The organism is Rhizobium sp. AAP43 (genome assembly GCF_001296045.1).
Taxonomy (GTDB): Bacteria; Pseudomonadota; Alphaproteobacteria; order Rhizobiales; family Rhizobiaceae; genus Allorhizobium.
Map to the genome: position 1 here is coordinate 113,523 of NZ_LJHS01000027.1, position 57,671 is coordinate 171,193.

The 57,671-nt window shown below is 58.2% G+C and carries 54 protein-coding genes (2 of these 54 cut by a window edge); 27 read left to right on the plus strand and 27 right to left on the minus strand.

Annotated elements, in window-relative coordinates; genetic code table 11:
- From rsmG to hemE, 6 genes are all read right to left on the minus strand, one after another.
- A protein-coding gene (gene rsmG, locus IP76_RS15950) for a 16S rRNA (guanine(527)-N(7))-methyltransferase RsmG (protein WP_054159213.1) crosses the window boundary here: on the minus strand, positions 1–98 show its 5' portion. The gene continues 514 nt to the left of window position 1, outside the view; 98 of the gene's 612 nt are visible here — the first part of the coding sequence; its start codon is at positions 96–98; its stop codon lies off the left edge, out of view.
- 8 nt (positions 99–106) lie between these two features.
- Complete coding sequence (mnmG, locus tag IP76_RS15955; RefSeq protein ID WP_054159214.1) at positions 107–1,981, minus strand: tRNA uridine-5-carboxymethylaminomethyl(34) synthesis enzyme MnmG; 1,875 nt, start codon at positions 1,979–1,981, stop codon at positions 107–109.
- A 32-nt stretch (positions 1,982–2,013) separates the two neighbouring features.
- On the minus strand, positions 2,014–3,351 hold the full coding sequence (gene mnmE / locus IP76_RS15960; protein WP_054159215.1) for a tRNA uridine-5-carboxymethylaminomethyl(34) synthesis GTPase MnmE: 1,338 nt from the start codon (positions 3,349–3,351) through the stop codon (positions 2,014–2,016).
- Positions 3,352–3,397: 46 nt separating this feature from the next.
- Positions 3,398–4,663: a transcription termination factor Rho gene (gene rho, locus IP76_RS15965; protein WP_156318605.1), complete on the minus strand. Its 1,266-nt coding sequence runs from the start codon at positions 4,661–4,663 to the stop codon at positions 3,398–3,400.
- A 192-nt stretch (positions 4,664–4,855) separates the two neighbouring features.
- A complete protein-coding gene (gene hemJ / locus IP76_RS15970; RefSeq protein ID WP_054159216.1) occupies positions 4,856–5,392 on the minus strand; it encodes a protoporphyrinogen oxidase HemJ in 537 nt (178 codons plus the stop codon).
- 4 nt (positions 5,393–5,396) lie between these two features.
- Positions 5,397–6,428, minus strand: a complete 1,032-nt coding sequence (hemE, locus tag IP76_RS15975; RefSeq protein ID WP_054159217.1) for a uroporphyrinogen decarboxylase — start codon at positions 6,426–6,428, stop codon at positions 5,397–5,399.
- A 403-nt stretch (positions 6,429–6,831) separates the two neighbouring features.
- On the opposite strand from hemE, the gene IP76_RS15980 reads away from it, so the two are divergent.
- The 5 genes from IP76_RS15980 to dnaQ are packed head-to-tail and all read left to right on the plus strand — an operon-like array spanning position 6,832 to position 10,435.
- Entirely contained in the window at positions 6,832–7,653 is an 822-nt protein-coding gene (locus tag IP76_RS15980) for a pyruvate, water dikinase regulatory protein (protein ID WP_054159282.1), read from the plus strand.
- Positions 7,654–7,686: 33 nt separating this feature from the next.
- Positions 7,687–8,286, plus strand: coding sequence for a Maf-like protein (locus tag IP76_RS15985; protein WP_054159218.1), 600 nt, complete (start codon positions 7,687–7,689; stop codon positions 8,284–8,286).
- The gene (locus IP76_RS15990; protein ID WP_054159219.1) at positions 8,279–9,136 is read left to right on the plus strand and encodes a shikimate dehydrogenase; all 858 of its coding nucleotides are present in this window, start codon (positions 8,279–8,281) and stop codon (positions 9,134–9,136) included. The genes IP76_RS15985 and IP76_RS15990 overlap by 8 nt, the downstream gene beginning before the upstream one ends.
- Positions 9,136–9,741 carry a dephospho-CoA kinase gene (coaE, locus tag IP76_RS15995; RefSeq protein WP_054159220.1) on the plus strand — a complete coding sequence of 202 codons (606 nt, stop codon included), beginning with the start codon at positions 9,136–9,138 and terminating at the stop codon, positions 9,739–9,741. The genes IP76_RS15990 and coaE overlap by 1 nt, the downstream gene beginning before the upstream one ends.
- Complete coding sequence (dnaQ, locus tag IP76_RS16000) at positions 9,734–10,435, plus strand: DNA polymerase III subunit epsilon (protein ID WP_054159221.1); 702 nt, start codon at positions 9,734–9,736, stop codon at positions 10,433–10,435. The genes coaE and dnaQ overlap by 8 nt, the downstream gene beginning before the upstream one ends.
- Positions 10,436–10,481: 46 nt before the next feature.
- On the opposite strand, the gene secB is transcribed toward dnaQ, so the two are convergent.
- On the minus strand, positions 10,482–10,955 hold the full coding sequence (gene secB, locus IP76_RS16005; protein WP_054159222.1) for a protein-export chaperone SecB: 474 nt from the start codon (positions 10,953–10,955) through the stop codon (positions 10,482–10,484).
- An 86-nt stretch (positions 10,956–11,041) separates the two neighbouring features.
- Entirely contained in the window at positions 11,042–11,530 is a 489-nt protein-coding gene (locus IP76_RS16010) for an FxsA family protein (protein WP_054159283.1), read from the minus strand.
- A gap of 146 nt (positions 11,531–11,676) precedes the next feature.
- Between IP76_RS16010 and IP76_RS16015 the strand changes: the two genes are divergently transcribed.
- The 5 genes from IP76_RS16015 (at position 11,677) to gyrB (ending at position 17,000) form a co-directional block, all read left to right on the plus strand.
- Complete coding sequence (locus tag IP76_RS16015) at positions 11,677–12,375, plus strand: Tim44/TimA family putative adaptor protein (RefSeq protein WP_054159223.1); 699 nt, start codon at positions 11,677–11,679, stop codon at positions 12,373–12,375.
- The gene (locus IP76_RS16020) at positions 12,372–13,490 is read left to right on the plus strand and encodes a murein transglycosylase A (protein ID WP_054159224.1); all 1,119 of its coding nucleotides are present in this window, start codon (positions 12,372–12,374) and stop codon (positions 13,488–13,490) included. The genes IP76_RS16015 and IP76_RS16020 overlap by 4 nt, the downstream gene beginning before the upstream one ends.
- Positions 13,487–14,059 (plus strand): Smr/MutS family protein, encoded by a 573-nt coding sequence (locus IP76_RS16025; RefSeq protein WP_054159225.1) that lies wholly within the window; start codon positions 13,487–13,489, stop codon positions 14,057–14,059. Before IP76_RS16020 ends, IP76_RS16025 begins: the two co-directional genes overlap by 4 nt.
- The gene (locus tag IP76_RS16030) at positions 14,056–14,421 is read left to right on the plus strand and encodes a helix-turn-helix domain-containing protein (RefSeq protein WP_054159226.1); all 366 of its coding nucleotides are present in this window, start codon (positions 14,056–14,058) and stop codon (positions 14,419–14,421) included. Before IP76_RS16025 ends, IP76_RS16030 begins: the two co-directional genes overlap by 4 nt.
- A gap of 143 nt (positions 14,422–14,564) precedes the next feature.
- Positions 14,565–17,000: a DNA topoisomerase (ATP-hydrolyzing) subunit B gene (gene gyrB, locus IP76_RS16035; RefSeq protein WP_054159227.1), complete on the plus strand. Its 2,436-nt coding sequence runs from the start codon at positions 14,565–14,567 to the stop codon at positions 16,998–17,000.
- Positions 17,001–17,098: 98 nt separating this feature from the next.
- On the opposite strand, the gene IP76_RS16040 is transcribed toward gyrB, so the two are convergent.
- Positions 17,099–17,689: a nitroreductase family protein gene (locus IP76_RS16040; protein WP_054159228.1), complete on the minus strand. Its 591-nt coding sequence runs from the start codon at positions 17,687–17,689 to the stop codon at positions 17,099–17,101.
- Between the two features lie 250 nt (positions 17,690–17,939).
- On the opposite strand from IP76_RS16040, the gene IP76_RS16045 reads away from it, so the two are divergent.
- The 8 genes from IP76_RS16045 (at position 17,940) to IP76_RS16080 (ending at position 25,778) form a co-directional block, all read left to right on the plus strand.
- The gene (locus IP76_RS16045; protein ID WP_054159229.1) at positions 17,940–19,229 is read left to right on the plus strand and encodes a polyhydroxyalkanoate depolymerase; all 1,290 of its coding nucleotides are present in this window, start codon (positions 17,940–17,942) and stop codon (positions 19,227–19,229) included.
- A gap of 134 nt (positions 19,230–19,363) precedes the next feature.
- Entirely contained in the window at positions 19,364–19,801 is a 438-nt protein-coding gene (locus IP76_RS16050) for a DUF2852 domain-containing protein (protein WP_054159230.1), read from the plus strand.
- Between the two features lie 92 nt (positions 19,802–19,893).
- Positions 19,894–20,652, plus strand: a complete 759-nt coding sequence (locus tag IP76_RS16055) for a M48 family metallopeptidase (RefSeq protein WP_054159231.1) — start codon at positions 19,894–19,896, stop codon at positions 20,650–20,652.
- Positions 20,653–20,722: 70 nt separating this feature from the next.
- Positions 20,723–21,397: a phosphoribosylanthranilate isomerase gene (locus IP76_RS16060; RefSeq protein WP_054159284.1), complete on the plus strand. Its 675-nt coding sequence runs from the start codon at positions 20,723–20,725 to the stop codon at positions 21,395–21,397.
- Complete coding sequence (trpB, locus tag IP76_RS16065; protein WP_054159232.1) at positions 21,394–22,614, plus strand: tryptophan synthase subunit beta; 1,221 nt, start codon at positions 21,394–21,396, stop codon at positions 22,612–22,614. The genes IP76_RS16060 and trpB overlap by 4 nt, the downstream gene beginning before the upstream one ends.
- Positions 22,615–22,616: 2 nt before the next feature.
- The gene (gene trpA / locus IP76_RS16070) at positions 22,617–23,456 is read left to right on the plus strand and encodes a tryptophan synthase subunit alpha (protein WP_054159233.1); all 840 of its coding nucleotides are present in this window, start codon (positions 22,617–22,619) and stop codon (positions 23,454–23,456) included.
- 38 nt (positions 23,457–23,494) lie between these two features.
- Positions 23,495–24,397, plus strand: a complete 903-nt coding sequence (gene accD, locus IP76_RS16075) for an acetyl-CoA carboxylase, carboxyltransferase subunit beta (RefSeq protein WP_054159234.1) — start codon at positions 23,495–23,497, stop codon at positions 24,395–24,397.
- A 40-nt stretch (positions 24,398–24,437) separates the two neighbouring features.
- Positions 24,438–25,778, plus strand: coding sequence for a folylpolyglutamate synthase/dihydrofolate synthase family protein (locus IP76_RS16080; RefSeq protein ID WP_054159285.1), 1,341 nt, complete (start codon positions 24,438–24,440; stop codon positions 25,776–25,778).
- A 49-nt stretch (positions 25,779–25,827) separates the two neighbouring features.
- Here the strand turns inward: IP76_RS16080 and trxA are convergent, their stop codons facing one another.
- The 12 genes from trxA to IP76_RS16140 all read right to left on the minus strand — a co-directional run bounded on the left by trxA (position 25,828) and on the right by IP76_RS16140 (position 43,404).
- Positions 25,828–26,148: a thioredoxin gene (gene trxA, locus IP76_RS16085; RefSeq protein ID WP_054159235.1), complete on the minus strand. Its 321-nt coding sequence runs from the start codon at positions 26,146–26,148 to the stop codon at positions 25,828–25,830.
- Positions 26,149–26,218: 70 nt separating this feature from the next.
- The gene (gene addA / locus IP76_RS16090; protein WP_054159236.1) at positions 26,219–29,782 is read right to left on the minus strand and encodes a double-strand break repair helicase AddA; all 3,564 of its coding nucleotides are present in this window, start codon (positions 29,780–29,782) and stop codon (positions 26,219–26,221) included.
- On the minus strand, positions 29,772–32,963 hold the full coding sequence (gene addB, locus IP76_RS16095; protein WP_054159237.1) for a double-strand break repair protein AddB: 3,192 nt from the start codon (positions 32,961–32,963) through the stop codon (positions 29,772–29,774). Before addB ends, addA begins: the two co-directional genes overlap by 11 nt.
- The gene (locus tag IP76_RS16100; RefSeq protein WP_054159238.1) at positions 32,960–33,694 is read right to left on the minus strand and encodes a nucleotidyltransferase family protein; all 735 of its coding nucleotides are present in this window, start codon (positions 33,692–33,694) and stop codon (positions 32,960–32,962) included. The genes addB and IP76_RS16100 overlap by 4 nt, the downstream gene beginning before the upstream one ends.
- 5 nt (positions 33,695–33,699) lie before the next feature.
- Positions 33,700–35,232 carry a tRNA (adenosine(37)-N6)-threonylcarbamoyltransferase complex ATPase subunit type 1 TsaE gene (gene tsaE, locus IP76_RS16105; protein ID WP_054159239.1) on the minus strand — a complete coding sequence of 511 codons (1,533 nt, stop codon included), beginning with the start codon at positions 35,230–35,232 and terminating at the stop codon, positions 33,700–33,702.
- Positions 35,229–37,769 (minus strand): ATP-binding protein, encoded by a 2,541-nt coding sequence (locus tag IP76_RS16110; RefSeq protein WP_245281480.1) that lies wholly within the window; start codon positions 37,767–37,769, stop codon positions 35,229–35,231. The genes tsaE and IP76_RS16110 overlap by 4 nt, the downstream gene beginning before the upstream one ends.
- Positions 37,770–38,019: 250 nt before the next feature.
- The gene (gene ahcY / locus IP76_RS16115; protein WP_054159241.1) at positions 38,020–39,417 is read right to left on the minus strand and encodes an adenosylhomocysteinase; all 1,398 of its coding nucleotides are present in this window, start codon (positions 39,415–39,417) and stop codon (positions 38,020–38,022) included.
- Between the two features lie 148 nt (positions 39,418–39,565).
- On the minus strand, positions 39,566–39,844 hold the full coding sequence (locus IP76_RS16120) for an HPr family phosphocarrier protein (protein ID WP_054159242.1): 279 nt from the start codon (positions 39,842–39,844) through the stop codon (positions 39,566–39,568).
- A 1-nt stretch (position 39,845) separates the two neighbouring features.
- The gene (locus IP76_RS16125; RefSeq protein ID WP_054159243.1) at positions 39,846–40,247 is read right to left on the minus strand and encodes a PTS sugar transporter subunit IIA; all 402 of its coding nucleotides are present in this window, start codon (positions 40,245–40,247) and stop codon (positions 39,846–39,848) included.
- Positions 40,248–40,363: 116 nt separating this feature from the next.
- On the minus strand, positions 40,364–40,822 hold the full coding sequence (locus IP76_RS16130; RefSeq protein WP_054159286.1) for an HPr kinase/phosphorylase: 459 nt from the start codon (positions 40,820–40,822) through the stop codon (positions 40,364–40,366).
- 2 nt (positions 40,823–40,824) lie between these two features.
- Positions 40,825–42,609 carry a sensor histidine kinase gene (locus IP76_RS16135; protein ID WP_054159244.1) on the minus strand — a complete coding sequence of 595 codons (1,785 nt, stop codon included), beginning with the start codon at positions 42,607–42,609 and terminating at the stop codon, positions 40,825–40,827.
- A gap of 69 nt (positions 42,610–42,678) precedes the next feature.
- The gene (locus tag IP76_RS16140) at positions 42,679–43,404 is read right to left on the minus strand and encodes a response regulator transcription factor (RefSeq protein ID WP_197278360.1); all 726 of its coding nucleotides are present in this window, start codon (positions 43,402–43,404) and stop codon (positions 42,679–42,681) included.
- Between the two features lie 344 nt (positions 43,405–43,748).
- On the opposite strand from IP76_RS16140, the gene IP76_RS16145 reads away from it, so the two are divergent.
- The 3 genes from IP76_RS16145 to IP76_RS16155 all read left to right on the plus strand — a co-directional run bounded on the left by IP76_RS16145 (position 43,749) and on the right by IP76_RS16155 (position 46,543).
- Complete coding sequence (locus IP76_RS16145; protein WP_054159246.1) at positions 43,749–45,359, plus strand: phosphoenolpyruvate carboxykinase; 1,611 nt, start codon at positions 43,749–43,751, stop codon at positions 45,357–45,359.
- Positions 45,360–45,476: 117 nt separating this feature from the next.
- Positions 45,477–45,911, plus strand: coding sequence for an alternative ribosome rescue aminoacyl-tRNA hydrolase ArfB (gene arfB, locus IP76_RS16150; protein WP_054159247.1), 435 nt, complete (start codon positions 45,477–45,479; stop codon positions 45,909–45,911).
- A gap of 2 nt (positions 45,912–45,913) precedes the next feature.
- Positions 45,914–46,543: an alpha-ketoglutarate-dependent dioxygenase AlkB gene (locus IP76_RS16155; RefSeq protein WP_054159248.1), complete on the plus strand. Its 630-nt coding sequence runs from the start codon at positions 45,914–45,916 to the stop codon at positions 46,541–46,543.
- Positions 46,544–46,558: 15 nt separating this feature from the next.
- Here IP76_RS16155 and coaA read toward each other — a convergent pair whose 3' ends face one another.
- The 6 genes from coaA to hisB form a co-directional block, all read right to left on the minus strand.
- A complete protein-coding gene (gene coaA, locus IP76_RS16160) occupies positions 46,559–47,554 on the minus strand; it encodes a type I pantothenate kinase (protein ID WP_054159249.1) in 996 nt (331 codons plus the stop codon).
- Complete coding sequence (locus IP76_RS16165) at positions 47,551–47,874, minus strand: phosphoribosyl-ATP diphosphatase (RefSeq protein ID WP_054159250.1); 324 nt, start codon at positions 47,872–47,874, stop codon at positions 47,551–47,553. Before IP76_RS16165 ends, coaA begins: the two co-directional genes overlap by 4 nt.
- A gap of 16 nt (positions 47,875–47,890) precedes the next feature.
- A complete protein-coding gene (hisF, locus tag IP76_RS16170) occupies positions 47,891–48,667 on the minus strand; it encodes an imidazole glycerol phosphate synthase subunit HisF (protein ID WP_054159251.1) in 777 nt (258 codons plus the stop codon).
- A 10-nt stretch (positions 48,668–48,677) separates the two neighbouring features.
- A complete protein-coding gene (gene hisA / locus IP76_RS16175) occupies positions 48,678–49,412 on the minus strand; it encodes a 1-(5-phosphoribosyl)-5-[(5-phosphoribosylamino)methylideneamino]imidazole-4-carboxamide isomerase (RefSeq protein ID WP_054159252.1) in 735 nt (244 codons plus the stop codon).
- A 21-nt stretch (positions 49,413–49,433) separates the two neighbouring features.
- Positions 49,434–50,084 carry an imidazole glycerol phosphate synthase subunit HisH gene (gene hisH, locus IP76_RS16180; protein ID WP_054159253.1) on the minus strand — a complete coding sequence of 217 codons (651 nt, stop codon included), beginning with the start codon at positions 50,082–50,084 and terminating at the stop codon, positions 49,434–49,436.
- Between the two features lie 84 nt (positions 50,085–50,168).
- A complete protein-coding gene (gene hisB / locus IP76_RS16185; protein WP_054159254.1) occupies positions 50,169–50,765 on the minus strand; it encodes an imidazoleglycerol-phosphate dehydratase HisB in 597 nt (198 codons plus the stop codon).
- Positions 50,766–50,967: 202 nt separating this feature from the next.
- Between hisB and hslV the strand changes: the two genes are divergently transcribed.
- The 6 genes from hslV to IP76_RS16215 all read left to right on the plus strand — a co-directional run.
- Positions 50,968–51,495: an ATP-dependent protease subunit HslV gene (hslV, locus tag IP76_RS16190; RefSeq protein WP_054159255.1), complete on the plus strand. Its 528-nt coding sequence runs from the start codon at positions 50,968–50,970 to the stop codon at positions 51,493–51,495.
- 69 nt (positions 51,496–51,564) lie between these two features.
- Positions 51,565–52,872 (plus strand): ATP-dependent protease ATPase subunit HslU, encoded by a 1,308-nt coding sequence (gene hslU, locus IP76_RS16195; protein WP_054159256.1) that lies wholly within the window; start codon positions 51,565–51,567, stop codon positions 52,870–52,872.
- A 182-nt stretch (positions 52,873–53,054) separates the two neighbouring features.
- On the plus strand, positions 53,055–53,984 hold the full coding sequence (locus IP76_RS16200; RefSeq protein WP_245281482.1) for a DUF1402 family protein: 930 nt from the start codon (positions 53,055–53,057) through the stop codon (positions 53,982–53,984).
- Positions 53,985–54,022: 38 nt separating this feature from the next.
- Entirely contained in the window at positions 54,023–55,426 is a 1,404-nt protein-coding gene (locus IP76_RS16205) for a cytochrome P450 (protein WP_054159258.1), read from the plus strand.
- A gap of 93 nt (positions 55,427–55,519) precedes the next feature.
- On the plus strand, positions 55,520–57,526 hold the full coding sequence (locus tag IP76_RS16210; RefSeq protein WP_054159259.1) for a hydantoinase/oxoprolinase N-terminal domain-containing protein: 2,007 nt from the start codon (positions 55,520–55,522) through the stop codon (positions 57,524–57,526).
- 99 nt (positions 57,527–57,625) lie between these two features.
- On the plus strand, positions 57,626–57,671 hold the 5' end (the start) of the coding sequence (locus tag IP76_RS16215; RefSeq protein ID WP_054159260.1) for a malate synthase G. The gene runs 2,126 nt beyond the window's last position; the window shows 46 of its 2,172 coding nt (coding positions 1–46); its start codon is at positions 57,626–57,628; its stop codon lies beyond the right edge, outside the window.

Genomic DNA, 57,671 nt, shown 5'->3' on the forward strand with positions numbered 1-57,671 from the left:
GCAACGAGGTTTATGGTTCGAGCCCACTTCTGAAACAGGTCAACAAAGCGGTGCAGCTTTTCCTGCGTTTCACGTGAAACATCCACAGCTTCTTGCATAATTTTCCTTACGAGGCCTGCTGCTGACCGACACCCTTACGTAGATGGGCGACCAGCAGCGCCACAGCTGCCGGCGTCATGCCTTCGATTTTCGCTGCCTGTGCTAAATGAACTGGCCTTTGCGACGAAAGTTTCTGTTTGAGTTCGTTCGATAGGCCTGACAGTTTATGGTAGTCGAAGCTCGAGGGAATAACGCGTTCTTCCTCGGCTTGAACACGCTGTATATCGGCCGCCTGACGATCAAGATAGGTACTGTACAGCGCATCAATTCCAACAAGTTCCGCCAGCGCTTCATCCACGTCGCTGAGGTCGGGCCAAATCTTCACAAGGTCAGACCAACCCAGCTCTGGATAAGACAGAAGTTCTCGTGCATTGCGACGACGACCGTCTTGGTTGACCATTACTGCCTTGGTTTTCATTTCGGTCGGTGAGGCAGATAACTCACCGAGACGAGCATATAAATTTAGCCTATCTTTTTGATATTTATGGAATTTTTCTGATCGAGCAGGCCTTATGCAGCCGATCTCGAGCCCAAGCGGTGTGAGACGCATATCGGCATTGTCTGCCCGCAGGGACAGTCGGTATTCGGCGCGTGACGTGAACATGCGGTATGGCTCTGCCACGCCACGGGTCGTCAAATCGTCAATCATGACACCGATATACGCATTCGTACGGCTGAACGTGACCGGCTCACGATCCAACGCGTAAGAAGCGGCGTTCAGTCCTGCAACCAGACCCTGCGCGCCTGCTTCTTCGTAACCTGTGGTGCCGTTGATCTGACCAGCAAGGTAGAGTCCAGTCGCTGACCGCACAGCCAGAGTCAGGTCAAGTTGTTGCGGATCAACATAATCATACTCAATCGCGTATCCCGGTTGCAAGATGACGGCTTTCTCCAACCCCGGAATGGAGTGGATAAAAGCTTCCTGCACCTCTGCAGGAAGCGACGTCGATATTCCGTTCGGATAGATCGTATCATCGTCCAGACCTTCCGGCTCCAGGAAAATCTGGTGGCCGTCTCTTTCACCGAAGCGGCTGATCTTGTCCTCGATCGACGGACAATAGCGCGGACCCACCCCCTCAATCTGCCCCGAATACATGGCCGATCGATGGAGATTGTCGCGGATGATCCGATGTGTTTCCATCGTCGTTCGCGTAATTCCGCATGAGATCTGCGGCACCGCAATCTTCTCCGTCATGAGAGAGAAGGGCACGGGTTCCGAATCTGCTTCCTGTCGCTCAAGCCTCGACCAGTCGATCGTTTTGCCGTCAAGGCGCGCAGGCGTTCCTGTCTTCAGTCGTCCCAACTCTAGGCCGAGCGCAGCCAAGTCTTCGCTCAGGCGAAGGGCAGGGGCCTCACCAACGCGACCACCAGGGATCGTTTGATCACCAATGTGAATAACACCGCGGAGGAATGTCCCAGTGGTTAGGACGACAGCCTTAGCGCGGACGACAGACCCATCCGCCAAGACAACACCGCGGATAACCGAACCGTCGCGCAGAAGCCCCTCCACACCCGCTTCGATGATCTCCAGTTTGTCGTAGTCAGCAAGATAGGTTTGCACCGCATCTCGGTAGAGCTTGCGGTCTGCCTGTGTACGGGGGCCCCACACAGCCGGACCCTTCTTTCTATTCAGCATACGGAATTGAATGCCACTGGCATCCGCCGCCTGGCCCATGATCCCGTCAAGTGCATCGATTTCACGAACGAGATGCCCCTTGCCGAGGCCACCGATGGCGGGATTGCATGACATTGTGCCGATCTTTTCTGCACTATGGGTCACTAAGGCTGTCACCGCACCCATGCGGGCAGCAGCAGCGGCCGCCTCGGTGCCTGCATGGCCACCGCCCACGACAACAACGTCAAAAATGCGCTCAATGCTCATTACTGACCCTCACTGGGCTCGTTTCACGTGAATCACTTTCCGACACAGAATTCGGAGAAGATTTTGCCCAAAAGCATTTCGGTATCGATACGACCCGTTACCCTTGCCAACTCATCGGCAGCTTGCCTCAGCAATTCTGCTTTCAGCTCCAAGGGAAGGGCCTTCTTGTCCAGGCATTCGCGCAAACTGGCACGAGCGGCCGATAGGCGTTGTGCATGCCTCAACCGGCTCGGGATTGCAAGACTTCCGACTCGCGTCCGCTCCTTGACAATCATCAACATCCGAGCCCGCAATTCGTCGATACCGGTACCGGAAACCGTGGAGAGAGAAACATCAAATCCCTTCTGGTATCCTACTGTGTCGCCTGGTCGGTCGAGATCCACTTTGGTGCAGATCGTCAAGACATCACCTCGAACCGGCCCCAATTCGGCCGGAGGTGCCCGTCCAAGCTCGGAGAGATGGAGAACCAGGTCTGCATCTGCGATCGTCACAAAGGCGCGCCGTATGCCTTCACGCTCGACTGGCTCGTCGGTCTCTCGTAATCCGGCAGTGTCAAAGAGATGTACCTTGTAGCCATCGAGGTCCAGTTCGCAGTGAACAATGTCCCGTGTCGTTCCGGCAATTTCGGTTACGATGGCCACGTCTCGGCGCACAAGTGCGTTCATCAAGCTTGATTTACCGGCGTTCGGTGCTCCCGCCAAAACCACGCGAAATCCGTCGCGAATGATCTCACCCGTTTTGGCTGTCGACAACACAGTATCGATTTCATCGGCCAGTGCCGCCACTTCGGACCAGATGCGATCTGAAACAGATCCTGGGATGTCGCCTTCATCGCTGAAGTCGAGTTCCGCTTCGATCATGGCTCGCGCAAAGATCAGGCGCTCACGCCAGCGCTCATAGATGGCCGAAAGATGCCCACTCGACTGCTCACTGGCGAGACGCCTTTGCATTTCTGTCTCAGCCGCCAGAAGGTCAGCCAGACCTTCTATTTCCACCAGATCAAGTTTTCCATTTTCGAATGCGCGGCGTGAGAATTCGCCTGCTTCGGCCAGTCGCAAACCCTCGAATCCGGCTAATTGTTCAAAAACTGCGGCAATGACTGCCTTGCCACCGTGAAGGTGAAATTCAGCACAATCCTCACCCGTGAAGGACTGCGGTCCCGGAAAGGAGAGAACCAGTCCTTTGTCCAGAATATCACCGGAGGATGTGCGAAGCGTCCGAAGCGCTGCCACGCGTGGTTCTGGTAATGCGCCGCCGATCAATGTGCCCAAGGCGGCGAGTGCCATCGGCCCGCTGATGCGGATGACAGCAACCCCCGCTGGCGGCGCACCGGAAGCAAGGGCGAATATCGTGTCATGGGCTGCTGTCATGAATAGAGCGCTCCTGACAAAGGAGCCGGCGCAAGGCCGGCTTCCATCAGGTGTTCATCGAGTCGAAGAAGTCGCCATTGTTCTTCGTTTGCTTCAGCTTGTCGATCAGGAACTCGATCGCATCGGTTGTTCCCATCGGCGCGAGAATACGGCGCAGGACGAAGATCTTCTGCAGATCCTGGCGCGGTACCAGCAAGTCTTCCTTGCGGGTACCGGACTTCAGAATATCCATCGACGGGAAGATGCGCTTGTCGGCGACCTTACGGTCCAGAACGATTTCCGAGTTACCCGTGCCCTTGAATTCTTCAAAGATCACTTCGTCCATACGGCTGCCCGTATCGATCAGGGCCGTCGCGATAATGGTCAGCGAGCCACCTTCCTCGATATTACGTGCGGCACCAAAGAAGCGCTTCGGGCGCTGCAGAGCGTTAGCATCAACACCACCGGTCAGAACCTTGCCAGAAGACGGCACAACGGTGTTGTAGGCGCGTCCGAGACGAGTGATGGAATCGAGCAGAATAACGACGTCGCGACCATGCTCGACCAGACGCTTGGCCTTCTCGATAACCATCTCGGCGACCTGAACATGGCGTACGGCAGGTTCATCAAAGGTGGACGAAACGACTTCGCCACGCACCGAGCGCTGCATGTCAGTCACTTCTTCGGGGCGTTCGTCGATGAGAAGAACGATCAGATAACATTCCGGATGGTTCGCCGTAATGGAATGGGCGATATTCTGCAACAGGACCGTCTTACCGGTACGCGGCGGCGCAACGATCAGGCCACGCTGGCCTTTTCCGAGCGGTGCGACCAGATCGATCACACGTGCGGACAGATCCTTGGAAGTCGGGACATCCAGCTCCATCTTGAAGCGCTCATTCGGGTAGAGCGGCGTCAGATTGTCGAAATGAACCTTGTGGCGGATCTTCTCGGGATCTTCGAAGTTTATTGTGTTGACCTTCAGCAGCGCGAAATAGCGCTCGCCTTCCTTCGGTCCACGAATTGGTCCCTCAACCGTGTCACCGGTCTTCAGCGAGAAGCGACGGATCTGCGATGGAGAAATGTAGATATCATCAGGGCCCGGCAGATAATTCGCATTGGCCGAACGAAGGAAGCCGAAGCCGTCCTGCAAGACCTCAACGACACCTTCGCCGATAATCTCGACGTCCTGGCTCGCAAGCATCTTGAGGATCGCGAACATCAGCTCCTGCTTGCGCATGGTGCTCGCGTTCTCGACTTCGAGCGTTTCGGCAAATGTCAGGAGATCAGTCGGCGACTTGCTCTTGAGTTCTTGTAGCTTCATTTCAGCCATGAAGGGGACCATAGAGATTGAGTTTTGGGAAGGAACGGCGTGCGCCAGGAATTCTTACGATTGCGAAGGCCGCAATTCACTGAATGTTACGCAAGCCATGAAGAGGGGAGTGCGGCGAAAATAGCGATTTCACCACTGCACCGCAAGTGAAAACCGGCACCGGCCGAAATTAAGCCGCAAGCCCAGTCTCCACTAGAATGGCTTGACGACGGCTAGTATCACAATGGTGATCATCAGCAAAGTTGGTGCTTCATTCATAATTCGCCAGAACCTTGGCGTCCGAACATAGTCGCCCCGGCCAAAAGATCGGACCGCCTTGGCGAAATAACCATGGACGCCCGAAAGCGCGAATACAGCGGCGAGCTTGGCATGCAGCCAGCCGCCCTGAAAGCCGAACACACTCCAGGCGAGATAGAGACCCAGAACCCAGGACACGACCATGGCAGGCGTCATGATCACTGACATAAGCCGTTGCTCCATCACGGCAAATGTCCTCGCCTGCTCGGACCCCGGAGCACTGTCAGAATGGTAGATGAACAAGCGAGGCAGATAGAGCATGCCCGCCATCCAAGAGATGACAGCGATGAGATGCAGCGCCTTGATCCAAGGATAAGCGTCATCAGGACCCGCAAGCATCACGCCAGCAGCAACAACGCCAAAGAACACGAGCGCAACCACGGCCTTTCGTGCAGCCTTTTGGCCAGGGCGTGCGTCGGTCTGCTTTTCCATCACTTCATCCAAAGCTACGAACCCGACGAACCAGATCCGAAACATGCTCCGGGTCGGCCTGCGGCGTAATCCCGTGGCCGAGATTGAAAATCAATGGTCCCTGACCCAGCACCTGCAAGATGGCATCAATCCCTTCATCAAGCGAGCGCCCACCGGCAACGACGCGCATCGGATCGAGATTGCCCTGAACAGGTCCGTCCTTCTGTAACTCAGCGGCAAAGCTGAGCGGTACCGACCAATCAAGGCCAATAGCATCCGCACCCGTCGCCTGCCGGTAGTTCTTCAACAAGATACCTGCGCCCTTCGCAAAGGCGATGATCTTGGCCTTAGGGCGACGTGCACGAACAGAGGCGATCATGCGGGCTACAGGACGAACGCTGAATTTCTCGAACTCGACCTCGCCAAGCACACCTGCCCAGGAATCGAAAATCTGCACGGCGTCAGCGCCGGCATCAATCTGCGAAACGAGGTAATCGGCGGAAACGTCGGCGAGGAAATCCAGGAGCCGCAGGAAGGCTTCAGGGTACTGATAGGCGAAAAGCCGCGCCGGTGCCTGATCTGGCGTACCGTGGCCTGCGATCATGTATGTTGCAACCGTCCACGGTGCGCCACAAAAGCCCAGAAGGGTGGTCTCTGTCGGCAATTCGCGTCTGAGGCGGCTCACCGTTTCAATAACTGGTTTCAGATGCTCAGTGATGCCCTCAGGGCTCAGAGCAGCAATTCCACTCTCATCGATGGGATCCATCTGCGGTCCGTGTCCCTCAGTGAAACGGACATTACGGTTCAGAGCATCCGGTATCACCAGAATGTCGGAAAACAGGATGGCCGCATCAAAGCCATACCGACGGATCGGTTGGAGAGTGACTTCCGTTGCCAGTTCCGGCGAGTAACAGAGATCAAGGAAACTTCCGGCATGGGCACGTGTGGCGCGGTATTCGGGCAGATATCGCCCCGCCTGTCTCATGAGCCAGATTGGCGGTGGCGTGACCGTCTTGCCATTGAGGACGTCGAGGACTTTTCGGTTCAAATCACTCAAGGCTCAGGCCCCTTCAAATAAAGAAAAGAGATATAGATTCTTCTTCTATTTCTAAGAGTCTCTGACTATCAAGGATTAAAGCGTGTCCACAGAGACCAGCCTTCTCGCCATTTGTCGCATCAAGTCGCTTCGTGTTCTCCAAGTTTCCCCGCAATCTGTGGAGAAGCTGAAATTAACCCGAAGATTCAACGATCTGGGAAATATGTTAATGGCTCCTCATCTGTGGATGACGTGGTGACTGACCAATGTGACATTGTGTTATCCACACTATCCACAGATGCGGCGAAACGATCTTCGCTCAGGCTTTCGCTGTGGACAAATCGGAGGTTTTCCCGCCTCCTCCGAAGCGCGGGTGCAGAAGCCTGTCGTTATCCCAGTCTATCAACAGGTACCGGAGAAGATCGTGGAGAACAGGAAAAGCTACTTCCATCTCCACCTGATTTCTGACTCAACGGGTGAAACGCTCATTTCTGCCGGGCGGGCTGCGACAGCCCAGTTCCGCGGCGTCAATGCGATCGAGCACGTCTACCCGCTTATCCGCAGCAAGAAGCAGGTCAAATCCCTCATCGAGGCCATCGACCGCGAGCCCGGCATTGTCTTGTACACTCTGGTTGATCAGGATCTGGCGGCACTGATCGAAGCAGGTTGCCACGAGCTCGGTTTGCCGTGCGTCAACGTCTTGGCGCCGATCGTGGAGACGTTCCAGAGCTATCTTGGCGCGACGTATCGCGGACGTGTCGGTGCACAGCACGTTCTCAACGCCGACTATTTTGCGCGCATCGAAGCCCTCAACTTTGCGATGGATCATGACGACGGTCAGGCGACGGAAGACTATGACAGTGCCGAGGTTGTCATCATCGGCATCAGCCGCACATCGAAGACGCCCACCAGCATTTATCTCGCCTATCGCGGTATCAAGACAGCCAATCTTCCGATTGTTCCTGGTGTACCGCTTCCGGAAGGTTTGCTGCGCGCAACGCGGCCGCTGGTCGTTGGGCTGATCGCGAGTTCGGATCGCATCTCCCAGGTGCGAGAAAATAGAATCCTTGGCGCGACATCTGGCTATGATCACCGCGACTACCTTGATCGCGCAACGATCACCGAGGAGCTCAAATACATGCGATCCCTCTGCGCAAAGAACAATTGGCCCTTGATTGACGTCACACGCCGTTCGATCGAGGAGACCGCCGCGGCCATCGTTGCCCTGCGGACGAAGCTACGGTAAGCCCAGCCAAAGCGTCCGTATTTGAGGTCCACCATGACAGTCTCTCTTGTCCTCGCTTCCGGTAGTGCTGCTCGGCGCATGCTGTTGATCAATGCTGGATTACAGTTTGCTGTCGAGGGCGCGCAGATTAACGAACGGGAGGTGGAAGAGGCTCTTCCCCCAACTCAGCGCGGTCCAGAGGACGTTGCTCTGCATCTTGCAATCGCGAAAGCGCGCGACGTGTCCGAACGACATCCGGACGCAATCGTTATTGGCTGCGATCAGACCATGTCTCTGGGTGAGCGGATTTTTCATAAAGCCAAAGACGTTTCGGAGGCGCGAGAGATACTCCTGTCGTTGAGGGCGGCTGCTCATCATCTGAACAGCGCCGTTTGCCTCGTTCGCAATGATGAAGTCCTTTGGTCTCATGTAGGCGTGGCGTCTATGCACGTTCGTGCTTTCTCAGAGCAGTTTCTAGACGCTTACCTTGATCAGGCTGGTGACAAGATCCTGTCGAGTGTTGGCTGCTACCAACTTGAGGGTGAGGGGGTGCAGCTGTTCGACAAGATAGAAGGTGATTACTTCACCGTGTTGGGACTGCCTCTGCTACCGCTTCTCGACGCTTTGCGTAAACTGGGTGTTAACCATGAATGATTCACGTGAAACAATCGGACCCCAGGCATTTGTCGCCGGCTATCCGATTTCTCATTCCCGCTCTCCGCTCATTCATGGCTATTGGCTGCGCACGCTAACCCTGGCAGGGCGCTATGAAAAAGTCGCGGTTACACCCCACGAGTTTCCCGCCTTTATCCAAGACCTGAAAACGGGTGCGAGAGGATATCGGGGCGGCAACGTGACCATCCCGCATAAGGAAGCGGCGATCGGTCTTGCCGATGTTGTTGATCCCATCGCCGAGGAGATCGGTGCTGCAAACACCCTCTGGTTAGAGGATGGCATTTTGCATGCGACGAACACGGACGCTGAGGGTTTTCTGGCAAACCTCGATGCAGGCGATCCCGGTTGGGATAAATGCGGACGAGCAGTCGTACTGGGAGCCGGCGGAGCGAGCCGGGCAATTCTCCATGGCTTGCGAGAGAGAGGCCTTTCGCAAATTCACGTCGTTAACCGCACGGTCGATCGGGCAAAGGAATTGGCAGATCGGTTTGGGGCTCCCATCGAGGCGCATGCACTTGAAGCCTTGCCAGAGTTGCTGGCCGGAGCAGGGCTTTTCGTCAACACGTCATCTCTTGGGATGGACGGCAGCCCGGTGCCTGTTTTGCCATTTGACCGGATGGTCGACGGCGCCCTCGTAACCGACATTGTGTATGTGCCACTCAAGACAGAATTCATGCGGCAGGCGGAAGAAGTTGGCCTCAGAACAGTGGATGGCCTTGGCATGCTGCTGCATCAGGCAGTCCCTGGCTTTGAAAAGTGGTTTGGACAAAGACCGCAGGTGACGGACGATTTGCGGCAAGTGATCCTCGACGACATTGGGCACCACTGATGATCATCATCGGACTGACCGGCTCAATCGGAATGGGAAAGTCGACCACGGCAAAACTGTTTGCCGAAGAGGGCGTGCCTGTGAATGATGCCGATCAAGTCGTTCATGATCTCTATCAAGGAGCAGCCGTTGAACCCGTTGGCCTGGCATTTCCAGGCACTGTTTCAGATGGTGTCGTGGATCGCGCGAAGCTCAGTGCAGCGCTGGCTCAGAATCCGGCTAACTTTGCCACACTCGAAGCCATCGTTCATCCGCTGGTCAGGGCAAGGGAAACTGAGTTTCTCTCCCGCCATCGGGCATTGGGAACTGAGATTGTGCTCCTCGATATTCCGCTCCTGTTCGAGACTGGTGGCGAGAAACGCGTGGATGTGGTTGTCGTGGTCAGCTGTGAGGCTGCAATTCAGCGCGAGCGCGTCCTTGCACGGACTGGAATGACGCCTGAGAAATTCGAGCTTATCCTTTCAAGACAAGTTCCCGATGCTGAGAAGCGGGCACGCGCTGACTTCGTCGTGGATACGGGGCAGGGCATTGACGCTGCACGCCAACAAGTGCGAGTCCTGCTTGAGCAATTGCGTAACCGGCAAACGGAAACCCCCCATGCGTGAAATCGTCTTCGATACGGAAACAACGGGCCTCGAAAACAAGGTCGATCGTGTCATCGAAATCGGCGGGCTCGAACTGCTCAACCACTTCCCCACGGGACGGACGTTCCACGTCTATATCAATCCCGGTGATCGCAAGGTTCATCCGGATGCGTTGGCCGTCCATGGCATAACCGATGACTTTCTGAAGGACAAACCGAGCTTCGCCGACATCGTTGCCGACATGCAGGCATTTTTCGATGGTGCGAAATGGGTCGCCCACAATGCGAACTTCGATATCGGCTTTATCAATGCCGAGTTTGATCGCTTGGGTCTGCCGCCTGTGGCGCCGGAGCTGGTCGTGGATACATTGTCGCTTGCCCGGCGGAAACACCCGATGGGCCCCAATTCGCTCGATGCGCTCTGCCGGCGCTATGGCATCGATAACTCGCACCGCACGAAGCACGGCGCCCTGCTCGACTCCGAGCTCTTGGCGGAAGTCTATATCGAGATGCTCGGCGGCAGGCAGGCAGCACTTGGATTTGGCAGTGTCGACACACGCCAGACCGAAAAGACGGAAACCACCGAACTGGTCGAGTTTTCCTACGAACGTCCTCGTCCGCTTGCCGCACGGATTTCGGAAGAAGAAGCCAGGGGGCACGCGGCTCTCGTCGCACGACTTGGTGAGAAGGCGATCTGGTCCAGATACACGGCATAAAAAAAGGGTCCCTCGGGACCCTTTTCAGTCTGTGAGAGCCTAAATTTCAGTTCGGCACGGCCTGCTTCGAACGGCCCTGTTCTTCTGCCACGCGCTGGGCAAACATCTGGGCGAAATCGATCGGGTCGATCATCAGTGGCGGGAAGCCACCATTGCGGCTTGCGTCGGCGATGATCTGGCGAGCGAAGGGGAAGAGCAGGCGCGGGCACTCGATGAAGAGAACCGGAAGCATGTGCTCCTGCGGGAAACCAGTAATGCGGAAGACGCCGCCATAGACAAGCTCGGTGACGAAAACGACCTTGTCGCCATCCTTGGCTTCGGCACTCAGCGTCAGGACAACGTCAAAATCATTGTCCGACAGCGGATTGGCATTGACGTTGACATTGATGTTGATCGCCGGTGCCTTGTCGCGAGCCTGAAGCGAACGCGGCGCGCCAGGATTCTCAAACGAGAAATCTTTGATGTACTGAGCAAGGATATTGAGGGACGGAGAAGTCGTTCCCTGATTGTTGTCTGCCATAGGGCGTGTCCTCGAAGATGAATGCTTAGGCCATCTAACATTTGCACCTTCGCCTTACAACCCTTGGGCCTTTGTCTGCCAGAGGCCTAATCTTTGCCGATCCGTGGTCCGCGCCATGGTGTGTCTGTCCGAGTTTCGGTGCGGTACTCGTCAGCATCAAGATCGACGACATTGCCGTCTGCCGTTGGGTGCGAGAACCCGCTGGCTCGGGTAAAGCCACCACGAACGATGACGCGTGGGCGGACCAGACGCCAGGCGAGATCGCGGACGACTGGGATGAAAAGAAGAAGGCCTATGATGTCGCCCAGGAAACCCGGAATGATCAGCAGGACGGCAGCGACGACGAGAAGTGCTGCGTGAACCAGCTGCCGGCCCGGATCAACCCCGCGTTTTGCTTCATCCTGGAGCCGCTGCAAGATCCCAGCCCCCTGGATGCGCAAGAGAGCGAAGCCCAACATGGCAGATAGAATGACAAGACCAAGCGTTGGCAGGACGCCGATGGCGCTGCCGACAAGGACGAAGCCTGCAATTTCGAAGAGGGGTGCTAAAACAAAGAGCACCAGAGGAAGGCGCATCGGCGGCTCCAAACAGCTTTTTGATCCGGATTATCGCAACATCAAGCCGGCCGGTGGCAAAGAATGCGTTACGACGTTTGAATGATTGTCCCGTCAAGACTATATGGGAAGCTGAAAAAGCGAATTCAATCAAACTGGCGGTCTTCATGGGGTCTAGCGATTTTGTCACTCTGTTCTTCCTGGTCGCGGCGGTGCTGATCTTTTTTCAGCTGCGCAGCGTGCTGGGCCGTCGAACCGGTCATGAAAAGCCGCCGGTTGATCCGTTCACCCAACGAGATCTGTCGAAGGGACCTGCGGCAGATGACGGCAAGGTTGTCACTCTGCCCCGACGCGAAGAGCAGTCGGCTGAAGAGCGCTTCGCCCTGATCGATAGCTATACGCCTGCGGGCTCTGCCCTGAATGATCAACTGCGGGAATTGCTGCGTCACGATGCTGGCTTTAACCCGAAGGAATTTCTCAATGGTGCAAAGATCGCCTACGAGATGATCGTGATGGCTTATGCCGATGGCGATCGCAAGACCCTGAAGGGTCTGCTGTCCCGGGAAGTCCTTGAGGGTTTTGAAAGTGCCATTGCCGAGCGTGAGAGCCGGGGAGAAGTGGTCAAGTCGACCTTCGTGGGAATTGAGAAGGCAGAAATCACCCATGCTTCGGTTCGCGATAACGAGGAGCAGATCACGATCCGGATCGTCTGCCAACTGATCACAGCAACCTATGACAGGGACAACAAGCTGATTGACGGTGATGCCGAATTGGTCGCTGAAGTAAACGATGTCTGGACCTTCGCGCGTGATGTTCGCTCGCGCGATCCGAACTGGAAACTGGTTGCGACCGAAGCTGAACAATGAGCGCCAACGGTCGGAATTTCAGCCTGGAGCCTGTCTCCTTTGTCGACATGCCAGGCTGGCAGAATGACGATCCGTCTCTGCTGTGGCCAGCGATGGCCGATTGCCTGGCCCATATCGAACAGGTCAAAGCCTATCGTGCGGGATCGCTTGGCCTGACCACTGATGACCTCCGCCCCCTGTTGCTGGCGGCAGTCCAACGATTGCCAGACGGGCCAGATGACGCCCGTCATTTTTTTGAGCAACATTGCGTCCCAATGCGGATTGTCCCGAACGACAATGTCCGCGGTCTGGTCACGGCCTTTTATGAGCCGGAGGTGGCTGTCTCCGATTGCCCTGACGGGGTCTATCGCTATCCTTTCTATCGCAGGCCCGCTGATCTCATCGATCTAGACGCGACCAATCGACCGACGGATCTCGATAATTCATACGTCTTCGGACAGCGAACCGTGGACGCCATCTCTGTCTATCCGGACCGTGAGGCGATCGATCGCGGATATCTTGAAGATCGTGGTCTTGAGATCGCTTGGGCACGTTCTCGCGTCGACGTCTTCTTTACCCATGTCCAGGGCGCAGCGCGTCTGCGTTATCCCGACGGCCACGTCAGACGCATCACCTATGCTGCCAAGGCCGGCCACCCGTTTTCGCCGATCGGGCGCAAACTGATTGATCTCGGTGAAATCCCGGAGGCCGAGATCTCGATGCAGTCGATCAGAGCTTGGCTCGACGCTCATCCAGATCGCATGGACGAGATCCTCTGGCATAACCGCTCCTATATCTTTTTCCGCGACGCTGATGTTGATGATCTGTCTCGTGGGCCGATCGCAGCCGCGAAGGTGCCGCTGATCGCCGGACGCTCACTTGCGGTTGACCGTCAGATCCACACGTTCGGTTTCCCCTTCTTTATAGCAGCTGAGGGGCTTACTCGGCTGGACGCGGGAAAGAGCTTCGCCCGCCTGATGTTGGCCTTGGACACTGGTTCTGCGATTGTTGGCCCCGCGCGAGGCGATATCTTTACGGGCTCGGGTGACGAGGCGGGCGATCTTGCCGGTGCTGTGCGCAATGCGGCAGATTTTTATATATTCTGCCCGAAGGAAGCGGCTGAGAGGTTCCTGTGAGTGGCTCGGGTTCAAAACTGAAAGGCGAGGATCGTGTCCTTTGGGGCAAGGTTGCTCGTTCGACCAGGCCGCTGCCGGGACGGATGGAAGATCTGCTCGCGTTTGACGATCAGTTCCAGGAAGACAGGATTCTTGAGAATCCTGCACCGCCCGCCTTCCAGAAAACGGCTATGTCGTCAACGGCGCTGCAGACCCCCGAAGTCGATCGAAAGCCCGATGCCCATCGACATCATCCGCTCGAGCGCCCCGTCAAGCGCAAGATTTCCCGAGGCCACCTGGCACTGGAGGCCCGTATCGATCTGCATGGACTCTTTCAGAGCGACGCGCATGGCATGCTTCTCGATTTTCTGATGCGCGCCCATGAGCGTGGACTACGTCATGTTCTTGTCATCACAGGTAAGGGAAGTTCGTTCGGCAGCGAGGGCGCGTTGAAGAGAGCAGTCCCGCTCTGGTTTTCGCTCCCGGAATTCCGCTTTCTCATTTCGTCCTACGAGCCCGCTGCGCGCAAACACGGTGGCGATGGAGCGCTCTATGTCCGCCTGTCGCGCAAGGGGCAGGACCCACGATGACGCCCTTCGGCGAAGCTCTGCGCGCATTGCGCAACGGCAAGGGTGTTTCGCAAAAAGAGATGGCTGCGGCGCTTGGCGTGTCTGCGGCCTATCTGTCGGCACTCGAGCACGGCAAGCGCGGCCTGCCGAACTTTGATTTTCTGCAGCGTGTGGCCGGCTACTTCAATGTCATATGGGATGAAGCCGAGGAGCTCTTCGCCGCGGCCGGCCTGTCTGATCCGCGCGTTGTCATCGATACTGCCGGAATGAGCGCCGAATACACCGCTTTCGCCAATGAACTGGCCAAGGTGATTCGCCACCTGTCACCCGACGTGATAGAAGAATTGCAGATGGTGCTGGACAAAGGCAAAAAACGGTCCTGAAGGGGCTTGAATGCTTTGTCTATCCACGACAAACGGCGCGCGCGCCTTTGGAACTCTAGCCAAAACACCTATAGTCGTGAGCTCGAAGCGGCCTGATTCGCGTCATGCTAAAGCTTCGGAGACCGATTGGAAAGATTTGCTGAATGACCGACTTGCCGACCACGGATAATGGTGCACCGGCCGAATACGGCGCGGATTCGATCAAGGTATTGAAGGGGCTCGACGCTGTCCGTAAGCGGCCGGGCATGTATATCGGCGATACCGACGACGGATCTGGCCTGCATCATATGGTCTACGAAGTCGTTGACAACGCGATCGATGAAGCTTTGGCCGGGCATGCGGATCTGGTGACTGTTTCGATCAACGCTGACGGTTCTGTCACCGTAACGGACAACGGTCGTGGTATCCCGACCGATATCCATACGGGTGAGGGTGTATCGGCTGCCGAAGTCATCATGACCCAGCTCCATGCGGGCGGTAAGTTCGACCAGAATTCCTACAAGGTATCGGGCGGCCTGCACGGCGTTGGCGTGTCGGTCGTGAACGCCCTTTCTGTCAAGCTCAGCCTCAAGATTCGTCGTGTCGGGAAGATCCATGAGATGAGCTTCACGCATGGCGTCCCCGATTCACCGCTGAGGGTCACCGGTGAATATGAAGGGCGTTCCGGAACCGAGCTTACTTTTCTGCCCAGCGCGGAAACCTTCACCAAGACGGAGTTCGACTACAACACGTTGGAACACCGTCTGCGCGAGCTGGCGTTTCTGAATTCAGGTGTGCGCATCGTTTTGACCGACAGGCGCAAGTCCGACATCCGCCAGGAAGAATTGCTATATGACGGCGGCCTCGAGGCCTTTGTCCGGTATCTCGATCGGGCCAAGAAGCCATTGGTCGACAAGCCTGTTGCCATCCGTGGCGAGAAGGATGGGATCACGGTTGAAGTGGCCCTGTGGTGGAACGACAGCTATCACGAAAACGTCCTGTGCTTCACCAACAACATTCCGCAGCGCGATGGCGGCACCCACATGGCAGGCTTCCGCGCCGCCTTGACCCGCCAGGTTACATCCTACGCAGATACGTCCGGCATCCTGAAAAAGGAAAAGGTCTCATTGCAGGGTGAAGACTGCCGCGAGGGCCTGACGGCTGTACTGTCGGTAAAGGTACCGGACCCGAAGTTCTCGTCGCAGACCAAGGACAAGCTCGTTTCGTCTGAAGTGCGCCCCGTCGTCGAAAATCTGGTCAGCGAAGCTCTGAGCACCTGGTTTGAGGAGCATCCGACGCAGGCCAAGGTTCTCGTCGGAAAGGTCGTGGAAGCGGCAATCGCGCGTGAAGCTGCCCGCAAAGCCCGCGAACTCACCCGCCGCAAGGGAGCGCTCGATATTGCATCATTGCCCGGCAAGCTTGCCGATTGCTCGGAACGTGATCCGGCAAAGTCCGAACTCTTCCTCGTCGAGGGTGACTCAGCAGGCGGATCGGCCAAGCAGGGACGTTCCCGTGAAAGCCAGGCCATCCTGCCGCTGCGCGGTAAGATCCTGAACGTCGAGCGTGCACGTTTCGACAAGATGCTGTCCAGCCAGGAAATCGGCACCCTGATTACCGCGCTCGGTACCTCGATCGGCAAGGATGAGTTCAACGCAGACAAGCTGCGCTACCACAAGATCATCATCATGACGGATGCTGACGTCGACGGAGCTCATATTCGGACGCTGCTGTTGACCTTCTTCTTCCGTCAGATGCCGGAACTCATCGAGCGCGGCCACCTCTACATTGCCCAGCCGCCGCTTTATAAGGTTTCGCGCGGCAAGTCGGTTCAGTACCTCAAGGACGAGAAAGCCCTAGAGGATTACCTCATCACCATGGGGCTTGAAGAAGCGACGCTGACGCTCACCAATGGCGAGGTGCGCGCAGGCCAGGATCTGCGCGATGTGATAGCCGACGCGCTCCGGCTCCGCTCTTTGATCGACGGTCTGCACTCTCGCTATAACCGGAATGTCATCGAGCAGGCAGCGATTGCAGGTGCACTTCACCCAGATCTCACCGAGAACCGTGCAAAAGCGGAAGAGACTGCCGCGAACGTCGCACGCCGTCTCGACATGATTGCGGAAGAAACGGAGCGAGGTTGGCAGGGCTTTGTCACGGACGAGGGCGGCTTGCGCTTTGAACGTATGGTTCGTGGCGTAAAGGAACTGGCCTCCGTCGATGTCGCGCTGATCGGCTCCGCAGATGCACGCCATATGGATCAAATGTCGGCGAGACTGCGTGACATCTATTCCGAACCACCGGTTCTGGCTCGCAAGGATGGCCGGACAGAAATTTCTGGACCCCGTGCGCTTCTCGATCAGATCTTCACGGCTGGCCGGAAGGGTCTTTCCATGCAGCGCTATAAGGGCCTTGGCGAGATGAATGCCGAGCAGCTCTGGGAAACCACGCTGGACCCGAACGTCCGTTCACTGCTCCAGGTCCGCGTCAACGATGCGACTGATGCGGATGGTCTCTTCTCAAGATTGATGGGGGATGAGGTCGAGCCTCGACGTGAGTTCATTCAGGAAAACGCATTGAGCGTTGCCAACCTCGACATCTGAGACTGCATAAAGGCCGCGAAAGCGGCCTTTATCTTTTACAATGGTTTCACGTGAATCATGGTTAATCTGATTCACGTGAAACCCTTAATGCCCGAAGCTCAGAACGAACCCTCGAACGCGATTTCTGATAGCGGCTTGCGGTTATTCGGAATTTCGCGCTCGCGAAGCTTCTCGGACAGATCATCCTTGTTCCCCAGCCTGCCAATAGCGACGGCAGCCTCGAAATGGTATTCCTCCGGCGCGGCAAGCTCTGCGCTAACACGCTCGAAGTGTACCCCCGTCATCCCGTGTGCAAAATATCCCGACTTCAAGGACTGAAGGGCGAGATAACCCCAGGCGGTGCCGGTATCAAAGCTGTGGTTCCGGATCGGTTTTGACAGGGACCCATCATCTGCCGTGGCGAGTTTCTGCGAGAACACGAAGACAAGGGCTGACGCAGCCTTGGCCCAATCCTGATTGAAATCGATCAACAGGCCGAGCATCCGATCAAACTCCGCAGTGTTTCTTTGGGCATAGACAAACCGCCAAGGCTGGGAGTTAGAGGCAGAAGGCGCCCAATGAGCAGCGTCCAGTATTGCCAGCAGATCCTCCTTCGGCATCGGCTGGCCGTCGAAGGCTCTTGGCGACCAGCGCTGCAGGAACATTGGATCGATGTCGTATTGTGAGTGGCGGTTATTGGCGGTCGTCATAAGGGCCCCATTATTGTGGTTGACCGCCTAGACATAGCGGAAACCAATAGAATGGGGAGGGGGCAACGAAAGGCACTCTGACGCGTTTTCCTCCACAAGCCGGACAGAGATTGTTCTTAAGCTTTCTCGGATAATCTCATGATCACTGAGGCACAGAACATATGCCCGCCTCCGGGGCTTTTGCAGCGCAAAAACTCTGATACTCTGTTGCAAACAAAGCAAGTTCGTCCATACGGACCGAGGTCACACGATGTTCTATCAACTCTATGAACTCAATCATGCCGTCATGGCTCCGTTTCGCGCTACGGCCGACGCCATGAACCTCGCCTGGAAAAATCCGCTCAATCCTTGGTCCCATACAGCGGTCGGTCGGACCTTTGCCGCTGGTTTCGAGGTCTTCGAGCGGATGACGCGCCGCTATGGCAAGCCATCGTTTGGGCTGCCATTCACAAATGTCGATGGTGAATCGACAGCTGTTCATGAAGAGACCGTATGGCGCCGTCCTTTCTGTGACCTCATTCATTTCAAACGTGACCTTCCGGCGGGCGCCGACAAGGGACCCCGTATACTGATCGTCGCTCCGATGTCCGGACATTATGCCACGCTTCTGCGCGGCACCGTCGAGGCTTTGATCCAGAGCGCCGATGTGTACATCACGGATTGGATTGACGCGCGGATGGTGCCTGTCACCGACGGCGATTTCGATCTGGATGATTACGTCGACTATGTCATCGAAATGCTGCATCACCTTGGGCCTGATACCCACGTCGTGGCCGTATGTCAGCCATCAGTGCCGGTTCTCGCGGCCGTGGCGGTGATGGAAGCAGATAATGATGTCTGTGCTCCCGCATCCATGACCCTGATGGGTGGGCCTATCGACACGCGCATCAATCCGACGGCAGTCAACCAGCTCGCCCAGGATCGTCCGCTTGAATGGTTCCGCGACAATGTGATCATGCAGGTGCCATGGCCGCAGCCAGGCTTCATGCGCAATGTCTATCCAGGCTTCCTGCAGCTCTCCGGTTTCATGTCGATGAACCTTGATAGGCATATGATCGCACACAAGGAATTCTATGGGCACCTCATCAAGAACGATGGGGACTCCGCTGAAAAGCATCGTGACTTCTATGACGAGTATCTTGCCGTCATGGACTTGACTGCCGAGTTCTATCTCCAGACCGTCGATACGGTTTTCATCAAGCACGCTCTGCCAAAGGGCGAGATGATGCACCGCGAGAAGCGCGTCGACACTGCGGCAATCAAAAATGTTGCGTTGTTGACGGTCGAGGGAGAGAACGACGACATTTCCGGTGTCGGTCAGACCCATGCCGCGCAGACGATCTGCACGAACATTCCGGACCATATGCGGGCGCACTACGTACAGCCGGATGTCGGCCACTATGGCGTATTCAATGGCTCGCGCTTCCGCCGCGAGATCGCACCGCGCATCATCCAGTTCGCAAAGACCCACTCGAAGCGAGCAAAGACAGCCGCAGCCAATCCGGTAAAGCGCGTGATACGCGGGGGTAAAGCGGGCTGAGCAATTCAGGGAGGTCTGAATTAAACCAGTTCTCTCAGGCGCTTCCCCGATTGCATCCTATCCATTCTTGAACCTGGGCCTGCCCTTTCCCACATCGGATCACGGGCATTTCCGCCCTGTAAGAGGAATGGATAATGAACCAGTCAGCACTGCTCCGGCCGGATTGGACTCCGGCTACTGTCGCTCTGATGGTGTTGGGCTTCGTCGTCTTTTGGCCGCTGGGTCTGGCAATGCTTGCCTACATCCTGTTCGGCGAAAAGTTTCAGACCTTCAAGCGTGATGCCAACCGCAAGGCAGACGATGCTTTTGCATGGTACCGTGGAGCCCGCACCTCCGGCCCCTTCGCCTCGACAACCGGCAATGTCGCGTTTGACGATTGGCGCGAGACTGAGCTCAAGCGCCTTGATGAAGAGCGTCGCCGGCTCGATGAGATGCGCGCCGAGTTCGATACCTACGCCCGCGAACTGCGCCGCGCGAAGGATCAGGAAGAGTTCGATCGCTTCATGCGCCACCGCCATGAACCTAAGGCGACAGGTGAAGTGACCCCGCCGAAAACACAAACCGACTATTGATTGGTCGCGGTTCGACACAGTAGCTAGACCGGCGCCTTACGCGCCGGTCTTTTTTATGTCTTGCCAAGCGGCGAATCGGCTAGAAACCAGACATGTTTCCACTGCTCAAAAAGCTCGCACCAACTCGAACACCGGCACTACAGCTGGAACGTATGGTTTCGGTTGACGGACGCTCGATCCCTCTCACGATCCGAAAGAACAGTCGGGCCACACGCATCACGCTGAGGATTGAGCCGGGTGGGCGCTCGCTCAAGATGACGATACCGCCGGGCCTTCGCGAGCGCGACATCGCGGATTTTCTCGACCGGTATCAAGGTTGGCTGAGCAACCGGTTAAAGCGCCAGAAGCACGGTGGTGTGGTCGAGGATGGCGGTGAGATCCTACTGCGCGGTGTCAGCCACCGTATTGTGCATACGGGAGAGATCCGCGGGCTGACCCGCTCGATCGACAGCGAACTTGGCCATATCCTGAGCGTCAGTGGTGCAGAGGAGCACCTATCCCGGCGGATTGCGGATTTCCTGAAAAAGGAAGCGCGCAAGGATCTCGAAGCACTTGTTGCGCTCCATGCGGCCCGGGTCGGAAAGCCGGTGCGAAGCATTTCCCTCAAGGATACCCGCAGCCGCTGGGGCTCGTGTTCCTGGGATGGGAAGCTGAGTTTTTCCTGGCGTATCGTTATGGCCCCGCCTGCGGTGATCGATTATCTAGCCGCCCATGAAGTCGCGCATCTGCGCGAGATGAACCATGGTCCCGCCTTCTGGGCGCTTTGCAAGGATCTATGTCCGGGAATGGATGAAGCCAAGGCATGGCTTAAGCGGCATGGCTCGGCGCTTCACGCCATCGATTTCGCTTGAGAACCGCGACCAATCAGCCGCTGTCGCAATTTGGCTCGACTCTTTTTTGATTTCGTGCGACTTCGCTGCCATGAGACCCGATATAAAGATCTGCGGATTAACAACGCCGGAGGCGGTCGATCGCGCTGCTGAACGTGGCGCGAGCCATATTGGCTTCATCTTCTTCGAGAAGAGCCCTCGGCACATCGAGCCTGACCTCGCCGGAAAACTTGCCGACCGGGTGAGGGGACGGGTCAAGACCGTCGCCGTCACGGTCGATGCCGATAATGATGACCTTGATGAGATCATCGCATTGATGCGTCCGGATATCCTGCAATTCCATGGCAAGGAAACGCCCGAGCGCCTTCTAACTGTGAAGGCTGTGACCGGACTTCCGATCATGAAGGCATTTTCCGTTCGCGATGTCGATGATCTGAGGCGCATAGAGCCCTATATTGGAATTGCAGACCGTTTTCTCTTCGATGCAAAGCCGCCTGTTGGTTCGGATTTGCCCGGGGGCAACGGGGTGACCTTCGATTGGAGCCTGTTGCGCTCGCTTGACGAAGGTGTGGATTACATGCTTTCCGGTGGATTGAACAAGGATAACATCGCCGAGGCGCTTGCCGAGACCGGAGCGCGCGCCGTCGACGTCTCGTCCGGAGTGGAGAGCGCCCCGGGTGTGAAAGATCTGCAGTTGATGGACGAGTTTTTCGCGGCCCTTGCCGAAGCCTCTCGGCAAGGGACGTTATCAGGGAGCGTCAAGTGAACCAGTCACCGAAACCCAATTCCTTCCGTGAAGGGCCAGATGAAGATGGCCGTTTCGGCATTTTTGGCGGGCGCTTTGTCGCTGAAACCTTGATGCCGCTGATCCTCGATTTGCAGGCAGAGTGGGAAAAGGCGAAGACCGATGAGACCTTCCAGGCTGAACTGGCGCATCTCAACAAGCACTATACCGGCCGTCCTAGCCCGCTCTATTTCGCCGAAAGGCTGACAGAAGAGCTGGGTGGCGCGAAGATCTATTTCAAGCGCGACGAGCTCAATCACACCGGTTCGCACAAGATCAACAATTGCCTCGGTCAGATCTTGCTGGCCAAGCGTATGGGCAAGACCCGCATCATCGCGGAAACCGGCGCCGGCCAGCACGGCGTGGCATCTGCCACCGTGGCAGCGCGCTTTGGCATTCCTTGCGTCGTCTACATGGGCGCAACGGATGTGGAGCGTCAGGCTCCAAACGTTTTCCGCATGAAGCTTCTGGGCGCCGAAGTGAAGCCGGTGACCGCTGGTCACGGCACATTGAAGGACGCAATGAACGAGGCCCTACGCGACTGGGTCACCAATGTCGATGACACCTATTACATGATTGGCACGGCGGCCGGCCCGCACCCCTATCCGGAAATGGTCCGCGACTTCCAGTCGGTTATCGGTCGCGAGACCCGCGAACAGATGCTGGCCGCAGAAGGTCGTCTTCCCGACATGCTGATCGCCGCCGTCGGCGGTGGCTCGAATGCTATCGGCCTCTTCCATCCCTTCCTCGATGACGACAGCGTCCGCATCGTGGGCGTCGAAGCGGGCGGCAAGGGGCTTGAGGGTGAAGAGCACTGCGCATCATTGACGGCTGGTTCGCCGGGCGTGCTGCATGGCAACCGCACCTATCTGCTTCAGGATTCGGACGGCCAGATCAAGGAAGGCCATTCCATCTCTGCGGGTCTCGACTATCCGGGAATTGGTCCCGAGCATTCCTGGCTGAAGGACATGGGCCGGGTCGAATATGTGCCGATCAAGGACGACGAGGCGCTCGCCGCCTTCCAGCTTCTAACCCGCACCGAAGGCATCATTCCAGCTCTTGAGCCGAGCCATGCTCTTGCGGAAGTCATCAAGCGTGCGCCGACAATGCGCAAGGACCAGATCATCGTGATGAATCTCTGCGGCCGCGGCGACAAGGATATCTTCACCGTCGGCAAAATTCTTGGAATGGGGCTCTGATCATGACAGCGCGCATGGACAAACGTTTTGCCGACTTGAAGGCTGAAGGCCGCCCGGCACTCGTTACCTATTTCATGGGTGGCGATCCGGATTATGCGACCTCTCTTGAGATCATGAAGGCGCTCCCGGCCGCGGGATCTGACGTGATCGAGCTGGGCATGCCCTTTTCCGATCCCATGGCTGATGGCCCTGCAATTCAGCTCGCCGGCCAGCGTGCCTTAAAGGCAGGCCAGACCTTGGCAAAGACGCTCGATCTGGCTCGCGAATTCCGCAAGGCAGATCAGGATACGCCAATCGTCCTTATGGGATATTACAATCCGATCTACATCTATGGCGTCGAGCGCTTCCTCGATGATGCCCTGGCCGCTGGGATCGATGGCCTGATCGTTGTCGATCTGCCGCCGGAAATGGATGATGAGTTGTGCATCCCGGCCCGCAGCCGCGACATCAATTTCGTCCGTCTGGCCACACCGACCACAGACGACAAGCGCTTGCCGAAGGTGCTCGAGAATACCTCCGGCTTCGTCTATTATGTTTCGATGAACGGGATCACAGGTTCGTCCTTGCCGGATCCGTCGCGTGTGGCCGGTGCCGTTCAGCGGATCAAGGCACATACAAATCTTCCGATCTGCGTTGGCTTTGGCGTGAAAACCGCCGAGCACGCCCGACTGATCGGCGCGAATGCTGACGGCGTTGTCGTCGGAACGGCAATCGTCAATCAGGTTGCCACAAATCTCACTGCTGATGGGAAGGCCAATGCAGACACGGTCCAGGCCGTTGTCACGCTGGTCCGCGGTTTGTCGAGCGGCGTTCGCAGCGCACGCCTTGCTGCCGCCGAATAGAATTCCCAAATAGGCTGAAAAAGTCAGGAGTACACCGCGTGAACTGGATCACCAACTATGTGCGCCCGCGCATCAATTCCATGCTGGGCCGTCGCGAAGTTCCGGAGAACCTCTGGATCAAGTGCCCTGAAACGGGTGAAATGGTCTTCCACAAGGACCTGGAAGAAAACAAGTGGGTCATCCCCGCCTCCGGCTATCACATGAAGATGCCGGCTCGTGACCGCCTTGTCGATCTATTCGACAACGGCCAGTTTGAATCCTTGCCGCAGCCCAAGGTGGCACAAGATCCGCTGAAGTTCCGCGATTCGAAGAAATACACCGATCGTCTTCGCGACAGCCGTCTGAAGACCGAGCAGGAAGACACCATTCTGGCCGCCGTTGGATCGGTCCAGGGACTGAAGCTTGTCGCTGTGGTGCACGAGTTCAACTTCATGGGCGGATCGCTGGGCATCGCTGCCGGCGAGGCGATCGTGAAGGCGTTCGAACGCGCCATCAAGGAGAAATGCCCGCTGGTCATGTTCCCTGCCTCAGGTGGCGCGCGCATGCAGGAGGGCATCCTGTCTTTGATGCAGTTGCCGCGCACCACGGTTGCCGTCGACATGCTGAAAGAAGCGGGCCTTCCCTATATCGTCGTACTGACCAACCCGACAACCGGTGGCGTAACCGCGTCCTATGCTATGCTGGGCGACCTGCATATTGCCGAACCGGGTGCTGAAATCTGCTTCGCCGGCAAGCGCGTCATCGAACAGACCATTCGCGAAAAGCTGCCCGAGGGTTTCCAGACGTCGGAATACCTCCTCGAGCATGGCATGGTCGACATGGTGGTGAAGCGTCACGATATCCCCGACACGCTCGCGCGCGTCCTAAAGATCATGACGAAACGTCCGGCGGACACGCTCGCTGTGGCCGCGCCGGCCGCTGCCGTTGCGGTCTCGGCCTGATCGCTCCCGCACGCAGATCCTATTTCCGGTACCTATGACGATGACAGCCCCAATGGCGAGCCTGGCCGAGGCCGAGATCGAGAAGCTCCTGGGGCTGCATCCTAAGGGGTATGACCTGTCACTGGATCGGATCCGGCGGCTTCTGGCCGTTCTTGGCAATCCGCATCTGCGGTTGCCACCGGTTATCCATGTTGCCGGCACGAACGGCAAGGGTTCAGCGACAGCCTTTTGTCGTGCACTTCTTGAGGCTCAAGGCCTTGCCGTGCATGTGCACACCTCCCCCCATCTGGTCCGCTGGCACGAGCGCTATCGGATCGGGGTAAAGGGCGGGCAGGGCCAGATCGTCGAGGATGCCTTGTTTGCCGACGCCTTGCGTCGTGTTGCCGAAGCAAATGCCGGCCAGTCGATCACCGTCTTCGAGATTCTGACGGCGGTGACGTTCATTCTCTTTTCCGAACAGCCGGCTGATGTCGTTATTCTCGAGGTTGGTCTCGGTGGCCGGTTTGATGCCACCAATGTCATCGAGAATCCGGCCGTCTGCGTCATCCAGCCGATCTCACTCGATCACCAGGCTTATCTCGGGGATCGCGTGGAACTGATTGCTGCCGAAAAGGGTGGCATCATCAAGCGCAAGGCGCCGGTGGTCATTGGCCATCAGGAGTTTGAAGGCGCCCGCGATGTTCTGATCTCAACAGCTGAGCGCCTGTCCTGTCCGACGGCCGTCTACGGACAGGATTTTCTGGCCTACGAAGAATTCGGCCGAATGGTCTACCAGGATGAGTTCGGACTGATGGATCTCCCGTTACCGCGTCTGCCCGGTCGCCATCAGATCGGCAATGCAGCGACGGCTATTCGTGCCGTGAAGGCGGCGGGCTTCCCCGTTACCGATCAGACAGCGACCCAGGCGATGCAAACCGTGGTCTGGCCCGGTCGTCTGCAGCGACTGTCTGAAGGAGAAATCGTCGCAAAGGCTCCGGTCGGCAGTGAGATCTGGCTCGACGGCGGTCATAATCCGGGCGCTGGCGAAGTGCTTGCCGAGGCGATGGCGGCGATGGAAGAACGTCAGCCGCGTCCTCTCTATCTCATCGCCGGGATGATCAACACCAAGGATCCAATCGGCTTCTTCCGCGCATTTGTGGATATTGTGCAGGCCGTTTATACGGTGCCGATCGAAGGATCGGATGTCGGGCTAGACCCCGTCGCGCTTGCACAATCGGCCGCAGAAGCGGGCTTGAAGGCACGGCCAGCAAGCTCTGTCGTCGAGGCATTGTCAGCAATTGCGGCCGCGACGACAGACGGAAGACCCCCGAGGATCCTGATCGGTGGATCGCTTTATCTCGCAGGCAATGTTCTTGCCGAAAACGGCACCATCCCGACATGAAAAAGCCCGGCGAAAGCCGGGCTTCTCAATTCAAGATCAAAAACTTTGATCAGGCAGCGCCGGCAATCCAGCTCGACAGAGCGGTCTTCGGTGCGGCACCCACCTTGATGTCGGCGACTTCACCACCCTTGAAGACGGCGAGCGTCGGGATCGAACGGACACCGAACTGAGCGGCCAGTTCAGGGTTTTCATCGATGTTGAGCTTGACGATCTTCACCTTGCCCGCGAGTTCGTTCGAGATTTCCTCAAGGCTCGGGGCGATCATCTTGCACGGACCGCACCACTCGGCCCAAAAATCCACAACGACAGGCTCGGATGCGTTGAGAACCTCGGCCTGGAAGTTGGAGTTATCGACTTTTACGGTAGCCATAGGGCTCTCCTTTGAATTGAACTTGGCACTTATGTGATGCCGGGCGGCATTCATTTCAATATGCCGTATCTCACGACACCGCGATCTCGGCAAGGGAGCGGCTCAGCACCGCGTCATCAAGGCGGAGAAGGGTGCCCGTTTCGGTATAGACAAGCCAGCATTCGATCCTCTTTTGAGGATAGAGCGGTTTGAGAATGTCCCGGTAGATGGCGAGCTGCACGCGGTGGGAAAGGGGTGCCATATCCGCGCTATCGGGTGGTTGCCGATTGGTCTTGTAGTCCGCGATGATAACGCGATCCGCCAGCACGGCCATTCGGTCAATCCGGCCCGACACAGCGCGCGGTTCACCGTTCAGGTCAATTGTGCCCATGACAGATACTTCGGGCTCGCTTGGGGCTGAAAAGAGTGGCGCAAGCGCGCTGTCTTCGAGCACTTTCATCACGGTCTCGACAAGACGAAACCTCTCTGCTGATGGCCAGTAACGTGCTGCGCGCTCAGCGTAGCGTTGCGCAGCCTCAAGGCGATCTTCGATCGCAACGCTGGGCAGGTTTTGCAGCATGCGGTGAACCAGCCGTCCTCTTTGCAGTGCAATGCCCGCCTTCTCTGTCTGGGTGAAAAGGGGGGAGCTGGTCAGAGGTTCGGGCGTGTCGTCGATAACAAGGCTGCCTGCGGTTGACGGACTGAGCGGCCTGGGCAGACGCGGCGGCGGCGGCAGCGGACGCCAGAGTGACGCAGGCAGGCTGCTCTCGACATCCTGCTCCGCGGTCTTCTCCTCAAGTGGTAAGTCCTTCTCGGTTTCATGAAGTGTCCACCGAAGGCCTGTCCAATTGCCGTCTGGGCCTTTGAACTCCACCGAGGTCGCACGGGACTCATCTGCTTCAAGTGCCTCGAAAATCATCCGATGCCAGATGTCGCCGGGATCCTGTACTCCTCGATACCCTGCAATGACGAGCTGATCGGCGGCTCTGGTCATCCCGACATAGAGCAGTCGGCGATATTCTTCCTCGGCCTGGCCGCGACGTCGGTCAGTATCAGCCTGAACGATTGAATTACCGAGAGATTTGGATGGCACCCATACGGGTGTGCCCGCATAGGCGCTGTCTTCCAGCAGCCGCAGCTTTGACAGGTGATTGGCGTTGAAGGGCTTGGAGCCACCATCAACAAGAAAGACAATCGGCGCTTCCAGACCCTTGGACGCGTGGACGGTCATGATCCGGACTTCGTTGCGCTCCTTGTCCTGCTCGCGCTTGACCTCCGGTGCTTCGATTTCCAGGGTCGATACGAAGGACTGGAAGCCGGGAAGGCCGCTTGTCTCGAAGGCGAGAGCGAAACCCAGGAACTCGTCGAGAATATCGCTGACTTCGGATCCAAGCCTACCCAGATAGGCTTTTCGTCCGCCGTGCAGGCCCAGTACCCGCGCATAGAAATCATGCACGGAGTGCGTTCGGGATTGCTCGCGGAAGTGATCGAGCTTCTGAACCGAGGTTTTGAAGGGCGATCCTTCTTCCTCGGCCAGCGCCTTCATCCTGTCCCACAGCGACTGGCCCTCTGGTCGCTCCGAGGCCAGCGCCATCAACTCGTCTTCGCTGTGATTGAAGAGAGGGCTTTTTAACAGGGCGGCGAGAGAGAGGTCGTCGGACACCAGGAGAAGAAAGCGCCCAAGCGCCAGCATGTCCTGGACAGCGATATGGCTGGTCAGTTTCAGTCGGTCAGCGCCGGCAACCGGCACATTGTAGGGTCGCTTGAGGGCGCGGGTCAGCGCATTGACGAAACTGTCACGTTTACGGACGAGGACGAGGATATCACCCGGCCGAACAGTCCGTTTTCGCCCCTTCTCGATGATCGTCTCCCGGCCGACCATCTCGGAAATCCGGTGTGCGATACGGCGAGCAAGAACGGCGGAAGGCGCACTTTCGGGTGTCGCATCGAACGGTGCAGTCCAGTCCTCGCTTTTCTCCTGCTTTTCCGCAGCAATCATGCTCCAGACATCGACGATACCCGGATGCCCAACACGGCTGGATTGATGATCGATGGCCTCGCCTTCGGCGCTTAGACCCCGCCTGTTCTGCGGCAGCGCGAAGACGGCATCGACCGCGCCGAGCACCGCCCGCGTCGAACGAAAGGAGAGCGGTAGCCGGACGGTATTGAATTCCTGGCCACCATCGTGAACGGCCCGTTCGGTCTGGCGGGCTTCCTGCGAGAACTGCTCGGGCCGGGCGCCTTGGAAGGAATAGATCGACTGCTTCTCGTCACCCACGGCAAAGAAGGTGCGCAACACCGGCCGAGCTCCAAGACCGCTGAAGAAGTCCTGCCGTAGAGACCGGATCACCGACCACTGAACTGGACTGGTGTCCTGGGCTTCATCGACGAGGATGTGGTCTATGCCTTGGTCCAGCTTGTAGTGGACCCATGGCCCGACATCGCCTCTCCCTAGGAGATCCGAGGTGCGGACAATTAGATCTTCGAAATCGAGCTGCGATCGGCGCTTCTTTAGCTCTTCATAGTCCCGGTCGAGTCGCGTCGCGAGCGTCAAGGCAGCCGAGGTTGCCTGATACATGCGAAAGATCCGCAATCTATCCCGCATGAGAAGCACATGGTCACGAGCGAGAGTGATCGCATCCTTCAACTGCGGTGCCAGCTTGGTCATCCCAGCCGAGATCAGTGACGAATCGGCCTTGGGCGTTTCTGTTGCCGTCAGGAAGGCGCGGTCCGTCAATTGCGCCCGCATACGCGGATCGCGTTCCAGGAAGGCGCTTTCGAGTGCTTCTGCGGTCGCGCGAACCTTTTCGCCGCCTTTCTCGAGCGCCAATTCGAGATAATGAGGCAGGACGTCCGCTGACAGCCCGTTCAAAGGCCAGTAATCCTCGGCTCTTGAGATCTCCGTTTCCGAAGGCCCGATACCAAGCGCCCTGCGAAGCGAAGCATCCATCCCGCCGCTGGCCGCCGCCTTACTTTCGAATTGTCGCAGCGCATGACGGTTCGAGACCACATCTGCCAGCAGGCCTTCCAGCCCTGTTTCGTCGGCCGTGCTCAGGACTTGTGAGAAAGCGTCAGCAAGACGGACATCCCCCTCGCTGGAGGTTGCCGTCAGCAGTGTGCGGCGGGCCTCGGCGAGAAGACTTGTTGCTGCCCTGTCGTCGAGAACGCTGAAGTGCCCCGCCACATTGGCTTCCAGCGGAAACTGATGGAGCAGGGCTTCGCAAAAGGCGTGAATGGTCTGGATCTTCAGACCGCCCGGCGTCTCCAATGCCTTGGCAAACAATTGCCGGGCCTTCGCCAGCGTCGCCCGATCCGGCTCCCTTTGCTCGATCGCAGCCAGACGCTTTGCAAGCTCTGCATCGTCCAGAGTGGCCCATTCCGCCAGCCGCTCAAACACGCGGTTCGACATCTCCGATGCCGCTGCTTTTGTATAGGTCAGGCAGAGGATAGACGAAGCGCGGGCGCCCGCAAGAAGCAGGCGGATGACCCGTTGAGTGAGCACATGGGTCTTGCCGGAGCCGGCATTGGCAGACACCCAGGCAGACTGACCGGGATGCGAGGCGCGCGCCTGCTGCAAAGTTGTCCAGTTGAGCCACTGCGCCGGATCGCCGTCTGCGGGCAGGCTGTCATGATCGCGATAGGTGTCAGTCGTCACCGGCGGCCTCCTCGGTTTCGGCCGTTGACCATTCCGCAACGCGTGCAAGGTGATCGTATTCGCCGCCGTAATTGTTCTGTTCGGCCGGGATCAACCGCGAGACATAGCCGCGCTCACCGCTCTGCAGGGCTTCAACAAACCGGCCGAGCTCATCCACCGCCTGCTGGGCCAGCTCGATCGCTGACTTCTTGTTGTCACCACGGGTCGCCAGTTCATTGTTGACCTGATCGACGGAAAACCGATCTGCGGGACGCAGTCGGACATAGAGAAGATTGTCAGGGATCGCTGCACCGACAGGTTTGAAGGCACCCTTGATCAATGCAGCCGCCTCGAGGGCGAGCTGTGGATCGAGCAGGCTCCGGGCCTGCGGAGCACTTGGACTGATGCCGGTCTTGTAGTCGATGATATCGACACGGCCTACAGCCTTGAGATCGATCCGGTCGGCAATCCCGCTGATCGTGATACCCACGGGTTCCAGCACCACGCTGCCCCGCAATTCCGTCAGGGAGCGGCGGATCTCCGGCTTGCGTTCCCGTTCCCAGGTCAGAAAGGCCTGGGCGACCTCATGAAACCGCTGCCGCCAGACAATATCGATGTGAAGCGGCAGCTTTTCGCGATCAAATTCCTCATTTGTCAGAGCCTTGAAAATCTCGCTGGCATCAAGGCGTGACGCATCATGTCCCTCGCGGACGAACCGTTCGACGATGCGGTGGTAGAGTGTGCCGCGCTCGGCAGCACCTGGATCCTGGTTGAATGGATCCACGGCATCGAGCTTGAGAATGCGCCGCGCATAAATCGCATATGGATCGCGTCGAAAACGTCCCACTTCGGAAAAGCTGAAGGACCGTGGCTGAAGCTCGGCCCGTGGTCGCGGGGCAGGGCGCTGCGCCGCCGGCTGACTTTCGCCTTCATCGATGAGGTCAGCATAGCGGCGATAGATATTGCCCCTCTGCCGCATGGCATTCTCAAGTGCATGCCCGCCGAGGGCCAGCAGTCTCTGAAGCCAGCGCGAAGCGACCGTTGGTGCAGATCCCTCACGAAGCGAACGGGAAAAGATGAGTTTTTGCGTGCCGCAGGCCATCTGGAAGTCGTGTGCGACCTGGCCGACCTGGCGTTCGGGCGGTTCGAGCCCGATTTCGGTTTTCATGATTCGAGAGAGAAAGGGGTTGTTCTTGGTCTGGCCCGGCCAGCTTCCCTCGTTCATGCCGCCGATTACCATCATGTCGACATTTTGCAGCCGGGCTTCCAGCGTGCCGAAGATGAAGACCCGCGGATGTCGCATCGCCTGGGGCTTGACTGCCTGACCGGCCATCAGCGCGACGAGGATATCGGCCCATTCAGGTCCGTCGGCTTCAATCTGGCCTTCAGCTTCTAGCACCTGACCAAGCAGGCCGGCCAACACGTCCCCTGCCTGGCTGCCCCAGAGTCCCTGCAGGCTGCCATTCTCATCGATGGTGACCGCCTCCAGCACACGACCTGTCCGCTCTGCCCATTCCCGCAGTGTGAACCGGGTGGAGATCGGTCGCCCCGATGGGCTGCGGACAAGGGCGGAAACGAGCGGTTCGACCGCTGCCGCGACCTTGTGTGCCAATGCGCGCGCGGCTTCCAGTGCTTCTGGAGAGGAACTTCGTCGCCATTGGGGTTGATGCCGATCAGCGAGATGCGCAACTAGTCCGTCTTCGAACAAAGTTTCCATCTCTGCGAGATCGAGCGGTTTGTTGCCGCCGCGCAAGGCGATCACTTCAAGCGTGTCGGCCGCCAGCTGCGCTGTCTGCGCATCGAAACCGAACCGCGCCAGCGGATGCTTGATCAGGGAGACTATGGAGACTGGATCCCCCGGGCGCAGACAGGCCTCTACGACCACTTGCGCCAACATTGCAGCCTGCGTGCCGGTCAAGGGCGTGCCGGCCGAATCATCGGCCTCGATGTCAAAACGGGCAAGCTCTGCCATCACGCGTCGCGCCAGGGCACGATCTGGGGTGATCAGAGCAACCCGGCTGTCGGGATTGTCCGAAGCGCTTAGCCCAAGCCGCAGGGCGATGGCTATTGCGGTCGCCTCTTCGCGCTCATTCGCCGCTTCGATCAGGCTGACATCGGCAAATGCATCCAGCAGGCGTTCTGTCGAGAACGCCTCGCGCCACGCTTTCCAATTGTCGGTCGCTTCGGCCGGCGCCATGGCCCGCGACAGGATCTCTGCCCGATCCGCAAGCGCAGCTGGCGCCTGCTCAAGGGCTTCCACGTCTTCGCGCGCAATGCGCATGTGCCGGAGAAGATGCGCCAATCCATATTGTGGATGGCCGCGTAGCGCCGGGTCAGGCCTCTGGAGAAACGAACTCCTATCGTCAAGCTTCGCCCAGTCCGCCTCGGGCATGTCAAGATCGAGCCCAGGGAGGACAACGACGCCCTGCTCAAGCTCGGCGATTGCCGCAATCAATTCGGCAGCGGCCGGAATGGAGCCGGTCGAGCCTGCGACAATAACGGGACCAACGGATCCTGTCCGACGGATGCGATCGGCCTCAGCCCGCAACACGGCGTCGCGATGACGTGCAGGGGACGAGCGGACCAGCTCTTCCAAGCGGGCCGGCCAGAAGGCCGTCGCGATCTTCAGGAAAGCGAGTGTCAGTTGCCACCAGGAGCCGAAATCAGCCGACTCCAATGTATCCAGATTGGCCCAGTCGCAGCCCTCTGTTTCAGCGGCTTCAACGAGCTCGGTCAGCGCGCGCGCCAGCCAGACGGCATCAGCGGGGCTTGCGGGGGCCACAAGCGGCGTGTCGGCATGGATGGAGCGGACGATCTCGGGCAACTGGTTTCGCCAGGCAAGGATCAGGCGTGCCAGTTCCAGCAGCATGACCGTTCCGCTGACGGGAGGCGCCAGGTCCATGACGGAAGGGGCTTCTGCATCGAAATAGCCGCTGTCATCATCCGTTTCGCCGAGCGGCCGGATGTTCGGCAAAATGGCGGATCTTGCGCCCAGCAGATCGACGAATTCAGATCGAAGGACACGCGCGGCACGGCGCGTCGGCACGAGGATCGTCACAGCTGCAAGTGACAGCGGATCTTCCGGATCATGGCGATAGCTGTCGATCAGCCGGCCATCGAGCACGGCCCGCGCCAGTGCGCTGAGAAACGGCCGCCCCGGCGGTATGGTGAAAAGACGGCCTCCTCGTGCGCCTGTATTCATGGCTTTTGTCGCTGGCGTGCGACGACAGTCTCTGCGGGCTCAATCGCATCAGGCGTGCCGACGGTCAGCCAGTGACCGTGAAGTTTTTGGCCGTAGAGGCGTCCGGCCTCGCTCGCCTGGTCGAAATAACGGTTGAGGTTGAAGGGCTCGCTTGGTGCGTCGGAGAGGAACGTGGGCAGCAAGGCCAGGGCCCCGGCATAAACAACAGGGTCTGATGCGCCGTCCTGATAGCGTGTGAGACGTCCGTCCATGGCCAGCGAAAAGTCGTTCTTCCCGTTATGGCCGGTCGTCTTGTCCGGATCGACGCACAGCATGGCGATATCCATGCGGCTGCTGTCGAAGAAGCGCGAGAGCCGAGCAAGGTTGGAAGCTTCGCCCGAGGCGTCACCGACCCAGAACAGATCGGCATTCATCACCAGGCATGGCCGCTCGGCGTTGAGCAGCTTCAGCCCCTTGGCAAGGCCGCCGCCGGAATCCATCAGGCGATCGCGCTCGTCGGAAATCAGCACGCGCATGTCGGATGTTGTTGCGAGATGAGCCTCCATCTGCTCTGCATGATGATGCACATTGACCACGAGCGTATCGACGCCCGCTTCTCGCAGGGCGTCGATGGCATAGTCGATCATCGGGCGGCCACCGATCCGAACCAGGGGTTTTGGCAAAGTATCGGTAATGGGGCGCATCCGCGTACCCAGTCCGGCCGCGAGTATCATGGCTTGTGTGATGGTCATCTGTCTTACGTCGGTGATTCGGCTGCATGGATTCCAGCCCTTGTGCACCAGTCGCGCAAGGGGGCGAGTGCCGGATGCTCGAAAGCCACTGAAAGATGCCAGAGTGTGCGGGGCAGGTGAGACATATAGCCGGGCTTGCCGTCGCGCTGCTTCAGCCGTACCCAGAGCCCATTCAGCTTGCAGGCCCGCTGCGCAGCCATGATCGCGAAACTCTTCTTGAATAGTGCGCGATTGAATGTCGGCCGGATTGTTCGTGCCGCAACATAGTCATTGAGCAGCACGTCCATCAAGGGACGCTCCACCGTTACACGGGCATCTTGCACCAACGACACGACATCATAGGCGGCTGGACCGATCATGGCATCCTGGAAGTCGATCAGCCCGACGCGGGCGTGGCCCGTCTCCCCGGCTCGCCAGATGATGTTTGGGGAGTGGAAGTCGCGCAGCACGATAGAGCGCTCGCAGTCGGCGAGTTCGTCTATCAGTCCATCCCAAATAGCAAGATAGTCCGTCCGCTCCTCCGCAGTGGCTTCCGAGCCGCCGCGAATATGGGGGAGATACCAGTCTAGCAACAGTTCCACCTCGAATTTCATCGCCGCCCGATCGAAATCGGGGATCTGATGGACGTATCCGTCGTCGAGCTGGATGCGATGGTCGAAGTCTGTGTCATGAATGGCCGCAAGGCAGGCGACACTCGCACGATAGCGTTCCGCAATCGGCTTGCGCTCGGCATTAATGATGCCGTCTCCGCCGAGGTCTTCCAACAGCAGGATGCCTCGATCGTTGTCACCGGCGAGGATGGCGGGTGCCGAGAACCCCTTGTCTCGCAGCATCCGATCGATGGCAACGAAGGGACGCACATCTTCGGCAAGATGTACCAGTTGCGAATAAGGCTTGCCATTGCGGATCGGCGGGCCGTTTGGCCGCTTCGGCGCGTCCATCAGCACCAGGCGGGGCGCATCCGCAGCGGGATAGATATGCTCGTAAGAACGGCTCGAAGCGTCGCCGGTCAGATGGCGACGCTTCGCCGAGGTAAGATTATCTGTGTCGAGAAAGGACCGGATGTCGAGCACGCGTTGAAGGCGCGCGAGCTTCGGTTCCGGACCCGTAATCGTGATTGTCCGACCGCGCGTCGGAGGAAAGGCGAAGGTGATCGACAGGGCGCTTTTAGGCAGCGAGCGGCCAGCCTTTTCCGGCCATTCCACCAGGCAGATGCCATCGGTAAGGGCATCGTGAAATCCCAGTTCGTCCAATTCGCTTTCGTCGGACAAACGATAAAGATCGAAATGAGCGACCGGCAGGCGCAGATCGTAGTTCTGCACCAATGTGAATGTCGGGCTCGGCACTTCGAGTTCCGGGTCGTCTGCCAAGGCCCGAAGCAAGGCGCGGGCCGTCGTGGATTTTCCGGCGCCCAGATCTCCATCAAGGGCTATGCAGTCGCCCGCCCGCACTGCAAGAGCCAAATCCTCGCCAAACTGGATCGTGGCTGCCTCATTCGGCAGTTCGATCGTGATTTCTTGCACGTCGGCTTGGCTCATTCTGCAGCGGCGATTAGGTGCGGGATCGCTGCGGAAGGAACCCGGCAATGCACCGTCGTTCCGCTGCCCGGCGTGCTCTCGATCGACACCTTGCCGTGATGGAGGTTGACGAAGCTCTGAACAATCGACAGGCCAAGACCTGGTCCACTCCGTTTTCCGCCCCGAGAATTTGTCGAGAACCGGTCGAACACCGTCGACAGCATTTCGGGACTGATGCCGCAACCGCTATCGGCAACCGAGAACACGAAGTCGGACCCCTCACGCCAGCACTTCATTGCAACAATGCTGCCTTCTGGTGCGAAATTCACAGCGTTGGTCAGGATTTTGATGAGGATCTGCTTCAGCCGCTGCCGATCTGCAATCAGATGGCCGAGCTGCGACGAAGCGGCGATTTCCAGCGTTACCCCACCTTCCTGAAGGCGGTCCGTCATCTGCATCGATACATCGTCCAGCAGGTCGCTGAGGTCGATCTCGGAATAATCGAGCTGCATGATGCCCGCATCGACCGTGGCAAGGTCGAGGATGTCGTTGACGATCGTCAGTAGAACGGCGGAAGAGGTCGAGATGTGATCGACATATTCGGCCTGGCGTTCCGTGAGAGGACCTGTGGTCGAGGTCTTCAAAAGGTCCGTGAAGCCAATGATATTGGTCAGTGGCGAGCGCAGTTCGTAGGAGACGTGCTGAACGAAATCGTTCTTCAGCTCGTCGGCCTTGCGCAACGCGTCGTTCTTTTCCTTGAGCGCGCGTTCTGCACGCACGCTGTCGGTCATGTTGACGAAGGTCAGCATGGTCTGCGCATTCGGCAAAGGTGTAACGGCGTAGTCGAGCACGAGACCGGAGAAGAGCTCGAGAGTTCCCTGGCTTGACGGCCGCTCGTCTTCGAAGCTTGTGATCATCTTACCGAAGGCTTTCCAACCATCCGGACGATCATAGGAAGGCGCGCAGGCAGCCTCGATCAGTCTGATATGCGTGCCGACGGCGGTCTGTTCCTCGGTGACGCCCCAAAGTGCGCGGAAGGCCGGGTTAGACAGCTGGATCCGCCCATCAGGCCCGAAGACGGCCACACCTTCCGAAAGGTGATCGATGGTTTCCCCTTGCACGCGCAGCAGTGTGTTGTAGCGGGTTTCCAGATTGACCTGTTCGGTCAGATTCTCGAATACCCAGGTCGCGCCACCCTGGGGATGTGCTGATGCAATCACGCGCAAGGTCTGACCGTTCGGAAGGTGCCAGATATCGGTTTGGGTCTCGATAGTGCGATAGACCGAAAGAGTGTTTTCCTTCCAGCTCTTCCAGCTCAATTCCTCAGGCAGTTTGTGGGCTGCGCGCAGCTTGTCGAGGAGCTCGCTGTGGTCAGGTCTAGACTCGAGGAACTTCGTATCCAGCTCCCAGAGCTGGCTGAACGCCTGGTTGAAGAACTGCAGGCGACGGTCACCATCAAAAATGGCAACAGGGGTACCCAGATGGTCAAGCGTCTCCGCATGGCTCTTGAGCGTTCGAGCCAATTCTTCACGCAGCCCTTCGGCTGACGAAACATCAACGGCCATGCCACAAGAACCGGCGGGACCGCGCACGTCTACAACGTCGAAAAACGCGCGCGCGCCGCGTACAGCCGTTGAAATCGTATCGTGGAACGGTGATTCCGCCGTTGCTGTCGCTTTGATCCGCTGCCGGGTCAGGGTTGGCAGGATCTCCCGACCTTCGCCCAGAACCTGATCCGGCGAATTGGCTTCTGCCGCTTCGCAATAGGCCTGATTGACCCAGGTCAGTCGGCCTTCGCTATCACGCTGCCAGACGGGTTGTTCGATTGCATTAAGCAAGGATTCAAAAGTGGCGATGGAATTGCGCAGGCGGTTGCGTTCAATTTTCAGTTCCGCGAGTTCCGCGCGCAAATTGTTGAGAGCCAGGAAGTGGGCGAAAGCGCGACCGCCGGACAGGCGGCCCTGCACTTCGATCACCTCACCGCGCAATGTCTCAACGATGAGGTCGAAACTGCGCGCATCAGTTCGCAAGGCTTCGATGGCCCGCTCAACTTCGGCAGCCGAATGCGGCTTCAGCCAGCGACCGAAGGCCAGAAAGTCGACATCGGCCTGAGGCGCTCCTGTTTCAGCGGGCAACTGGCCGAGAAATTCGGGCTTACCGGTATGGCCTTCCCAAATCACGATTCTGCGGTTCTTGTCGGCAATCAAAGCCTGGTACCGCGGGATCTTTTGCTGGCAATCCGACAAGGCGGAGCGCAGCTCCTGCCCTTCGGATTCCAGGCGATTGCGCTGGCGAAGAAGCCAAAGCACAGAGACAAGCGCGGCAGAGAGGACGCCGGCCACAAGGGCGTATCCAGCCATGTCGGCGCTGTCGAAGCGCGTGATCGACGGCAAGGATTGCGCCTGCGCGAACGCGGGCAGGAAAAAAGATGTGAGTGCGCTGCCGCTGGCCAGAACGCGCCGCCAGGAGACGACTGAGCGCAGTCCTCTTGCCATCGAGCGGAAAGCGCCCGAAGTTGCCCGAACAGGCCCGACATTGCTATGCCAGAAGTTTGAAATACCGGCCGTCATAGCCGTTTCCCGCATCCACGGGGTGCGTTGATCTACCGACATTCTCGGTCTGTCTCCGTCTTATTATGTGCCGCATCGTCGACAAGACATCCGTGTTCGCGGGTGCCTCGGCATCCACGAATCAAGTCTCAAAACAATACCGCTGATGCCGGAGGTCTGGAAGGCCGGCGGCCAAAAAAGAAGGCGCAGCCTTTGTCAAGGCTGCGCCTACCACATGTAGTTATTATCCAGCTATTTATTAATAGCGATAGTGTTCAGCCTTGAATGGGCCGGTCGCTGAAACGCCGATATAGCTCGCCTGCTCGTCAGACAGTTTCGTCAGCTTTGCGCCGAGCTTGTCGAGGTGCAGCTTGGCGACCTTTTCGTCGAGGTGCTTGGGGAGGACATAGACGCCCGGCTTGTATTCGTCTGTCTTGGCGAACAGTTCGATCTGGCCGAGAACCTGGTTCGTAAACGACGCAGACATGACAAAAGACGGGTGGCCCGTCGCATTTCCGAGGTTCAGCAGGCGGCCTTCCGAGAGCAGGATCATGCGGTTGCCCTTCGGGAACTCGATCATGTCGACCTGCGGCTTGATGTTGGTCCACTTCAAGTTACGCAGCGACGCAACCTGGATCTCATTGTCGAAGTGGCCGATATTGCCGACGATCGCCATGTCCTTCATCTCGCGCATATGCTCGATGCGGATGACGTCCTTGTTGCCGGTGGTGGTGATGAAGATGTCAGCCGTGGAGACCACGTCTTCCAGAGTGACGACTTCAAAGCCATCCATAGCGGCCTGCAGGGCGCAGATCGGATCAACTTCCGTGACCTTAACGCGAGCGCCGGCGCCGCTGAGCGAGGCAGCAGAGCCCTTGCCCACATCACCGTAACCGCAGACGACGGCAACCTTGCCAGCCATCATCACGTCGGTGCCGCGGCGAATACCATCGACCAGCGATTCCTTGCAGCCATACTTGTTGTCGAACTTCGACTTGGTGACGCTGTCGTTCACATTGATGGCGGGGAAGGGCAGAAGGCCCTTTTTCGCCAGCTCGTACAGGCGATGCACGCCTGTCGTGGTTTCTTCGGTTACGCCCTTGATGGCGTCGCGCTGTTTGGTGAACCAGCCAGGCGAAGCCGCCAGACGCTTTTTGATCTGCGCGATGAGGATTTCTTCCTCTTCCGAGGTCGGATTGGACAGGACGTCTTCGCCCGCTTCGGCACGTGCACCAAGCAGGATATACATTGTCGCATCACCACCGTCGTCGAGGATCATGTTGGAAAAACCACCATCGGTCCACTGGAAGATCCGGTCGGTATAATCCCAGTATTCAGTGAGACTTTCACCCTTCACAGCGAAGACTGGAATACCGCGCTCGGCAATCGCTGCTGCCGCATGATCCTGCGTCGAGAAGATGTTGCATGACGCCCAACGAACTTCGGCGCCGAGGGCGACCAGCGTTTCAATCAGGACGGCCGTCTGGATCGTCATATGCAGTGAGCCAGTGATGCGAGCGCCCGTGAGCGGCTTGCTTACGCCGAATTCGTCGCGGCAGGCCATCAGGCCCGGCATTTCGGTTTCGGCAATGCTGATTTCCTTGCGCCCGAAATCGGCAAGACCGATATCGGCGATCACGTAGTCATGGTGGCTCATGAAACTCTCCGGCTGATTGCTGACAACCTTACAGGTGCAGACAAAATGTCCGCAGAGACGTCCGCGGATCCTGAACTGCTTTTATCAGGGAACCTTTGATGGTGCAATCAGACATAAAGAAGTCTTTATGTCTTTATGTCGAGATGCTTTACATCTCCTCGCCGAAGCGGTCGGCGACCAGCTGCGACAGGGCCTCCATGACCTCCTCGGCCTGCAGACCGGAGGCGGTCACCGAGATCGAACAGCCCGGGCTGGCGGCCAGCATCATCAGACCCATGATCGACGTTCCGCCCACTGTGGTGCCATCTTTCGATACACTCACCTTTGCATCATACCCATTGACCGTCTGAACGAACTTGGCTGATGCCCTCGCGTGAAGGCCTCGCTTGTTGATGATGAGAAGTTCGCGGGCGATCTGATCGGTCATCTTACTTTCCGCTGAGCACCCGGCTGGCGACATTGATGTACTTGCGTCCTGCATCCGACGCGTCAATCAGACATTTGTCCATATCATTACCGCCTCGGATCCCAGCCAGCTTGATCAGCATGGGGAGGTTCACTCCGGCAATGACTTCCACTTGCCCGCTGTTCATGATGGATATTGCAAGATTGGAGGGGGTGCCGCCGAACATGTCTGTCAGGATGATTACACCGTTCCCGTCATTGGCACGCTGAACGGCGTCCAGAATATCCTGACGGCGCTGGTCCATATCGTCTTCGGGGCCGATCGAGACGGTCTCGATGAATTGCTGGGGGCCAACGACGTGCACCACCGCATGAAGAAACTCTTCAGCCAGCTTGCCATGTGTGACAAGCACAAGTCCGATCATTCTCAATTGTCCCTTAGCGCAAACTTTTTGCCGGATAGCGCACGAAGCAGCCTGCGTCTACCGGCAGGTGGCCATCATGTCGATCAAAATGCGAAGTGCAAGCCAAAACCGTGTGTCTAGATGGCTGAGTCGGCGCTTTGGCGGTTGAAAGCAAGAATGAGGCTCAACGGAAAGCGTGTCCAGCTTGGCACGCGAACCAGGGGCAAGGCGGTGTCGGCGGTGAGGGAATAGTGCTCGTTTTCGGGCGCGAGCCGTTCGACCTCGTTGCTTGCGACCGTGGTCGCGACCAAGTGCAGCGGTGCAGTTTCGATATGGGCCACCTTGATGATCCCGCTATAACGAAGCTCGATCATGCCGCGCATCGTGTCTGGAGCCCGCCCGATAACGGTGCTGCCGTCCTTGAAGACAAGAAGACGATCGTCGGAGATGAGGGCCGCCGGGAGTCCCAGAAGCTTTGCTTCCGAGAGGCAGTCAAAGGCCAGAGCTGACTTTCCGCTGCCGGACGGCCCGACTATTGCCAATCCTATACCGTCGACCACGATGGCGGATGCATGGATGTTGGTCGGGCCGGCCACGATCAAGGCGCCGGGTTGACGGGGAGGGACAAGATGAAGCGGGCTCCAGTCCTGCGGCCATCCTGGGGATCGATCATGTTCTCGGCCCGCAGGGTGCCGCCATGGGCCTCTGCGATTTGCCGGCTGATCGACAGGCCGAGACCGGAGTTTTGTCCGAAGCTCTCACCTTCAGGGCGGTCCGTGTAGAAGCGCTCGAAGATCCGATCGATGTCCTCCGCTTGAATGCCGGGGCCATTGTCCTCGATCTGGATCTTGCAGGCTGTTTTTGATCGGGACAGTCTGACGACGATCCGTCCCCCCGTTTCCGGCACGAAGGACCGGGCATTCTCTATGAGATTGGTGACGATCTGCCCAAGCCGGAGATCGTGCCCGTTGACCAGATAGCGTTGACGTGTCGCTCCCGGCTTCCTGTCGATCATATAGTCGATCTGGACGGCTTTTTTGCCGTTCCTGATTTCACGTGAAATATCGACAAGGCTTGAAAGTAGGACTTCAAGATCCACCGGTTTCGCGTCGGAACGCGCGAGTTCGGCGTCGAGACGCGAGGCATCAGAAATATCGCTGATCAGGCGGTCGAGGCGGCGCACGTCATGCTGGATGATGTCCATCAGGCGCTGCTTGGACTGGTCTGTTTTTGCAAGTGGTAGTGTTTCGACAGCCGAGCGCAGCGATGTCAGCGGGTTCTTTAGTTCATGGCTGACATCGGCTGCAAAGCTTTCAATTGCGTCGATCCGGTCGTACAGCGCGGTGGTCATTTCCCGCAGCGCTATGGAAAGATTGCCGATTTCGTCCTGCCGGGCGGAAAAATCCGGAATCTCTTCGCGTTCCTTCGCACCCCTTCGCACTCTGATCGCTGCAGCCGACAGGCGGCGCAACGGGTTTGCAATTGTCGAAGATAGAAGCAGGGAAACAACGATGTTCACCAGCGTTGCCACGCCGAATACTCGAAGAATCGCGAGCCGTTCGGCATGTACGATCTTGTCGATATCGCCCGCCTGGGTCGAGAGCAGCAGCACCCCAAGCACCGCGCGTGAACGTTGAACAGGCACCGCGACCGATACGATCAGTTCACCCTGGTCCGTCACGCGAACGACTGCGCCGCGAACGCCGGTCAGCGCATTCATCACTTCCGGATAAATCGATCCGTCGCCGCCAGGTGCTTCCCGGTAGACCGGCAGGTTGCCAGGCTGGAGGATCGTGTTGAACAGCCGCGTGATCCAGTCGGTGAAGCTGGTTGTGTCGTTATCAACCGGCGGGAGGTCAAAGCGTAGAACCTGCCCGCGGGAATAGAGATGTCGGGAATCCAGCAGGAGATTGGCGTCGGCATCAAAAAGCCGTGCGCGGATGCGCGTCGGCGAAATCAGCCGCCGAAGAACTGGTGCGACCCGTTCCGGATTGATCGGAAACTCCAGATCCTCGTCATTCGGAACCGGAGTGATGCTCTGGCCGGCCTGAAGCTCGAGCAGTTTCTCCGGATCGATTGTGATGGAATTGGTGTCGACCGAGGCGGAGGCCGAAACGGCAGCAGCAATGATCTCGCCTTGGGTCAGCAGGCTTTCCACCCGGGCGTCAATCAGACCCTCGCGGAACTGGTTGAGGTACATAATTCCGCCGACCAGGACGATCAGCGCCGCGAGATTGAAGAACACGATACGGCGCGTTAGGCTGGAAAACAGCGCATGGCCGAAGATGCGGCGGATCAGGGTGAAGGGATGGGCAAATGGCCGCCCGCGTTCGGAGGGGCCATCCAGCTCCTCGACGTTCCCTTCTTCAACCGGTGTGGCCAAGTCTCACCCTTTCAGCTGTCCTGTGGTCTTTTGCCGGCCTGGCGCACGGCAGGACCGGACGGACAAGCGTTATGCGGCTTCGCGGAAGCGGTAACCCACGCCATAGAGGGTTTCAATCATGTCGAAGTCATTATCGACCATCTTGAACTTCTTGCGCAGCCGCTTGATGTGGCTGTCGATCGTCCGGTCGTCAACATAGACCTGCTCATCATAAGCGGCATCCATCAGGGCGTCACGGCTCTTCACCACGCCCGGGCGTTGCGCCAGTGACTGAAGGATCAGGAACTCCGTGACAGTCAGTGTGACGGCATCACCCTTCCAGGTGCAGGTATGACGTTCCTGGTCCATGACCAGTTGTCCGCGCTCAAGTGTCCGTGCCTGCAATTCTCCGGCCGACTTCGGCGCGCTGCCCCCGGCTGCCAGATTCTCTCGGCTTGCCGCGCGGCGCAGGATTGCCTTGACGCGTTCGACCAAGAGGCGCTGCGAGAAGGGCTTGGTGATGAAATCGTCAGCGCCCATCTTCAGCCCGAAGAGCTCATCGATTTCCTCGTCCTTGGAGGTCAGGAAGATCACCGGGAGATCCGATTTCTGGCGGAGCCGACGCAAGAGTTCCATCCCGTCCATACGCGGCATCTTGATATCGAAGATGGCGAGTTGGGGTGGACGGGCGAGAAGGCCATCGAGCGCTGACGCTCCATCCGTATAGGTCTCGACTTTATAGCCTTCCGCCTCAAGGGCGATCGACACCGAAGTGAGGATATTACGGTCGTCGTCCACGAGCGCGATCGTCTGCATGTTGTAGGTCTCCATCATGTTCAAGGCGCTGCTCCTGGTTATCCCAGCCCCAGCCCGGGGTTCCATTGCCTCGCTTCTTGGGGGTAAAGGTGGAACAAATTGTGGCAAAGGGGAAGGGACAATCGGCTGACGAGGTTGAACGGCCACTCGGATACCGCCCAATATCGTCTAGGTGAGGGGAGAATAGAGTGCGAACTAAACGATTTAAAATAACGATTTCCATTTTAAATCGATTAAATAATTGATATTATTGACTTATTTGGAGCGTCCTACTTGCTTTCCTCAGAGCCCGGCTTTAATTTCCGGTCATTGATTGTTATCGCCAGGCAAGAGGAAGGCGCATCATGGAGGAATTCGGCGTGAGGAACCCCGCTTCGGGGATCTCGGATATTGGGCTTCGGAATGCGTCCAGCGTCCGCTACAATTTCCTTGAAAGCGCACTTTACGAGGAGTCGATCCGCCGTGGCGAAGCTGAGCTGACGGCGCATGGTGCACTGCGCGCCTTGACGGGTCAGCACACCGGCCGATCTGCCAAGGACAAGTTCGTTGTTCGGGACGCTAAGACCGACGGCCAGATCTGGTGGGACAACAACAAGCCTCTGTCACCAGAGCATTTTGACATCCTGCATAAGGACATGCTGGCACATGCCGAAGGCAAGGACCTCTTCGTGCAGGATCTGATTGGTGGTGCTGATCGGGACAATGCTCTTCCCACACGCGTGGTGACAGAGCTTGCCTGGCATTCCCTTTTCATCCGCAATCTTCTGATCCGTCCGGATCGCGAAGAACTGAAGACATTCCTTCCGCAGCTGACGATCATTGATCTGCCGAGCTTCCGAGCCGACCCGGCCCGTCATGGCTGCCGTAGCGAAACAGTTATCGCCTGTGACCTGACCAGAGGTATTGTCCTGATCGGTGGCACCTCTTACGCGGGCGAAATGAAGAAGTCCGTCTTCACCGTCCTCAACTACCTTCTGCCAGAGAAGGGAGTGATGCCAATGCATTGCTCCGCCAATGTCGGTCCGGCTGGTGACGCGGCTGTGTTCTTCGGTCTTTCCGGAACGGGGAAGACGACCCTGTCTGCTGATCCGAGCCGTACGCTGGTTGGCGATGACGAGCATGGTTGGGGGGAAAACGGCATCTTCAACTTCGAAGGCGGCTGCTATGCCAAGACCATCCGTCTTTCGGCGGAAGCAGAACCTGAAATCCATGCAACGACGCAGCGTTTCGGCACTGTGCTGGAGAATGTCATTCTTGACGAGAACGGCGCACCCGATTTCAATGATGGTTCGCTGACGGAAAACACGCGCTGCGCCTATCCGCTGCATTTCATCCCGAATGCGTCGGAAACGGGCATTGCACCGCATCCGAAGACAATCATCATGCTGACCGCAGATGCTTTCGGTGTCCTTCCGCCGATTGCCAAACTGACACCGGAGCAGGCCATGTACCACTTCCTGTCGGGTTACACCGCCAAGGTGGCAGGTACGGAAAAGGGCGTGACGGAACCGGAAGCAACCTTCTCGACCTGCTTCGGCGCACCCTTCATGCCAAGACATCCGAGCGAGTATGGTAATCTCTTGCGTGACCTGATTGCGCGTCACGAGGTGGATTGCTGGCTTGTCAACACCGGCTGGACCGGCGGCGCATACGGCGTTGGCAATCGCATGCCGATCAAGGCCACGCGCGCTCTGCTGACCGCGGCTCTGACCGGCGAGCTGAAGAAGTCTGAAATGCGGATTGATGCAAACTTCGGCTTTGCCGTTCCCGTTGCCGTTGAGGGCGTCGATACCAAGATCCTCGATCCGCGCTCGACCTGGGCCGATGGCTTGGCCTACGACGCGCAGGCCAAAAAACTGGTCGGCATGTTCATCGACAACTTCGCCAAGTTCGAGGCGCATGTCGACGGCAAGGTTCGGGATGCGGCGCCTGGTATCCGCCTCGCAGCCGAGTGAAGAAGACAAGCACTGCCAAACCAAGGGGCCCGGTATCGTTTACCGGGCCTGTTTCTTTGTGCCTTGTCATTTCTCTCGGTTCTGCCGATATGAAGTCCGACCGAGAGAACAGACGACATGGCCAGCGAACCGCTTCACATCAACAACCGCATCACGATTGCAGGTTGGGAACTGACCGAGCAATTCGTGCTCGCAGGCGGTCCCGGTGGACAGAATGTCAACAAGGTGTCCACCGCCGTCCAGCTCTTCTTCAATCTTTTGGGATCGCCCGCGCTCAATGACAGGGTCAAACAGAATGCGGTAAAGCTCGCCGGTCGGCGCATGTCCAAGGAAGGCGTGCTGATGATCGAGGCTAACCGGTTTCGTAGTCAGGAGCGCAACCGCGAAGATGCCCGCGAACGCCTGAAGGAATTGATCCTTGAGGCCGCCAAGCCACCACCGCCGCCGCGTAAGAAGACCAAACCCTCCAAGGGCTCGATTGAACGCCGCCTCAAGGAAAAATCAGGCAGGTCGGAGGTCAAGAAAATGCGCGGCAAGCCACCGGGAGATTGACCATGGCCGCGAAGCCAGCCGAGATTACCCTTCAATCCGGTCTTCGTTATATGCCAGGGCGGCTTGGCCGTGACGAGCAGGAAAAACTGGTGGACACGATCCGGGATATTGTTGCCCGTGCTCCCCTCTATGTCCCTGTGATGCCGGGTTCCGGGCGTCCCATGTCCGTGCGGATGACCAATTGCGGTCCGCTTGGATGGGTAACCGACAAGGACCGTGGCTACCGATATCAAGCAAACCATCCGACAACCGGCGAGCCCTGGCCGGACATTCCCTCTGTCCTTCTTGATCTCTGGCGCGACTTGTCCGGCCACTCCAAGGATCCGGAAGCGTGTCTGGTGAACTTCTATACCGATAAGGCCAAGATGGGTCTGCACCAGGATCGGGACGAGACGGACCTCGCAGCGCCAGTGCTCTCTATATCTCTGGGCAATACCTGCCTCTTCAGAATTGGTGGGCTCGAGCGGACCGACCGGACGAAATCGCTGAGACTGGAAAGCGGCGATATCTTCATTCTCGGCGGGGAAGGGCGTCTGTGCTACCACGGCGTCGACCGGATTTATCCGGGCACATCCACGTTGCTGAAGGCGGGCGGCCGCATCAATCTGACCCTCCGTCGGGTCAATCCATAGCCGGCAATCGATCGCTTACAGTTTTCTCAGGGCGACCGTTTCCACGAGATGATTCTTGCCCTTGCGCAGGATCAGATCGGCTCGAGGCCGGCTCGGCAGGATGTTTTCCCGAAGGTTCTTCAGGTTGATGTTGGTCCAAAGACCCTCGGCGATCTCGATCGCCTCGGCTTCACTGATTGTCGCATAGCGATGGAAGTAGGAATTCGGATCTCGAAAGGCCGTCTGCCTCAGCTTCATGAAGCGGTCGACATACCACCGATGCGTCGCATTCTCGTCTGCGTCGATATAGATCGAGAAGTCGAAGAAGTCAGACACCATCGGCACGATCTTGCCGTCTGCCGGCAGATTGCGCGACTGCAGCACGTTGATGCCTTCGAAGATCAGGATGTCGGGACGGTCGATCACCCTGAATTCGTCGGGAAGAACGTCATAGGTCAAGTGTGAGTAGCTTGGCGCCTTGACGTTTGGTAGTCCGGCCTTGATCGCTGACAGGAAACGCAAAAGCGCGCCGATATCGTAGCTCTCTGGAAAGCCCTTGCGGTTCAGAATGCCATTCTTGATCAAATGCGCATTTGGATAGAGGAAGCCGTCTGTTGTAACCAGATCAACCTTTGGGCTCGACGGCCAACGGGCCAAGAGCTCCTTCAGGATGCGGGCGGTCGTCGATTTACCCACGGCCACGGAACCTGCAATGCCGATCACGAACGGTGTCTTCGACACATCTGACATACTGAGAAAGCGATTGCGCTGCTCGAATAGCAGTTGTGAGGATTCCACATGCGAGGAGAGGAGCCGCGACAGTGAGAGGTAGATCCGACGCACTTCGTCGAGATCGATCGGGTCATCGATCGAGCGCAGCCTGTGCACTTCGTCGGCCGTCAGCGTCAGCGGGGTGTCGGCGCGGAAATGCGCCCACTCTTCCGAGTTGAAGAACAGATAGGGCGAGTAGCCGTTGGCCTGAAAATGGTCGAGGACTTCTGGCGTTTCGGATTCCCGCATAGCTATTGTCATGGATCCTGCCGATTGGCCTTCTCGTTCAGGCCCGTCTGGGCGGTCCGACGCTCCAGTTCCTGCATCACGTCTTGTAGAGGTATGCCGCCAATTTTCAATACGACCATCAGGTGATAGAGCAAGTCGGCGCTCTCGTAGACGAGGTTCTCACGGTCGCCCGTCACCGCTGCCATCACCGCTTCAATCGTTTCCTCGCCAAGCTTCTTCGCGGCCTTGCTCTGGCCACCGGCCACGAGTTTTGCCGTCCAGGATTCCGATGGGCTTGCATTCGCCCGCTCTGCGACGATTGCTTCGAGATCTGTCAGTGAGAAAGAGGTCATTCTTGTTTCCCTGAGATCAGTCAAGACGCATGGCGATGCCGGCAGCAGCCATATGCGCCTTCGCCTCGGCGATCGAATAGGTGCCGAAGTGGAAGATCGAGGCCGCGAGAACAGCCGTAGCGTGACCATCGCGAATGCCGGCGACCAGATCGTCAAGCGATCCTACACCGCCAGATGCGATCACCGGCACACGGACGCTGTCTGCGATCGTGCTGGTGAGCCCGATGTCGTAGCCGCTCTTGGTGCCGTCTCGATCCATCGACGTGACAAGCAACTCGCCGGCGCCACGTTCGACCATCTTGATCGCAAACTCTACAGCGTCGATGCCGGTGGACTGCCGGCCGCCATGGGTGAAAATCTCCCACCGAGGCACTTCGTTTTCACGTGAAACCTTCTTCGCATCGATCGAAACGACAATGCACTGGTTGCCGAACTTGTCTGCTGCTTCTGCCACGAAATCCGGGTTCTTGACCGCTGCCGAGTTGATCGACACCTTGTCCGCACCGCAGAGCAGGAGCTTGCGGATGTCGGACACAGCACGCACGCCGCCGCCAACGGTGAGGGGCATGAAGCAGTGGTCTGCCGTCTGGGCCACGACGTCGAAGATTGTGTCGCGATTGTCTGATGATGCCGTGATGTCGAGGAAGCACAGTTCGTCGGCCCCGGCTGCATCGTAGGCTTTCGCGGCTTCGACCGGATCGCCGGCATCGATCAGATCAACGAAGTTGACGCCTTTCACGACGCGACCGTCCTTGACGTCGAGGCAGGGAATGACTCGGGCCTTGAGTGTCATGATCTGGTCCTCAGCTTCTTACGGACTTGATAAGTGCCAACGCTTCCGCAGGATCGATACGGCCATCATAGAGCGCGCGACCGGAAATCGCACCTTCCAGTTTACGGGCATCCGGCTCGATCATCCGGCGGATATCGTCCATGGAGGCGAGTCCACCTGACGCAATGACTGGGATCGACACCGCATTGGCCAGCTCGAGCGTCGAGCTCCAGTTGATGCCGGTCAGAATCCCGTCGCGGTCTATATCGGTATAAATGATGGCGGCCACCCCTGCGCCTTCGAAGCGCTGAGCGAGCTCGACCACGCCGAGTTCCGACGCTTCGGCCCAGCCCTCGACGGCGACCTTGCCGCCCTTGGCGTCGATGCCGACGGCGACCTTGCCGGGGAACCGCTTACAGGCTTCGATGACGAGGCCCGGATCGCGTACAGCCACTGTCCCCAGGATTACACGGGATAGGCCTCGAGACAGCCAGTTCTCGATATGCTCCAGGGTCCGGATGCCGCCACCGAGTTGCACCGGGTTGCGGGTCGCTGCAAGGATCGCATCGACGGCAGCGCCATTGACGCTTTCGCCGGCGAAGGCACCGTTCAGATCGACCACATGCAGCCACTCGAAGCCCTGATCCTCGAATGCACGTGCCTGCGCACCCGGGTCGGGATTGTAAACGGTGGCCTGCTCCATATCGCCTAGCTTGAGGCGAACGCACAGGCCGTCCTTGAGATCGATGGCGGGGAAAAGGATCATGCTGCGTGTCCTTTGGGGGGATCAGGGCGCCCAGGTGAGGAAGTTGGCGATCAGCTTCAGGCCGAGTGCCTGGCTTTTTTCCGGGTGGAATTGCGCGCCGACCATGTTGTCTCGACCGACAAACGCCGTCATCGGGCCCCCATAGTCGGTCGTCGCAATCACCTCATCGGAATTCTGCGCCGCCAGGTGATAGGAATGCACAAAATAGGCATGCAGGCCGTTGGCACCCGTCGGGATGCCGTCGAACAGCGGATGTGGGCGGTTGAGCGTCAGCGTATTCCACCCAATCTGCGGGATCTTCAGACTGGCATCCGAAGGCGTCATCTCCACGACGTCGCCCTTGATCCAGCCGAACCCGTCCGTCACGGTCTTTTCCAAACCGCGTGACGACATCAGCTGCATGCCGACGCAAATTCCGAAGAAGGGGCGGGCCTTGACATCCACGACCTCGGAGATGGCCTGATGCATGCCGGGAACAGCATCCAGCCCTCGGCGGCAATCGGCATAGGCGCCGACGCCCGGTAGCACGATGCGGTCAGCCGAAGCGACGCGTTCTGCCTTGTCGGTCAGGTCAATCTCGGCGTCGACGCCGGCCTCGCGCGCCGCGCGTTCGAAGGCTTTGGTGGCAGAACGCAGATTGCCGGATCCGTAGTCGATAATGGCCACACGCATGTTTCTTATCCTTTCTGCTCGACGGCTGTCGGTCAAGGATTCAGCCGGAGCAAGGTGGCAGGTCTCCCGCAGGAGACGTCGCCCTTAAACCAGGGTACCCTTCGTCGAAGGGATACGGCTTGCCTGACGCGGATCAATTTCAGTTGCCACGCGCAGAGCCCGGGCCACCGCTTTGAAACACGTCTCGGCGATATGGTGGTTATTGGCACCATAATGGTTGAGCACATGCAGCGTAATACCGGCATTCTGGGCAAGCGCCTGAAAGAATTCACGCACCAGTTCCGTGTCGAACGTACCGATTTTCGGTGCGCTGAAATTGACGTTCCAGACGAGGAACGGCCGGCCCGAGACGTCGATCGCAGCCTTCGTCATGGTTTCATCCATGGCCAGATCGATCGAGGAATAGCGCGTAATGCCCTTGCGGTCGCCAAGAGCCTTGGAGATCGCCTGCCCCAGGGCAATACCGGTGTCCTCGACCGTGTGATGGTCATCGATATGAAGGTCGCCCTTCACATTGATTGTCATGTCGATCAGGGAATGGCGGCAGAGTTGGTCGAGCATATGATCGAAAAAGCCCACGCCTGTCGAAATCTCGGCCTTGCCGGTGCCGTCGATATCAACGGACACGGACACTGAGGTCTCGTTGGTTTTGCGGGAAATTTCGCCTTTACGCTCTGCCATCTGGCCGCTCCATCGCTCAATTGGCCCTCCCTTATCAGCCGTGCACAGAAATATCCAGAAGTTACATTGCGTTGTCGCAAGGCGGCGATGGGCAGTTGCGTGCCAGATTGCAATCGTTGAAAGCCCACTTACATAGGTTCCGACGAAAGGGCGCTTGGGTCGCCCACCAGAGGGTCTGCAAGGGCAGGCGAACAGGTGACGAATGACGACGATTATTACAGTCCGCAAGGGTGGCAAGGTGGTGATGGCCGGTGACGGGCAGGTGAGCCTCGGCCAGACCGTGATGAAGGGGAATGCCCGCAAGGTTCGCCGGATCGGCAAGGGGGGCGACGTGATTGCTGGCTTCGCCGGGGCGACTGCCGATGCTTTCACGCTGCTCGACCGTCTGGAAAAGAAGCTCGAACAGTATCCGGGTCAGCTGATGCGGGCCGCTGTCGAGCTTGCCAAGGATTGGCGCACCGATAAATACCTGCGCAATCTCGAGGCCATGATGCTGGTGGCCGACAAGACGGTCACGCTGGCCATCACCGGTAATGGCGATGTCCTGGAGCCAGAACATGGAACCATCGCGATCGGCTCTGGCGGGAACTACGCCTATGCGGCGGCCCGCGCGCTGATGGATACCGACAAGTCTGCGGAGGACATTGCCACGCGTGCGCTGACGATTGCCGGCGAGATCTGCGTTTATACCAATACCAATATGGTGGTCGAAACCCTCGACGCGGCTTGATCGCCGAAACGAGGCAGGCATTCACATATCCGATGCGCGTCTTCGCGGCATCGCCAGGAGCAAGTCCACATGACAAATTTTTCTCCGCGCGAGATCGTTTCCGAACTCGATCGCCACATCATCGGCCAACACGATGCCAAACGCGCGGTTGCGATCGCGCTCCGCAACCGCTGGCGTCGTCAGCAGTTGTCGGAGGACCTGCGTGATGAGGTGATGCCGAAGAACATCCTGATGATTGGCCCGACCGGTGTCGGCAAGACCGAAATCTCGCGGCGATTGGCCAAGCTCGCAGGCGCCCCCTTTATCAAGGTGGAGGCGACAAAGTTTACCGAGGTTGGTTATGTCGGCCGCGACGTAGAACAGATCATCCGCGATCTCGTTGAAATCGGCATCACCCTCGTGCGTGATCGCAAGCGTCAGGACGTGCAGGCCAAGGCCCATGCGCTCGCCGAGGAGCGGGTGCTTGATGCTCTGGTTGGCGCTACGGCATCTCCAGCCACCCGCGACAGCTTCCGCAAAAAGCTGCGCGACGGGCAGCTCGACGACAAGGAAATCGATATCGAAGTTGCCGACAGTGCGTCGGGCATGCCGGGCTTTGAACTTCCGGGCATGCAGGGCGGCAATGTCGGTATCCTCAACCTCTCCGAAATGTTCGGCAAGGCTATGGGAAACCGGACGAAGAAGGTACGCACCACCGTCAAGGCGTCCTACAGCGACCTGATCCGTGACGAGTCTGACAAGCTGATCGACAATGAAGTGATCCAGCGCGAAGCGCTTCGCTCGGTCGAGAATGATGGCATCGTTTTCCTCGACGAGATCGACAAGATCGCTGCCAGAGAAGGTGCCATGGGTGCCGGCGTCTCGCGCGAAGGTGTGCAGCGCGATCTACTGCCTCTCGTCGAAGGGACAACGGTTTCGACCAAGTATGGCCCGGTGAAGACGGATCACATCCTCTTCATCGCTTCCGGTGCCTTCCACGTTTCGAAGCCATCCGATCTGCTGCCGGAACTGCAGGGCCGACTACCGATCCGGGTAGAGTTGAAGCCGCTCACAAAGGAGGATTTCCGCCGTATCCTGACCGAGACGGAGGCAAGCCTCATCCGGCAGTACAAGGCCTTGATGGCCACTGAGGAACTGGACCTCGATTTTACCGAAGACGCGATCGATGCGCTTGCAGATGTCGCCGTTCACCTTAACGAAACCGTCGAGAATATCGGTGCGCGCCGCCTCCAGACGGTCATGGAAAGAGTGCTGGACGAAGTATCATTTCATGCGCCCGACCGTGGCGGCCAGGTGGTCATGGTGGATTCGGCCTATGTGCAGGAGCATGTCGGAGATCTGGCCGCCGATACGGATCTCAGTCGCTATATCCTGTGATCTTTGTGCATCTACGGGTCACTTTTGCGCCGCAAGTGCCATGAAAGTGAGAGGGGGCTGTGTCGACAATGCAGTCCCCGCTTATGTATGGAGTTGCCGTCGATCTCCGGCCATCCGACACATCCAGATCTTTCAGATCGGCCGCGTTCAGGACAGTGCAAGTGCTACGCATTTCAAGGATCATCGTCTTAGGCTTGGCTCTGCAAGGAGCCCTCTTTGCGCAGGCAAACGCTGCTCAACCGGTTCCCCCCGGCAACCGGCACGCAGAACAACCCGAAGTTCCCGGCGCTTCCGTGCGCAGAACTCGCGCCGGCAAGACCTCGTTTGATGATAAATACGAGAAGGTTCGCGAACTTCTGGCGACTGACTCTGCGCTTGTTGGAAAGATCAAGAAGACGGCAGCTGCTTACGGGATCGCGCCCATTCACATGGTCGGCGCGATTGTCGGCGAACACACCTATAATGTTGACGCCTATGACAGCCTCCAGAGCTATTACGTTAAGGCAGCATCCTACGCCGGGAACAGCTTCCGCTTCGCCTACAAGGACGAGGGCATTTCGGATTTTGTGGCGCGTCCCGAATTCGCTGAATGCGCGGCACTTTCCGACTCCTATCGTCTGTGGACATGCCGGGAGAATGTTTGGGAAGCGCAGTTCCGCGGTAAGACAATTGGCGGAAAATCCTATCCGAACAATCGCTTCAGTGCCGTCTTCTTCCAGCCCTTCTACGCCGGCCAAACGTTTGGTCTTGGCCAGATTAATCCGCTGACGGCGTTGATGCTGTCGGATCTGGTCAGCCAGAAGTCGGGCTATAAAACGCTAGACGCTGATGACGCAGCTGGCGTCTATAAGGCGATCATGGATCCCGACATTTCGCTCGCCTTCATGGCAGCGGTGATCCGTAAGTCGATCGATGACTACAAGACGATTGCCGACATCGATATCTCGACGAACCCTGGTGTTACGGCGACCCTTTTCAATATCGGTGGATCGCAACAGCGAGCCCGTACGCTTGCGAGCCGTCGGGCAAGCGGTGCGGCGAATTGGCCCGAAGAGAACTATTACGGCTGGCTGATCAATGATCGGCTGGACGAGCTGGAGCAGCTGCTCTAACTCCTTGGGAGTCATTCGGGCTCCGGGGAGACAATCTTATGGACGCAAAGCTTCGGAGCCCCGGTTTTCAACCACCCGCGCCGATACCGCGTACGGTTCCGCCGAGCCGGCTTGAGATCATTCGAACGGTCTTGAGAAACCCTCTCGAGCTCTGGGGGCTTCCTTCCTACACCTGGCCCTGGATCGTCACCCGATTTTTCGGCCAGACGACGATCATCGCCAACGACCCCGGTCTGATCCGGCATGTGCTGGTCGACAATGCAGCAAACTATGAAATGTCCGAAGTCCGCCAGCTTGTGCTGCGGCCGATACTGCGTGACGGATTGCTGACGGCTGAAGGCCCTGTGTGGAAGCGGTCGCGAAAAGCGATGGCGCCGGTTTTCACTCCTCGCCATGCGCGAGGCTTTGCCCTGCAGATGCGCGAACAGAGCGAACTCTTCATTTCCCGTTATGCGGCAGGCGAGGAAGGAGTCGTGCGCGACATTGCCGTGGATATGACGGAACTCACCTACGCCATCCTGTCTGAAACGCTGTTTTCTGGCGGCATCGTCTCCGAACAGGGCGATTTCGCCAGGGATGTTGACGACCTCTTGCACAGCATGGGGCGTATCGATCCTTTCGATCTCCTGCGCGCGCCCAAGTGGGTGCCGCGCCTGACCCGCATTCGCGGCATTGGCGTTTTGAAAAAGTTTCGCGCACTCGTGCGCCGCACGATGGACCGGCGGCGACGTCTAATGTCGGAAGATCGAGCCACAGTCCCAGATGATTTTCTTACCCTCCTGCTTGAGCTTGAACGCCCCGATGGACTGACCTCCGAGGAGATCGAGGACAATATACTGACTTTCATTGGCGCAGGTCACGAGACGACCGCGCGCGCTCTGGCTTGGACCTTCTATTGTGTGGCCCATTGCCCGGATGTTCGTCAGGCTATGGAAGCTGAAATCGATACCGTTCTGGCTCAAGCGGTCGATCCCGTCGACTGGCTGGATCGCATGCCGCATGTGCGTGCCGCCTTCGAGGAGGCAATGCGCCTGTATCCGCCAGCGCCCTCGATCAATCGCGATGCGATTGCCGATGACCGCTATGTGGCATCCAACGGTGAGGTGGTTGAGATCGAGAAGGGGACGACCGTGCTGGTGATGCCCTGGACGCTGCATCGCCATGAGCTTTACTGGGAAAGCCCTCGTACATTTGACCCCAGCCGATTTCTGCCTGCGAATCGCGAAAAGATTGGCCGTTTCCAGTACCTACCCTTCGGTGCCGGACCACGGGTCTGCATCGGCGCGACTTTTGCACTGCAGGAAGCCGTGATCGCGCTCGCCGTGCTGATGCATCGCTATCGTTTCGATGTCACCCCGGAGACTAAGCCCTGGCCGGTGCAAAAGCTCACAACCCAGCCCGCAGGCGGCTTACCGATGCGCGTCACGCCTCGCCACGGCTGATTGCGCCGCCGATCTGGCGCAGCTGCGCTGGAAAAGCGGGTATCTGCCGTGCAATAAGATCCGCTCAAAGGATCAGCGGGATGAGGAGAGAGCGTGTCTGCAGATTTCATGCTCGGCATCGACACGGGTGGCACCTACACGGATGCTGTCATCTATAGCGATACATCGGGGCTCATAGCCAAGGCCAAGGCGCTGACATCTCGTCATGACCTTGCTGTTGGTATTGGAGAAGCACTGGAAAACGTTCTTCAGACCTCCGGCATCGCGCCGTCCTCTATCGGACTGGTGTCCTTGTCGACAACGCTTGCGACCAATGCACTGGTTGAGGGGCAGGGCGGTCGCGCCGCCCTCGTCATGATTGGCTTTGGACCTGAAGACCTCAAGCGTGACGGGCTTTTTGAGGCCCTTGGCTCGGACCCGGTCGTCTTCCTTGCGGGCGGCCACGATGTGCATGGGAATGAGACGCCTCTCGATCTCGACGCCTTGGAGGCCGTGCTCGACGATCTCTCGCAGACAGTGTCTTCCTTTGCTGTTGCGGGTTATTTCGCTGTTCGCAATCCAAGCCATGAGATCAGGGCCCGTGATCTCATTCGTGCCCGGTCAGGCTTGCCGGTCACCTGCAGCCACGAACTATCGTCCAAGCTTGGTGGCCCCCGCCGCGCCTTGACCACGCTTCTCAATGCCCGATTGGTCTCCATGATCGATCGCCTGATCGGTTCGGCCGAGCGCTATCTCAGGAACCGTGGCATCAAGGCCCCCTTGATGGTGGTGCGTGGTGATGGGGCACTGATTTCCTCGGATGAGGCGCGCCTTCGCCCGATCGAAACCATCCTGTCGGGCCCGGCCGCGAGCCTCGTCGGCGCGCGCCATCTGACCGGGCACGCCAATGCGGTCGTGTCCGATATCGGTGGCACGACCACGGATGTGGCCGTGATGGAGGATGGATTGCCGCGGCTTGATCGTGACGGTGCAGTTGTCGGTGGTTATCGCACCATGGTCGAGGCGGTCGCCATGCGGACCTTTGGTCTCGGCGGCGATTCGGAAGTGCGGTTCGATGATCGCGGACTGAAAGGTCGTATCGAACTTGGACCACGCCGACTTGTGCCCTTGAGCCTTGCAGCATCCCTCCATGAGACGTCAGTCCTGCCGCATCTGGAGCGGCAACTGCGCAACGCTCACAACGGTCGATATGACGGCCGATTTGCTGTGCGAACTGGCGTACCGGATTCCCTGGCGGCTGGCCTGCAGGTGCAGGAAGCAAGCCTGTTTGCCCGTCTCGGTGCAGAACCGCTACCGCTGGATCAGTTGATCACGGTTACCCAGCAGGTTGCGACCCTCGACCGCCTCGTTGCCCGCGGCCTCGTACACATTTGCGGCCTCACGCCTTCGGATGCCATGCATGTCTTGGGCCGACAGTCACAGTGGAGCCGCCAGGCAGCTGACTTGGGTCTGCAACTGGCCATCCGCCGCAAGGATGGGTCCGGCAGGCCGATCGCGTCCTCGGCCGAAGACCTGGCTGAAAGGATTGCCGACCGCCTGAGCCGCCAGTCGGTGGAGGTCATTCTGGCATCGACCTTGGCGGAAGACGGTCTATCGGACATTGATCCGGCGAAGTCGATTCTAATCGAGCAGGCGTTGAGCCGCAGCGAAGGCATCACCCGGTTTCGCCTCTCTCTGGATCGCCCCTTGATTGGTCTGGGAGCCTCTGCCGGGGTCTATTATCCGGCGATCGCCGCTATGCTGTCCGCCGAATGCAGTGTTCCGGCCGATGCCGATGTGGCCAATGCGATCGGCGCCGTGGTCGGCCAGGTGCGTTGCAGTGTCTCCTTGCTGGTGACGTCTCCCGAAGAAGGCCTCTATATTCTGTCGGGCGACGGTGCCACGCGGCGCTTTGCCGATGAGGGTCTGGCGCTCGACACAGCGCGAGCCCGAGCCCGCGAACTGGCAATAGAAAGGGCAGAGGCCAGCGGTGCCGTTGATCTTTCTCTATCCTTCTCGGAGCAGATGGAGGCGCCGGAGATCGAAGGGCGCAAAAGGCTGATTGAGGCACGCATCTTCGCCACCGCCAGTGGTCGGCCCCGCCATGCACGCGAGGAGTGACTTTCTAAAATAGAAATAATATTTGTCATTTATGCCTGATTGACTATCAATTTGTCATGGGGATGACTGCTGTCACGCAAATATGGAGTGGGAACAGCGATGGTTTACGTCAAGGAAAACGGGCTCTCGATCGACGAGCGGCTTT

Excerpts from the sequence above, each read along its gene's own strand:
- hisA (WP_054159252.1), bottom strand. The coding sequence starts at position 49,412 with ATGATCCTTTTCCCCGCCATCGATCTCAAGGACGGCCTGTGCGTTCGC.
- hisF (WP_054159251.1), bottom strand. The coding sequence starts at position 48,667 with ATGACACTCAAGGCCCGAGTCATTCCCTGCCTCGACGTCAAGGACGGT.
- IP76_RS16030 (WP_054159226.1), top strand. The coding sequence starts at position 14,056 with ATGACGCCCTTCGGCGAAGCTCTGCGCGCATTGCGCAACGGCAAGGGT.
- hslV (WP_054159255.1), top strand. The coding sequence starts at position 50,968 with ATGACGACGATTATTACAGTCCGCAAGGGTGGCAAGGTGGTGATGGCC.
- IP76_RS16015 (WP_054159223.1), top strand. The coding sequence starts at position 11,677 with ATGGGGTCTAGCGATTTTGTCACTCTGTTCTTCCTGGTCGCGGCGGTG.
- mnmG (WP_054159214.1), bottom strand. The coding sequence starts at position 1,981 with ATGAGCATTGAGCGCATTTTTGACGTTGTTGTCGTGGGCGGTGGCCAT.
- tsaE (WP_054159239.1), bottom strand. The coding sequence starts at position 35,232 with ATGAGCCAAGCCGACGTGCAAGAAATCACGATCGAACTGCCGAATGAG.
- coaA (WP_054159249.1), bottom strand. The coding sequence starts at position 47,554 with ATGACAATAGCTATGCGGGAATCCGAAACGCCAGAAGTCCTCGACCAT.
- hslU (WP_054159256.1), top strand. The coding sequence starts at position 51,565 with ATGACAAATTTTTCTCCGCGCGAGATCGTTTCCGAACTCGATCGCCAC.
- gyrB (WP_054159227.1), top strand. The coding sequence starts at position 14,565 with ATGACCGACTTGCCGACCACGGATAATGGTGCACCGGCCGAATACGGC.
- IP76_RS16125 (WP_054159243.1), bottom strand. The coding sequence starts at position 40,247 with ATGATCGGACTTGTGCTTGTCACACATGGCAAGCTGGCTGAAGAGTTT.
- mnmE (WP_054159215.1), bottom strand. The coding sequence starts at position 3,351 with ATGACAGCAGCCCATGACACGATATTCGCCCTTGCTTCCGGTGCGCCG.
- IP76_RS15985 (WP_054159218.1), top strand. The coding sequence starts at position 7,687 with ATGACAGTCTCTCTTGTCCTCGCTTCCGGTAGTGCTGCTCGGCGCATG.
- IP76_RS16040 (WP_054159228.1), bottom strand. The coding sequence starts at position 17,689 with ATGACGACCGCCAATAACCGCCACTCACAATACGACATCGATCCAATG.
- IP76_RS16080 (WP_054159285.1), top strand. The coding sequence starts at position 24,438 with ATGACAGCCCCAATGGCGAGCCTGGCCGAGGCCGAGATCGAGAAGCTC.
- secB (WP_054159222.1), bottom strand. The coding sequence starts at position 10,955 with ATGGCAGACAACAATCAGGGAACGACTTCTCCGTCCCTCAATATCCTT.
- hisB (WP_054159254.1), bottom strand. The coding sequence starts at position 50,765 with ATGGCAGAGCGTAAAGGCGAAATTTCCCGCAAAACCAACGAGACCTCA.
- hemJ (WP_054159216.1), bottom strand. The coding sequence starts at position 5,392 with ATGGAAAAGCAGACCGACGCACGCCCTGGCCAAAAGGCTGCACGAAAG.
- IP76_RS16010 (WP_054159283.1), bottom strand. The coding sequence starts at position 11,530 with ATGCGCCTTCCTCTGGTGCTCTTTGTTTTAGCACCCCTCTTCGAAATT.
- IP76_RS16120 (WP_054159242.1), bottom strand. The coding sequence starts at position 39,844 with ATGACCGATCAGATCGCCCGCGAACTTCTCATCATCAACAAGCGAGGC.
- IP76_RS16055 (WP_054159231.1), top strand. The coding sequence starts at position 19,894 with ATGTTTCCACTGCTCAAAAAGCTCGCACCAACTCGAACACCGGCACTA.
- IP76_RS16050 (WP_054159230.1), top strand. The coding sequence starts at position 19,364 with ATGAACCAGTCAGCACTGCTCCGGCCGGATTGGACTCCGGCTACTGTC.
- IP76_RS16020 (WP_054159224.1), top strand. The coding sequence starts at position 12,372 with ATGAGCGCCAACGGTCGGAATTTCAGCCTGGAGCCTGTCTCCTTTGTC.
- IP76_RS15990 (WP_054159219.1), top strand. The coding sequence starts at position 8,279 with ATGAATGATTCACGTGAAACAATCGGACCCCAGGCATTTGTCGCCGGC.
- IP76_RS16100 (WP_054159238.1), bottom strand. The coding sequence starts at position 33,694 with ATGACCATCACACAAGCCATGATACTCGCGGCCGGACTGGGTACGCGG.
- IP76_RS16140 (WP_197278360.1), bottom strand. The coding sequence starts at position 43,404 with ATGCAGACGATCGCGCTCGTGGACGACGACCGTAATATCCTCACTTCG.
- rho (WP_156318605.1), bottom strand. The coding sequence starts at position 4,663 with ATGGCTGAAATGAAGCTACAAGAACTCAAGAGCAAGTCGCCGACTGAT.
- hisH (WP_054159253.1), bottom strand. The coding sequence starts at position 50,084 with ATGCGTGTGGCCATTATCGACTACGGATCCGGCAATCTGCGTTCTGCC.
- ahcY (WP_054159241.1), bottom strand. The coding sequence starts at position 39,417 with ATGAGCCACCATGACTACGTGATCGCCGATATCGGTCTTGCCGATTTC.
- IP76_RS16145 (WP_054159246.1), top strand. The coding sequence starts at position 43,749 with ATGGAGGAATTCGGCGTGAGGAACCCCGCTTCGGGGATCTCGGATATT.
- trxA (WP_054159235.1), bottom strand. The coding sequence starts at position 26,148 with ATGGCTACCGTAAAAGTCGATAACTCCAACTTCCAGGCCGAGGTTCTC.
- dnaQ (WP_054159221.1), top strand. The coding sequence starts at position 9,734 with ATGCGTGAAATCGTCTTCGATACGGAAACAACGGGCCTCGAAAACAAG.
- arfB (WP_054159247.1), top strand. The coding sequence starts at position 45,477 with ATGGCCAGCGAACCGCTTCACATCAACAACCGCATCACGATTGCAGGT.
- trpA (WP_054159233.1), top strand. The coding sequence starts at position 22,617 with ATGACAGCGCGCATGGACAAACGTTTTGCCGACTTGAAGGCTGAAGGC.
- coaE (WP_054159220.1), top strand. The coding sequence starts at position 9,136 with ATGATCATCATCGGACTGACCGGCTCAATCGGAATGGGAAAGTCGACC.
- IP76_RS16045 (WP_054159229.1), top strand. The coding sequence starts at position 17,940 with ATGTTCTATCAACTCTATGAACTCAATCATGCCGTCATGGCTCCGTTT.
- IP76_RS16155 (WP_054159248.1), top strand. The coding sequence starts at position 45,914 with ATGGCCGCGAAGCCAGCCGAGATTACCCTTCAATCCGGTCTTCGTTAT.
- IP76_RS16205 (WP_054159258.1), top strand. The coding sequence starts at position 54,023 with ATGGACGCAAAGCTTCGGAGCCCCGGTTTTCAACCACCCGCGCCGATA.
- IP76_RS16060 (WP_054159284.1), top strand. The coding sequence starts at position 20,723 with ATGAGACCCGATATAAAGATCTGCGGATTAACAACGCCGGAGGCGGTC.
- IP76_RS16165 (WP_054159250.1), bottom strand. The coding sequence starts at position 47,874 with ATGACCTCTTTCTCACTGACAGATCTCGAAGCAATCGTCGCAGAGCGG.
- addB (WP_054159237.1), bottom strand. The coding sequence starts at position 32,963 with ATGAATACAGGCGCACGAGGAGGCCGTCTTTTCACCATACCGCCGGGG.